The organism is Nocardioides sp. GXQ0305, from assembly GCF_050880345.1.
Taxonomy (GTDB): Bacteria; Actinomycetota; Actinomycetes; order Propionibacteriales; family Nocardioidaceae; genus Nocardioides.
In genome coordinates, this window is record NZ_JBNYXG010000010.1 from 1 (window position 1) to 52,071 (window position 52,071).

Below are 52,071 nucleotides of genomic sequence, written 5' to 3' on the forward strand. Positions count from 1 at the left end.
CTCACACGGCCACGGAGGACGAGCCATCTGCAACACCTCGATCATGTCAAGGCGTTGCACTCAAGGTTGAGCCCACAGGCCGGCCCCTCCGCTGCGCTCGGGGTCGGCCGCGACCTCCTCAACCTTCGCTCGCGACGGGACCGAGCTCGTTCCTCGCCCGGTCCCTGCTCGCTCAGATGTCCCGGAAGGTCTCGATGTTGGCGCCGAGCTGGTTGAGGCGCTCGGCGAGGTCCTCGTAGCCGCGGTGGATGACGTACGTCGACCGCAGCACCGAGGTGCCCTTGGCGGCCAGCATCGCCAGCAGCAGCACCACCGCCGGCCGGAGCGCGGGCGGGCACATCATCTCGGTGCCGGTGAAGCTGCTCGGGCCCTCGACCAGCACCCGGTGCGGGTCGAGCAGCTTGACCTGGGCGCCGAGCTTGTTGAGGTCGGTGAGGTAGATCGCCCGGTTCTCGTAGACCCAGTCGTGCAGCAGGGTCTGGCCGGTCGCCACCGCGGCGATCACCGCGAAGAACGGCAGGTTGTCGATGTTGAGGCCCGGGAACGGCATCGGGTGGATCTTGTCCAGCGGCGCATGCAGCACGCTCGGGAACGTCGTCAGGTCGATCAGCCGGGTGTGCCCGTTGCGGGCGACGTACTCCTCGGAGCGCTGGTAGTGGAAGCCCATCTCCTCCAGCAGCGCCAGCTCGATCTCGAGGAACTCGATCGGCACCCGCTCGATGGTGATCTGGGACCCGGTGACGATGGCCGCCGCGAGCAGCGACATCGCCTCGATCGGGTCCTCGGCGGGAGCGTAGTCGACGTCGACGTCGATCTGCTCGCAACCGGTCACGGTGAGGGTGGTGCTGCCGATGCCGTCGACCCGGACGCCGAGCCGCTGCAGGTAGAAGCAGAGGTCCTGGACCATGTAGTTGGACGAGGCGTTGCGGATCACGGTGGTGCCGGGGTGGAGCGCGGCGGCCATCAGCGCGTTCTCGGTCACGGTGTCGCCGCGCTCGGTGAGCACGATCGGACGCGCGGGCGCGAGCTGCGACTCGACCTGGGCGTGGTAGCTGCCCTCGGTGGCCTTGACCTCGAGACCGAACGGCCGGAGGGCGGTCATGTGGGGCTCGACCGTGCGGGTGCCGAGGTTGCAGCCGCCCGCATAGGGGAGCTCGAAGGTCTCGGCGCGGTGGAGCAGCGGGCCGAGGAACATGATCACCGACCGGGTACGGCGGGCCGCGGTGACGTCGATGTTGGACAGGTCGAGCTCGGCCGGCGGGACGATCTCGAGGTCGTTGTCGTCGTTGAGCCAGCGGGTGTGCACCCCGAGGCTGTCGAGGACCTCGAGCAGCCGGTTGACCTCCTCGATCCGCGCGACCTTGCGCAGCGTGGTGCGGCCCCGGTTGAGGAGTGACGCACAGAGCAGCGCGACCCCGGCGTTCTTGGAGGTCTTGACCGCGATGCTGCCCGAGAGCGTGGTGGGCCCGGTGACCCGGAGGTGGGTGGGCCCGGCGCCGAGCGCGACGATCTCGGAGTCCAGCGCGGTCCCGATCCGGGCCAGCATCTCCAGGGAGAGGTTCTGGTGCCCCTTCTCGATGCGGTTGATGGCGCTCTGACTGGTGGACAGTCGCTCGGCCAGCGCCTGCTGGGTGAGCCCGCGGTGCTTGCGCGCGTCCCGGATCAGGTTGCCGATGCGGCCCTTGTAGTCCTGGGTCATGCTCGTCACGGTATCTCAGATATGAGATAGCACAAATCCGCCGCGCGGAGGTGAGACCGAGGGAGAGGGGGACTGCTCCGCACGCTACCCGCCGACCCGCGCGACCGCACGATCGACGGCCTCGCGGCCCGCCCCCGCGTGCAAGGATCACGCCATGACGACGCTCGTGCTCGGCCCGCTGCTGCGGTACGTCGACGAGACCTCGGCCTCGATCTGGGTCGAGGTGTCGGACGCCGCGGTGGTGACGGTGACCGCGGGGGACCACGTGGCGACCGCCCGGACGTTCGCGGCCCACGGCCACCACTACGCCCTGGTCGAGCTCGACGGGCTGGAGCCCGGCGCGCACATCCCCTACACCGTGAGCCTGGAGGGCGAGACGGTGTGGCCGGAGCAGGGGTCGGAGTTCCCCCCGTCCCTGATCCCGACCTTCAAGCCCGGGAAGCCACTGCGGATGGCCTTCGGCTCCTGCCGCGTCAGCGTGCCCCACGACGAGGCCGGCACCCGCGCCTTCGGCGTCGACGCGCTCCGCTCGTACGCGCTGCACATGGCCACCGACGACAGCGAGCGGTGGCCGGACCTGGTGCTGTTCCTCGGCGACCAGGTGTACGCCGACGAGACCAGTGACGAGATGCAGGAGTTCATCGCCTCACGCCGCAGCATCGACGAGCCGCCGGGGGAGGAGCTGAAGGACTTCGAGGAGTACGCCCACCTCTACCGGATCGCGTGGTGCGACCCGGCCAACCGCTGGCTGCTGTCCACCCTGCCGAGCGCGATGATCTTCGACGACCACGACATCCGCGACGACTGGAACACCAGCTGGACCTGGCGGCAGCAGATGGCGGAGAAGCCGTGGTGGCACGACCGCATCGTCGGCGGACTCGCCTCGTACTGGGTCTACCAGCACCTCGGCAACCTGAGCCCTGCCGCGAGGGCCGAGGACGTGCTGTGGCAGCGGGTCGCCTCCTGGGACGGCGACGAGGAGCTGGACCTCACCACCGAGCTCGACGCGATGGCCGAGAAGGCCGACGAGCAGCCCGACTGCTACCGCTGGAGCTTCGCCCGCGACTTCGGCGACCAGGTCCGCCTCGTCGTGGTGGACTCCCGCGCGGCACGGGTGCTCGAGCCGGACGCGCGGTCGATCCTCGACCGGACCGAGATGGCGTGGCTCGACGGTCACCTGCAGGGCGACGTCGACCACGTGCTGATCGGTACGTCGCTGCCGTTCCTGCTCGCCCCCGGCCTCCACCACGCGGAGGCGTTCAGCGAGGGGGTGTGCCAGGGCGCCTGGGGGCAGCGGGTCGCGGGGCTGGGCGAACGGCTGCGACAGGCGATCGACCTGGAGCACTGGGCAGCGTTCCAGCAGGGCTTCCGCGAGGTCGCGCGGATGGTGCTCGAGGTCGCGGCCGGCCGGCGCGGCCGGGCGCCGTCCACCATCACCTTCCTGTCCGGCGACGTCCACCACAGCTACGTGGCCACCGCGTGGGCGGACCCGGCGGTCACCGACCTGCGGGCCGAGAGCGACATCGTGCAGGCGGTCTGCTCCCCGATCCGCAACCCGCTGCCGCGGGGCATGGAGCGGGTCACGACGCTGGGGGCCAGGAGGCGGCTGGCCCGTGGCGTCCAGCGACTGGCGCGAGCGGCCAAGGTGCCGGCGAGTCCGCTGGCGTGGGAGCTGGACCGGGGCCCCTGGTACGACAACAACCTGGCGGTCCTGGAGGTGCGCGAGCCCGACCGGGTGCACCTGCGGTGGCTCGCGGGCGACGTCGAGGGCCGGCCGACGGACCGGCCGAGGCTCCGCACCGTGGCGGAGGTCGACCTCCCGATCAGGCGGTGAGCTGGTCGGTCACCACGTCGGGCCGGCACGAGCAGGTGTCGGAGCACGCGAGGTAGGTGTGGCGCCCGTGCCCGCAGCGCGGACACGGCATGTCGTGGCTCAACCGGGTGCCGCTGGTGTCGACGGTGTCCCACATGGTGGTTCCTCGGGTTCGGGTGTGCTGCTGGTGACGACGCTAGGCGGGGTCGAGCACCGGGCGTGGCAGGACACGACGAAGTTGACCCGACCTGACTAGTCCGGTCGGGCCGGGCGGGTCATCGGGTTCAGCCGATCGGCCCGGGGAGGGCCTCCAGCAGCCGGTCGACGTCGTCGTCGTCGTTGTACGGCGCCAGGCCGACGCGCACCGCGCCCTCGGCGCCCAGGCCCAGCGCGCGGCACGGCTCCCACGCGTAGCAGTCGCCCGACGACACGCTGATCCCGCGCTCGCCCAGGGCGGCGTGCACCGCCTCGGGTCGGTGCCCCTCGATCGTGAAGAAGAGCGTCGAGGTGCGCTCGGCGGCGCGCGACCACACGGTGATGTCGGCGCGGTCGTGCAGCGCGGCCTCGATCCGGGCGCGCAGCACGTCCTCGTGGGCCTCGATCGCGGCGTACGCCGCCACCAGCCGGTCCCGGCGCGACGACGCCCCGGTCGGGTCGAGGGACGCCAGGAAGTCGACCGCGGCCGTGGTCCCGGCCATCAGCTCGTAGGGGAGGGTGCCGAGCTCGAAGCGCTCGGGGACGTCGTCGGTGGAGGGCGCCAGCTTGTCGGGGTGCAGCTGCTCGAGGAGGCTCGGCGCCGCGGCGAGCACGCCGCAGTGCGGCCCCCCGAACTTGTAGGGGGAGCAGGCGTAGAAGTCGGCGCCCAGCGCTCCGACGTCTACCGCGCAGTGGGACGCGTGGTGCACCCCGTCGACGAACAGCAGCGCGCCCGCCGCGTGGACCCGGGCCGCCAGCGCCGGGACGTCGGGTCGGGTGCCCAGGATGTTGGAGGCAGCGGTCAGCGCCACCAGCCGGGTGCGCTCGCCGAGCACGGCCTCGAGGTGGTCGACCCCGAGCTCGGTCGTCGACCGGTCGAACTCGATCCACCCTACCGTCGCCCCCGCGCGCTCGGCCGCCTGCACCCACGGCCGGACGTTGGCGTCGTGGTCCAGACGGGAGACGACGACCTCGTCGCCGGGTCCCCATCCCTGCGCGAGGGTGCGGGAGAGGTCGTAGGTGAGCGCGGTCATGCTGCGGCCGAACACGATGCCGCCCGGGTCAGCCGCCAGCAGGTCGCCGAGCGCCGCGCGGCACGCGTCCACGGCCTCGCCGGCCGCCCGTTGCGGCGCCGAGAGCGGGCTGCGGTTCGACAGCGGTCCCGCCAGCGTGCGGCTCACGGCGTCGACCACCGCCTGTGGCACCTGGGTGCCACCGGGGCCGTCGAAGAACGCCTCGCCGGAGGCCAGCGCGGGGTAGTGGGACCGGACGGCTGCGACGTCGTACGACATGGCCCGTTCCTAGCACCTCGCGTCGCGCTGCATCGGCCGGGTCCCGCGTGGCACGATCTGCCTGTGACCGGTGGACCGGCTGCGGAGCAGCACCTGCGCGACCTCGCGCGGCTGCGCCGCGTGCGGGACCGGATCGACCGCGACCACGCCCAGCCGCTCGACGTCGAGGCACTCGCCCGCGGGGTGCACATGTCGGCCGGCCACCTCAGCCGGCAGTTCCGGCTCGCGTACGGCGAGTCGCCGTACTCCTACCTGATGACCCGCCGGATCGAGCGGGCGATGGCACTGCTGCGGCGGGGCGACCTGAGCGTGACCGAGGTCTGCTTCGAGGTCGGGTGCTCCTCGCTCGGCACCTTCAGCACCCGCTTCGCCGAGCTGGTCGGGATGCCGCCCAGCGACTACCGCAAGGTCGCGCAGCAGGAGATGGCCGGCGTGCCCTCCTGCGAGACCAGCAAGGTCACCCGACCGGTCAGGAATCGAGAAGCGCCGCTCGTGGGACGCCCCTAGCGTGGTCGCCATGGACATCAGCATCCACACCACCTTCCTGCCGCAGGACGACCCCGAGGCGGCGCTCTCCTTCTACCGCGACGTGCTCGGCTTCGAGCTGCGCAACGACGTGGGCTACGAGGGGATGCGCTGGCTCACCGTCGGTCCGCCCGGCCAGCCGAGCGTCAACATCGTGCTCCACCCGCCGGGCGCCGACCCGGGCATCACCGAGGACGAGCGCCGCACGATCGCCGAGATGATGGCCAAGGGCACCTACGCCAGCATCATGCTGGCCACTCCCGACCTGGAGACGACCTTCGACCAGCTGCAGGCCAGCGACATCGAGATCGTTCAGGAGCCGACGGACCAGCCGTGGGGGATGCGCGACTGCGCGGTCCGCGATCCCGCGGGCAACATGGTCCGCATCCAGGAGATGGCCTGAGCGGGCCACACCGACCAAGGGCACAGCGCCGGGGGACCCGGGGCGGGGACGAGAGAGGGAGAGCATGACCAAGGGCACGACGGTGGGGTCGGCGCACGCCGCCGACAGCCACGACCTGATCCGGGTGCAGGGAGCCCGGGAGAACAACCTGAAGGACGTCAGCGTCGAGCTGCCGAAGCGGCGGATGACGGTCTTCACCGGGGTGTCCGGGTCGGGCAAGAGCTCGCTCGTCTTCGCCACCATCGCCGCCGAGTCGCAGCGGATGATCAACGAGACCTACAGCGCCTTCGTGCAGGGCTTCATGCCGACGCTCGCCCGCCCGGAGGTCGACCACCTCGAGGGCCTGACCACGGCCATCATCGTCGACCAGGAGCGGATGGGCGCCAACCCGCGCTCGACGGTCGGCACCGCGACCGACGCCAACGCCATGCTCCGGATCCTCTACAGCCGGCTCGGCGACCCCTACGTCGGCCCGCCGACGGCGTACTCCTTCAACGTCCCGACCCGCAAGGCCAGCGGGATGATGACCACGGAGAAGGGCGGCCGCACCGAGCGCCGGATCGCCCGGCAGGAGGTCTACCTCGGCGGCATGTGCCCCCGCTGCGAGGGCATGGGCAAGGTCAACGACATCGACCGGACGGCGCTCTACGACGAGGACAAGTCGCTGTCGGAGGGCGCGCTGACGGTGCCCGGGTACTCCATGGACGGGTGGTACGGCCGGCTGTTCCAGGGCATGGGCCTGCCGATGGACAAGCCGATCCGGTCGTTCACGAAGAAGCAGCTCGAGACGATGCTGTGGTCGGAGCCCACCAAGATCAAGGTCGAGGGGGTCAACCTCACCTTCAACGGGATCATCCCGCAGATCCAGAAGTCGATGCTGTCCAAGGACCCCGAGGCGATGCAGCCGCACGTACGCCGCTTCGTGGAGCGGGCCGTGACCTTCCAGACCTGCCCGGACTGCGACGGCACGCGACTCACCCCGGAGGCGCGGAAGTCGAAGGTCAACGGCAAGTCGATCGCCGACCTGTGCGCGATGCAGATCAGCGACCTCGCCGACTGGGTGCGCGACCTCGACGAGCCGTCGGTCGCGCCGCTGCTCAAGGGCCTCCAGCACCTGCTCGACTCCTTCTCCGAGATCGGCTTGGGCTATCTCTCGCTCGACCGGCCGGCGGGCACCCTGTCGGGGGGAGAGGCGCAGCGCACGAAGATGATCCGCCACCTCGGGTCGTCGCTCACCGACGTCACCTACGTCTTCGACGAGCCCACGATCGGGCTCCACCCGCACGACATCCAGCGGATGAACAACCTGCTGCTCCAGCTGCGCGACAAGGGCAACACGGTGCTCGTCGTCGAGCACAAGCCCGAGACCATCGCGATCGCCGACCACGTCGTCGACCTCGGCCCCGCGGCGGGATCGGCCGGCGGCACGATCTGCTTCGAGGGGGACGTCGCCGGGCTCAGCACCAGCGGGACGATCACCGGCAAGCACCTCGACGACCGGGCCCGGCTCAAGGACTCGGTCCGCACCGCGACCGGACAGCTCGAGGTGCGGGGGGCGGCGACCAACAACCTGCGCGACGTCGACGTCGACGTCCCGCTCGGGCTGCTGACCGTCGTCACCGGCGTGGCCGGCTCCGGCAAGAGCTCGCTGATCCACGGCTCGCTGGCCGGGCGCGAGGAGGTCATCGTCATCGACCAGGGCGCCATCAAGGGGTCGCGGCGCAGCAACCCGGCGACGTACACCGGGCTGCTCGAGCCGATCCGCAAGGCCTTCGCCAAGGCGAACGGCGTGAAGCCGGCGCTGTTCAGCTCCAACTCCGAGGGCGCCTGCACCACCTGCAACGGCGCGGGGGTGATCTTCACCGAGCTGGGCCCGATGGCCACCGTGGAGTCGCCCTGCGAGGAGTGCGAGGGCCGGCGGTTCAAGGCGGAGGTCCTCGAGTACACGCTGAGCGGCAAGGACATCGCCGAGGTGCACGAGATGTCGGTCGAGGACGCGCTGGCGCTCTTCCGCGAGGGTGACGCGAAGCTCCCCGCCGCGGCGAAGGTCCTCGAGCGGCTCGCCGACGTCGGGCTCGGCTACCTCTCGCTCGGCCAGCCGCTGACGACCCTGTCCGGGGGCGAGCGGCAGCGGCTCAAGCTGGCGACCCAGATGGGGGAGAAGGGGGACGTCTACATCCTCGACGAGCCCACCACCGGCCTGCACCTCGCCGACGTGGAGAACCTGCTCGCGCTGCTCGACCGGCTCGTAGACGCCGGCAAGTCGGTGATCGTGATCGAGCACCACCAGGCCGTGATGGCGCACGCCGACTGGATCATCGACCTCGGGCCGGGGGCCGGCCACGACGGAGGGCTCGTCGTCTTCGAGGGGACGCCCGCCGACCTGGTCGCGAAGCGGTCCACGCTCACGGGGGAGCACCTGGCGGACTACGTGGCCACGTAGTCCGGCCGCGGTCAGGTGGGGTCGTCGATCGCCGCCACCGAGACCCCGAGGACGTCGGGCAGGCCGGCCACGTCGGCGAGCAGCTCGTCGGGCAGCGCACCGGCGACGTCGATCGTCGCGACGGCCGCCTCGCCGCCCTGGAAGACGCGGTTGTGCATCTGCTCGACGTTGAGCCGGTCGCGGCTCAGCCGTTCCAGGACCCGGGCGAGGACGCCCACCCGGTCGAGGTGCCGCACGGTGAGCGTGACCGAGCCGAACCGGCGGGGCGTGAGGTTGACGGCGTTCACGGTCTCGCCCTGGGCGAAGGCGTCGATGATCTCCACGACGCCGGCGCCGATGGCCTCCTGCGCCTGCCGGGTGGAGGCGCCGATGTGGTGGGTGCCGACGACGCGGGGGTGCTGGGCGAGCCGGGAGGTCCACTCGGCGGTCCCGGTGCCGGGCTCGTCGGCCATCACGTCGAGGCCCGCCCGGAGCCCCTTCTCGTCCAGCGCCTCCAGCAGGGCTGCCTCGTCGACGAGCTCGCCCCGCGACGTGTTCAGCAGTACGGCGCCCGACCGCATCCGGCCCAGGAAGTCGCGATCGACCAGGCCGACCGTGTCCGGGCGCGCCGGCAGGTGGAGCGACACGACGTCGCAATCGGGAAGCAGGTCGGCGAGGGAGGGGCGCAGCTCGATCCGGAGCTCCTCGACCCTGGCGAGCGTCTCGTCGCTGCGTCCGGGCTTGTCCACCGCCAGCAGGTCGACCCCGAAGGCCCGGGCCCGCTCGGCCACCAGGAGCCCGATCGAGCCGAGCCCGAGGATGCCCATCGTGGAGCCGAGCAGTCCGTCGGCCTTGCCGTACTCCTTCTTGTTCCACCGGCCCGCCCGGAGGTCGACGGTGGCGTCGACGATGCGCCGGTCGACGGCGAGCAGCAGGCCGAGGGTCAGCTCCGCCACGGCGGCCGCGTTCCGGCCCGGCACGTTGGCGACCACGACGCCACGGGCGGCGGCCGCGTCGGTGTCGATGGTGTTGGTCCCGGCGCCGGCCCGGATCACCAGTGCGAGACCCCGGGCCTGCTCGAACACCTCGTGCCCGACGCGGGTGCTGCGCACCACCAGCACGTCGTACCCGTCGAGACGCTCCGCCAGGTCGGCCGCCTGCAGCCCGGCCTCCACGACGCACTCGTGACCGTGCGCCTCGAGGTCGGTGACCGTCGAGTCGCCGATCGCGTCGGCACAGAGCACGCGCATGGTGCAGCCCCCTCCGCTGATCCCACGCCTGGCGCCTCAAGGTAGCGGGTGGAGCGCCCCGCGCGCGACGCCTGCGGTGTGCTGGTCGGGCGCCGCGGCTAGGTTGGGCACTCCGCTGCTCCTCTGGAGGCTGCCGTGATCCTCCCGAAGGTCCGGGACCCGCGCCTGGTGACGGTGAGGCGCGGCGGGACGCTCACCGATCCGGACCACCATGCGCTGGCGCTCTGGGCAGCCGCCTGCGCCGAGCACGTGCTGGGGTTCTTCGAGTCCGATCGTGGTCCACACCGGGACGTCATACGAATCGGCCGTCAGGGCGCGCAGACCGGATGACGTCCCGGATCCGGGCCACCCCTGCACCTTGCGGTGCTCGCCCTCCCGGTGAATGCGCCGATAAGCGACATTATGTCAATACAAGCCAGGACAGGCCGGGACGAGGCGCGGCGCCCGGATGAGGCCCCTTCCCCGTCGCCGTGGTCGACCCGGTCAGGCTTGCCTGGCAGCGGACACGTCGACGCAGACGACTCCCTCGTTGCCGTCCGGGTCGGCGATCACGGTGAGCGACGGCGCGTCGCTGTCGTCGACGACGGTGCCACCCGCGGCCACTGCGGCGGCGATCCGTTGCCCGGCGACCTCGGGCGCCACGTAGACCTCGACGTGGAACCGCTGTCGTGGGCCCTCGGCTTCGTCGGCGTCCCCGAACCACAGGTTCGGCACCCGCCGGGTGGCGTCCCGGATCTCGTCGCTGGGGGTCCCGCGGCCCTGGGACTCGGCACTCCCGGTCAGCAGGGCGGCCCACACCGGGGCGATCGTCGCCGAGCGTGCGGTGTCGAGGCCGAGCTCGAGGTCACTGACCGAGGCGGGGTCGGCGGCGATCCCGTGGTCGGCGGCGATCCCGGTGATCCGCCGCGCCAGGTCGACGTCCTGCTGGGTCACCCACTGCACGACGTGCTCGGTCCCCTCGTCGTCGCGGAAGACGGCATCGTCACTGACCAGCTTGAGGTCGACGTACCGTTCGCCGAGCGACACCGTCGGGTGGTGGCCGAGCACGTCGCCCGCCTCGCCCACGGCTGTGACGAACCGGGCGCCGGTGCCGAAGTCGTCCACCACGTAGCGGGCGTGCAGTCCCTGGGCCAGCTTGCGCCACTCGGTGAGGTCCGCCTCGGCGATCTGGTGGCCCCGCAACATGTCCATGGGCGGGAACCTATCCCCGATCCAGCGCGGTCACCCGCTCCAGCACGCCGATCTTGTCGATCCGGTGCTCGGGGTTGTCGAACTCGTCGGCCCAGAAGTTGCCGGCGGCGTGGTCCTCGATGGTCGCGCACGTCGACAACGTGATCATCGCGCGACGAGGCTCGACACCGGGTCGGCCCGGGACCGCGGCGCGCTGCTCCGCCAACGACCGTGGCGAGCGGAACGAGGTCCACCGGGTGCCCACGATCGAGTAGACATAACGGGTCTCCCCCACGTTCACCCGCACCTCGTCGCCGCGCTGGAGTCCCGGCAGGTGGCGGAACGGCATCGTCGACGAGAGCCGGTGGCCGGTCACCTGGTAGTTGCCGATCCCGCCCGGACCGGTCCCGCCCCGCGGCCCGTGGGGACTGGCGGCGTCGCCGCCGTTCTGGATCAGGGTCCCGCGGGCGTCGTCGGTCCGGCCGCGGTACGGCACCACGGTGAGTCCGCGCAGGTCGAGGGCCGGGATCGAGACCACCGCCCGGGCAGGGCGTCCGTCGCTGGGCTCGGGGCCGCTCGGCTCCGCCTCCACCACGGCACCCGGCTCCACGACCCGGGGCTCCACGGCCCGGGTCTCCGGACCGGTCGGCCCCCGGTCGGCCCGCCGCTCCCCCCGCTCCGCCGCGCACGCAGGAGCGAGCAGCACGAACGCCGCCAGCGCGGCGAACCACGCTCTCGCCATGGGCCCGACCCTACGTCGGCCGCCCAGGGCCGCGAGCCCGGCGCCGACGGGCCCCGGGCCTGTCCTAGCATCGGCGCCATGGTGCGCCTGCTGTCCCTCCCTGCCGTCCTGGTGCTCGTCGCCGGCCTTGCCGCCTGCGGCACCGACGACGGCACCGCGCAGGAGTCGACGGACTCGACGTCGAGCCCTTCCGGTCCGACCACGGACTGCACGTACACCGAGGACGGCCAGACGCCGGCCAAGGAGGTCGACCCGCCCTCGTCGGAGGCACCGGCCACCGGCGAGGTCGACGTCACCCTGGCGACCAACCAGGGTGACATCGGGGCCACCCTCGACGCGAAGGCGGCGCCGTGCACCGTCCACTCGTTCGTGTCGCTGATCGAGCAGGGCTACTTCGACCAGACACCGTGCCACCGGCTGACCACGCAGGGCATCTTCGTGCTGCAGTGCGGTGACCCGAGCGGCACCGGCAGCCAGGGCCCCGGCTACTCCTTCGACGACGAGCTGAGCGGTGAGGAGACCTACCCGGCGGGCACCGTGGCGATGGCCAACGCCGGGCCGGACACCAACGGGTCGCAGTTCTTCCTCGTCTACGAGGACACCGAGCTCCCACCGAGCTACACGGTGTTCGGGACGCTGGACGACACCAGTGTCGACCTGGTCCGCGCGGTGGCCGAGGAGGGCGTCCAGGGAGGACAGGCCGACGGTCCCCCGGCGTCCGAGGTGGTCATCGAGTCGGCGACCGTCGGCTGACCCTCACTCACCCGCCAGTCGGTAGTCGATCGGCGCGCCGACCTGGACGGTGCGGCCCACCGTGCACAGCCGGTCACGCGTCTGGGCCACGGAGCGCGGCAGCGCCGCACGGGCGGCGTCGCCCCCCTCCCCCTCCGGGAAGGTCACGTCGAGGGTGACCGTCAGGTTGACCAGGTGGTTGCCGAGGTCGTCGCGGACCTTGTCGCCGCTCGTGGTGACGGTGAACGACTCCGCCTCCGCCCGCTTGCGGGTGATCGCGTCGACGTCGGCGGCGCTGCACGCCGCGATGGCGGCGAGCAACAGCTCCAGGGGGGTGAAGTCGGGGTCGTCTCCCCCGCCGCCCACGAACGTCTCACCGCCCCGGACGTTGGTCGCCTTCCACCGAGCCTCGCCGATCTTGGTGAGCTCGATCGAGCGGAACGTGTCGCGCTGGTCGGCCATGCGACCAGCCTGCCAGAGCGCCTGCGGCGCCGGTCGGAGAGGCTCAGGCCGAGCACAGCGACGACGTGGCGCCGGGGACGGACCACGGGGGCCGGAAGGAGTGCTCCCGACCCCCGTGCAGACCCCCGAGCTCAGCGACGGACGACGACGGACGCTGACCGGTGGCCCCGGACGACGAGGTCCTGCGGCTCGCTGGTGACCCGCTTGGAGACGTTGTCCCTGCCGGCCCAGAAGTCCAGCCGCGTCTGCACCTCGTCGTTGCGGACGTCGCCGGCCAGAGCCTTCTGGACCTGCTCGACCGAGTCGGCGCCGAACAGCGCGTCGTTCCAGGTCCACGAGCCGCCGACCACCTGGAGCCGGCCCGTCCGCTTCGCCTTGGCCGGCACCCGGACGTGCTGGGCGAGCCACTGGGCGCCGTCGGGGCCCTTGAGCTCGACCCGCAGCACGAGCATCCCGCCACCGCTGGTGCGCGCCGGGTTGCGCCGGTTGACGGTGGTCCACTTCCCGCCGCGGCGCTGCTGCACCTTCCCGATCCGGAGGGTGTCGGTGCTGTCGGTGACCTCGGCGTCGGTGCTGATCGAGGTGATCTGCACGTCGTCGAGGCCGGACACGATGTAGACCAGGTCGGCGAGCGACCAGAGGCCCTCGAAGGCGATGTCGAAGTCGGACACGTAGCGGTCCTCGCTCTCGACGGTGAACTCCTCGCCACCCGAGGTGCCGGTGATGGTGACGCCGGCCGTCTCCGAGCCGGGCTGGATGGCGTCGATCGTGACGTCGTGCAGCGACAGGACCTGCATGAGCGTGACGTCGGCGTTCCAGTCCTGCGACAGGGAGTGGCTCAGGCCCTCGCGCTCCCGCGAGCCGTACGTCACGTTCGACGCGATGTCGACCTCGGACGGCGGTTCCCCCACGGCGCCGGTGATGCCGGTCAGCCGGTCCTGGGTGATGGTGCCGGCCGGGGAGGCCAGGTTGGCGACCTTGTAGCCCGCACCCAGCGAGTCCTCCTGGATGTAGAGGGCGTCGGCGGGCATCAGCCCGAGGGAGGTCGGACCGCTGAACATCATCGGGTGGCCGAACCCGACCACCTGGTCACCGCAGCGGTCGGTGACGGTGCCGACACCACCGGCGGTGATGGTGCCGTAGGAGAGGGCGGCGCCGAGGTTGCCGCCGTCCTTGATCGACGACGGGTCGGCCGCAGCGCCGGCCGTGGCCCCCACGAGGGTGCCGGCGCGGCCGCGCCCGTGGAGGTAGTCGCCACGCTCGGCGTTCCGGACCTTGTCCAGTCGCTGCTGGCTGATGCCGTTGATGGTCAGCGGCACCCGCAGCCGCTCCAGCCCCTCGCTCGCCTGCCGGGCCGTCACGTCGGTCCGCGCGGCGATCGTGCGGGCCACCCCGGCGGGCACGCGGACCTCGGGCGCGGCCTCCGCGGGCATGTAGTCGTCCATCTGCTCGTAGGGCGTGATGCCGGCGACCGACGACGGACCCCACGACATGCCGTAGGCGACGGCGCCGAGCAGGTTCCCCTCGGCGTCGTAGACCGGCGAGCCGGACATGCCCTGCCAGATGCCGACCCGGTCGATCTCGGTCGAGGACATGTCGGCCAGGATCATGTCGACGCCCGGCGCGATGCCGTCGCCGAGCACGCCCAGCACCTCGCCGCTGAACGACTCCGGCTCGGTGCCCTCGGTCACGGTCAACCCGTCGACGGCCATCCCCTTCGTGACGTCCGCGACCGGCAGCGCCTCGGCGCAGTCCTCGACGGGAGGCACCGCCTGCGCCGGCGTCCCCGAGATCGCGGCGCCGCTGCCGAGCAGCGCCAGGCTCGCGACGATGGCAGCGACTCCCCGGCTGCGCGCTGACCGTGTGTGCATGTGCGGATCTCCCTCTCGAGAGGAGGCGAGCGCCCCCGTTCACGCGTACCACGCGCGACCTGCCTGATCGGTTGCCACGGCTGGGCGGCTGGTGTCGACCACCCGGCGATCTAGGCTGGCAGGGTGATCCACTCCGAGCGCCCGGGCCCCACGCTCCGGCTCACCACCGAGGAGCACGCGGGCGACGCGCTCCGCGCCCGGGAGGACCGGGTCGCCGCGGAGGAGCCACTGGAGATCCGGCTGGCCTGGCCGGGCGCTCCGGCCCGGCGGGTGTGGGTCACGATGCGCACCCCCGGACACGACTTCGAGCTGGCGGCCGGGTGGCTGGTCCACGAGGGCGTCACGGCCACCGACGGGCTGCACACCGTGGCCTACTGCACCGACGAGGACCTCACGCCCCAGCAGGAGTACAACGTCGTGACCGCCACGCTCGCGGCCGCGCCGGAGCGGGACGTCGGTCACCGCCACGTGGCGGCCTCGACCGGGTCCTCGGCCTGCGGGGTCTGCGGCAAGGACTCGGTCGAGGACGCGCTGGCGACTCCGCGGGCCACGCGCTGGAGCGGTCCCCTGCCGGACCCGGCCGTGGTGCGCGAGCTCCCCGACCGGTTGCGCGAGGCGCAACCGGTGTTCGGCGAGACCGGCGGGGTCCACGCGGCCGCGCTGGCGACGGCCGAGGGTGAGCTGCTCGTCGTACGGGAGGACGTCGGCCGGCACAACGCGGTCGACAAGGTGACGGGTGCCCGGGTGCTCGGTGGCACGTCCCCCGCCGAGGCGGTGCTGGTGGTCAGCGGCCGGGCGGGCTTCGAGCTCGCGCAGAAGGCGGTGGCGGCCGGCGTCGGGTCCCTGGTGGCCGTGGGGGCGCCGACGTCCCTGGCGGTGGCGCTGGCCCGCGAGGCCGGGCTGGGCCTGTGGGGCTTCACCCGCGCGGACCGCTCCGTCCGCTATGCGTGAACCCGGTTTGAGTCCGGGGCTCTGGTACGACACGGTGGAGGACGTACTGCACTCGAACCAGGAAGCGAGCGTCATGCTCACCCTCACCGAGAACGCCAGCACCGTCGTCAAGGGCATCGCCGACCAGATCCCGGAGGCCAACGGCCTGCGGATCACCGCGATCCCCACGGACGAGACCCAGCCCCCGTCCTTCGACGTCGCCCCGGCCGCGGACGCCGAGCCGGGCGACGCGGTCGTGGAGTTCGACGGCGCCACCGTCTACCTCGACGGCAGCGCGGCGGACGAGCTCGACGACAAGGTCCTCGACGCCAGCGTCGACCAGGAGGGCCGCGTGGAGTTCGCCCTGGCCCCCCAGGGCTGACCGCGTAGCCGGTCTGGTCCGCGCGGGACGGCGCGGCGTGGGTCCCCGGCCCTGTCGGCGCCCGCACCTACCGTCGTCCCGTGCGGATCCTCCACACCTCCGACTGGCACCTCGGGCGGTCCTTCCACCGCGAGGGGCTGCTCGGTGCCCAGGCGACCTGGGTCGACCACCTGCTCGACGTCGTCGAGTCCCAGCGGGTCGACCTCGTCGTCGTCTCCGGTGACGTCTACGACCGCGCGCTCCCCCAGGTCGACGCCGTGGCGCTGGCCGACGAGGCCTTCGCGCGACTGGCCCGCTCGCGGGCGCGCGTGGTCGTCACCAGCGGCAACCACGACAGCGCCCAGCGCCTCGGGTTCGGCTCCCGGCTGATGGACGCCGCCGGCGTCCACGTCCGCACCGACGCCGCCGCCGTGGGCACCCCCGTGCTCCTCGACGACGAGCACGGCCCGGTCGCGGTCTACGGACTGCCCTACCTCGACCCCGACCTGCTGCGCGAGCCGTGGCAGCTGCCCGGCCGCTCCCACGAGGCCGCCCTGGGCGCGGCCATGGCCCGGGTCCGCACCGACCTCTCCCGGCGCCCGGCGGGCACCCGCTCGGTCGTGATGGCGCACGCCTTCGTGGCTGGTTGCCGCCCCAGCGACTCCGAGCGCGACATCAGCGTGGGCGGGGTGTCGATGGTGTCCGCGGAGGTGTTCGACGGGATCGACTACACCGCGCTCGGACACCTCCACGGCCCCCACGCGGTCAGCGACGCCGTGCGCTACAGCGGTTCGCCGCTCGCCTACTCCTTCTCCGAGGCCGACCAGCGCAAGGGTTCGTGGCTCGTCGAGCTCGGTGCAGACGGCCTGGCGACCGCGGAGTTCGTCGACGCGCCGGTCCCCCGCCGGCTGCGGGTCCTGCGCGGCGAGCTCGACGCGCTGCTGGCCGACCCGGCCCTCGTCGACCACGAGGACGCCTGGCTCCAGGTCACGCTCACCGACGCCGTACGCCCGGAGCGCGCCATGGAGCGGCTCCGGTCCCGGTTCCCCCACACCCTCGCCCTGCTCCTCGAGCCCGATCGGCCCGCGGCCAGCGCCACGCCGACGGCCCGGTTGCGGGGCCGTTCCGACCACGACGTGACCCTCGACTTCGTCACCGACCTCCGCGGACGGGCCGCGTCGACCGAGGAGTCCGCGCTGCTCCGGCTCGCGTGCGACGCCTGCGGCGACGACCCCGACGTCGACACCCTCCTCTCGGAGGTGACCGGATGAGGCTCCACCACCTCGAGGTGGTGGCCTTCGGGCCGTTCGCCGAGCGGGTCGCGGTCGACTTCGACGCCCTGTCCGAGGGTGGGCTCTTCCTGCTCACCGGTGCCACCGGCGCCGGCAAGACCAGCGTCCTCGACGCGGTCTGCTTCGCGCTCTACGGTGCCGTGCCCGGCGACCGCCAGGGCGCCAAGCGGCTGCGCTCCGACCACGCCGCGCCCGGGGTCGCGCCCGCGGTGACCCTGGAGCTGTCGGTGTCGGGCCGCCGGTTCCGGATCGTCCGTTCCCCCGCCTGGGACCGACCCCGCAAGCGCGGCACGGGTACCACCCGCCAGCAGGCCTCGGTGAGGCTCACCGAGCGCGTCGAGGGCAGCTGGGTCACCCGGGCCACCCGCCTCGACGAGGCCGGACACCTGGTGTCCGAGCTGCTCGGCCTCACGCTCAGCCAGTTCTGCCAGGTCCAGCTGCTGCCGCAGGGTCGGTTCCAGGCGTTCCTGCGCGCCGACTCCGACGAGCGCCACCGGCTGCTCCAGCGGCTCTTCCGCACCTCCCGCTTCGAGGACGTCGAGCAGTGGCTGCGCGACCGCCGCCGGGCGCTGCGCCGCGACGCGGAGCGCGCACACGAGGCGGTCACCGGCGTGGTCGGGCGGGTGAGCGAGGCGGCCGGTCGTCCACTGCCCGACGCGTGGGACCCCCACGACCTGCGCCCGGTCGCCGAGGCCGTGGGGCCGTGGGCCGACCGCGTCCGCGCCGAGGCCGCCGCCACCTCGTCCGAGGCCGCCGCCGCGGTCGACGCAGCCGTCGCGGCGGAGCGCTCCGCCCGGTCGGAACTCGACGCCGCCCGCACCCTCGCCGACCGACAGCAGCGTCACGCCCGTGCCCAGGCGCGGGCGCGCTCCCTCGCGGCGAGTCGCGATGCCCACCTCGCCCGCGTCTCGGTGCTCGAGGCCGCGCGCCGGGCCGCAGGAGTGATCCCGCTGTGGGACGAGGCCGGCCGCGACGCACATCTGGCGGCGGAGGCCGACGCGGCCGCCAGGGCCGCCCACGACGCGGTCCGGGAGCTGGCGGGGCGCCCCGTGGGCTCCGGAGACCTCACGGCCACCGCCCACGAAGCGACCACTGCCGCGGCGGACGCCCGCGCACGCGAGCCCCACGTCGCCGAGCTCGCGACGCTCGGCGCGGCCCTCGACGAGGCCGCGGCCCGCCGCGGCGACACCGACGTCCGGCTGGCCGAGCTCGACCAGCGCGCCGCCGTCCTGCCCGACGAGCTGTCCCGGGCGCGGACCGCCGAGAGCGCCGCCACCCGAGCCGGTGACCGCCTCTCCGCGGCCCGGCACGACGCGACGACCGCTGCCGAACGCCTCGGCCACGCCCGCGCCGTGGTCCGGCTGGAGGCGGAGCGGGCCGAGGCGGAGGCGCTCCACCGGGCCTCGGTCGACACCGCCCAGGAGCTCCGCGAGGAGTGGCTCCGGATCCAGGAGCTGCGGCTCTCGGGCATGGCCGCCGAGATCGCCGGTGCCCTCGCGGTCGGGGCCAGCTGTCCCGTGTGCGGGTCGGCCGACCATCCCCACCCCGCGCGGCCGTCGGCCGGCGCACCCGACCTCGTCGCCGAGCGGGCGGCGAGACGTTCGGTCGACGACGCCGAGGCCGAGCGCCATGCCCGCGCCCTCGCGGTCCAGGACCTGCAGACCCGGCTCGACCTGGCGCGCGAGCGGGCCGGCGACCGCGCCGTGCCGGTGCTGGAGCGCGAGCACGCCGCGGCCGCAGAGGCCCTGGCGGTCCTCGAGGCGGACGCCGCGACCCTGGCTGCTGCGACCCGCGACCGGGAAGCCCTCGAGGCCGAGCTCGCAGGTGTGGTCGAACGACGTTCTGCCCTGGTGGCCGAGCAGGCTGCGCTCGAGGCGCGCGCCGCAGACCTCGGGTCCCGCGCCGAGCGGCTCACCGCCGAGCTCACCGACCTGCTGGCCGGCACCGGTCACGACACCGTGACCGCGCTCGCCGACCACCTCGACGCCGTCGCCGCCTCCTGCCGCGACGCCCTGGCGGCCGAGACCGCCCGCGACCGGGCTCGGCAGCACGCCACGGAGGCGGCCACCCGCGCGCGCGAGGCCGCTGCCGCCCGTGGCCTCCCCGACGAGGCCGCCACCCGGGCGGTCGCCCTGCCGGCCCTCCTCCTCGAACGCGTAGAGCGAGAGGTCCGCGACCACGAGGCCGCCGTCGCCGCGGTGACCGAGGCCCTCGCCGACCCCGAGCTCGAGACGGCCGCGGCCGCTGCGGCCCCCGACCTCGACACGCTGGCCGACGACCACGCCCGGCTCCACGACCGGCTGACCCGCGCCCGGGCGGCCGCGGCGGTGGCCGAGCGGACCCAGACGCGCCTCCAGCGGCTCCGCGGCGACCTCGCCACCGCCCTCGCCGCCTGGGCCCCCGCGCGCGAGGCGCTGGCGGTCGCCGAGCGGATGGCCTCCCTCGCCGACGGCACCTCGCCGGACAACCGGCTCCGGATGCGGCTCTCCGCCTACGTGCTCGCCGCCCGGCTCGGCCAGGTCGTCGACGCCGCCAACGAGCGGCTGGCGCGGATGTTCGACCATCGCTACGCCCTGACCCACAGCGGTCGACGAGGGGTCGGTGAGACCCGTGGCGGGCTGAGCCTGCGGGTGCGCGACGACTGGACCGGTGAGTCCCGCGACCCGGCGACGCTGTCCGGTGGCGAGACGTTCGTGGTCTCGCTGGCGCTCGCGCTCGGCCTCGCCGACGTGATCGCGCACGAGGCCGGCGGGTCCGACCTCGACACGCTCTTCGTCGACGAGGGCTTCGGTGCGCTCGACGCCGAGACCCTCGACCAGGTCCTCGACACCCTCGACTCGCTGCGTGACGGCGGCCGCGTGGTGGGCGTGGTCAGCCACGTCGCCGAGATGCGTGACCGGATCCCGACCCAGCTCCACGTACGCCGGCGCCGGGTCGGCTCCACCCTCTCGCAGACCTGCTGACCCTCCACGAGCACGCCACCGTGGTCGGCTAGGTTCTCGGCATGACCGGTGTGCTCGACCCTGCCTTCACCGCGCTCCCCTACCGGGCTCTCGGCGAGGCCGCCCTCGACCGCGCCGCCGCGCTCGGCGTCAGCCACGCCGACTTCCGGTTCGAGCGGGTCCGCTACCAGCGGCTCGGGGTCCGCGACGGGATCCTCCAGGGGGCGGCCGACGCCGAGGACGTCGGTTTCGCGGTACGCGTGGTCCACCGCGGGGCCTGGGGCTTCGCCGCCGGCGTGCTGCTCACGGCCGAGGAGGCGGTGGCGGTCGCCGAACGGGCGGTCGAGGTGGCACTGGTCGCGGCCGAGATGACCACGACACCGGTCGAGCTCGCCCCCGAGCCGGTCCACGACGACGTCACGTGGGTCTCGGCGTACGACGTCGACCCGTTCGCCGTGCCGACCGCCGACAAGGCGGCCCTGCTCATCGACTGGACCGAGCGACTGCGCCGCCACGAAGCCGTCGAGCACGCGACCGCCACGCTGCAGCAGGTCCACGAGAACAAGTACTACGCCGACCTCGCCGGCACCCGCACCACCCAGCAGCGGGTCCGGCTGCAGCCGGTCTTCGAGGCCATGGGGACTGACGAGGCCACGGGGGTCTTCGACTCGATGTCGTCGATCGCCCCGCCCGTGGGCCGTGGCTGGGAGTACCTCACCGGCAGTCCTCCCGGCGCCTGGGACTGGGACGCCGAGCTCGCCGAGACGCCCGAGCTGCTGGCCGAGAAGCTCAGGGCACCGAGCGTCGAGCCCGGCACCTACGACCTGGTCATCCACCCGTCCAACCTGTGGCTGACCATCCACGAGTCGATCGGCCACGCCACCGAGCTCGACCGGGCGCTCGGCTACGAGGCCAACTACGCCGGCACGTCGTTCGCGACCTACGACCAGCTGGGCACCCTCCGCTACGGCTCGGACGTCATGAACGTCACCGGCGACCGCACGGTCGACCACGGCCTCGCGACCGTCGGGTACGACGACGAGGGGGTGGAGACCCAGAGCTGGGACATCGTCCGCGACGGCGTGCTGGTCGGCTACCAGCTCGACCGGTCCATGGGGCAGATGAAGCCAGAGCTCAACGCAGGCCGCTCCAACGGCTGCGCGTACGCCGACTCCCCCGGCCACATCCCCATCCAGCGGATGGCCAACGTCTCGCTGCAGCCGTCGACCGACGACCTCTCGACCAGCGACCTGATCGGGCGGGTCGAGCGCGGGCTCTACGTCGTGGGCGACAAGTCGTGGTCGATCGACATGCAGCGCTTCAACTTCCAGTTCACCGGCCAGCGGTTCTTCCGGATCGAGGACGGGCGCCTGGCCGGGCAGGTCCGCGACGCCGCCTACCAGGCGACCACGACGGACTTCTGGGGCTCGATGGAGGCCGTCGGCGGCCCCGACACCTGGGTCCTCGGCGGCGCCTTCAACTGCGGCAAGGCCCAGCCCGGGCAGGTGGCGGCCGTCAGCCACGGTTGCCCGACGTCGCTGTTCCGCGGGATCCGGATCCTCAACACCACCGACGAGGCAGGCGCACGATGAGCTCCGAGACCACCCCCCAGGACCTGGTCGAGCACGCGCTGGCCACGTCGGTCGCCGACGACTGCATCGCCATCGCGACCGACACGACCGGCGCCAACCTGCGCTGGGCGAACAACACGCTCACCACCAACGGCGTCAGCCATGCCGTCGACGTGACCGTGGTCAGCTTCGCCCGGGTCGCGGGTGGAGTGAGCAGCGGCTCGGTCAGCGGCAGCGCGACCACGACGGCCCAGGTGACCGCCCTGGTCGAGGCGGCCGACGCCGCCGCCCGCGCGGGCTCCCCCGCCGAGGACGCCGCCGACCTCGCCACCGGAGAGGCGGTCGGCGATTGGGACGAGTCCCCCGTGCCGACCGACATCCATGTCTTCGACCGGTTCGCACCCGAGCTCGGCGAGGCCTTCGGCCGGGCCGCCGCCGGCGACCGGCTGCTCTACGGCTTCGTGTCGCACGAGCACACCACCACCTACCTCGGGTCGACCACCGGCCTGCGGCTCCGTCACGTGCAGCCCACCGGTCACTGGGCGTGCACCGCCAAGGACGGCGGCCTCACGCGGAGCGCCTGGGTCGGGGGCGCGACCCGTGACTTCGTCGACGTCGACGCCCTCGGCATGGAGGCCGAGCTGACCGAGCGGCTGCGCTGGGCCGAGCGGCAGGTCGATCTCCCCGCCGGCCGCTACGACACGATCATGCCGCCGTCGGCGGTGGCCGACGTGATGATCGACGCCTACTGGTACGCCGGTGCCCGCGACGCCGACGACGGGCAGTCGGTCTACAGCAGGCGCGGCGGCGGCACCCGGATCGGTGAGCGGATCGTCCGCGAGGGGGTCGGGCTGTTCTCCGACCCGGCCCGACCCGGCCTCGAGAGCCAGCCGTTCGTCACCGCCTCGACGTCCACCAACGAGCAGTCGGTCTTCGACAACGGGTTGCCGCTGGAGCGGAACGACTGGATCCGCGACGGCGTCCTCACCTCCCTCATCCAGACCCGGCACTCCGCCGGGCTCACCGGCCAGCCCGTCACGCCGTACGTCGACAACCTGGTGTTGGAGGTCGACGGCGCCACCGGCGGCATCGACGAGCTGGTCGCGGGCACCGAGCGCGGGCTGCTGCTGACCTGTCTCTGGTACATCCGCGAGGTCGACCCGCAGAGCCTGCTGCTCACCGGCCTCACCCGGGACGGCGTCTACCTGGTCGAGGGTGGCGAGATCACCGGCGCGGTCAACAACTTCCGCTGGAACGAGAGCCCGGTCGAGCTGCTCAACCGGTTCACCCACGCCAGCGCCACGGTGCCGAGCTTCAGCCGCGAGTGGGGCGACGACTACTTCTCGCGCACCGCCACCCCGGCGCTGCGGATCCCCGACTTCAACATGTCCAGCGTCTCGCAGGCCCGCTGACCGAGCTCACTGGAGCCAGTCGCGCAGCTCCGGCTGCGCCGTGCGTCGCCACACGTCGCCCAGCACGAGGTCGAGATGACGCCGTCGCTCGTCCGCGCGGCCGAGGAGGGCACCCCAGGTCCGCGACGGTTCCCCGGCCCCCTCGGCGGCGTCGGCCATCGCGGCGAGGTCGGTGCGCACCAGCACCAGGTCCTGTCGCTCGCCGAGGTGGTCGGAGAGGTCGCGGGCCGCGGCCGCCAGGCGCCGGGCGTCCTCCTCCCACGCCGGGCGCAGCGTCTCCGCCCCGTAGCGCAGGCGCTTGGCGGCCTTGCGCGCGTCGTGGAGCGCCTCCGCCCCGTCGTCGGCGTCGGCCGCGGCCACCATCCGGCCCTCCAGGCGGTGCCAGTCACGCGCGAGCAGCCCGCGCAGCACGTCGGCCGCCGGCTGCTCGGCGAGCGGGCTCCAGGGTGGATCGGCGACCAGCCCGTCGAGCCGCCCCAGCAGGGCGAGGTGGCGGTCCGACGCCAGCGCATGCGCCAGCTGCGCCTCGCCGGCGGCGATCCGGGCGGCGTACGTCGTGTCGAGCCGTTGCTGGACGGGCCCGGACACCTCGTCAGCAGGCTCGGCCTCGAGCAGCTCGCCGAGCCGCTCCCACGACACCTGCGGATCACGGGCGTCGCCCAGCACCCGGCTCAGCCACCGCAGCTCACCGCGCAGCGACGCGGCGACCTCCGTGTCCAGCAGCGACCCGAAGGTGGCCAGCGCCGAACGCAGCCTCCGGCTGGCGATCCGGGCCCGGTGCACGCCCTCCTGGGTGTCGCCGAGCCGGACCTGGTGCTCCCGGTGGTGCAGCTCGGCCACCTGCAGCGACAGCCGCTGGTGGACGACGGCGCCGGCGGCGACGTCGGGCGACAGCAGGGGCGGCGACGCGGCACCGGCCTCGGTCATGGTCGGGTGATCCCGGGGCCCGGGTGGCCGCCCGGGATCGGGGCGTCCGGGTCGTAGGGGGTGCGGGTGTAGACGAACGTCGCGCACTCGAGGTGGCCGATGCCGCCGTCGGCGCGGCGGTGGACGTGCATCGTCTCGCCGCGGTGGTAGCCGGAGACGCCGACCAGCTGCCCCTCGCGCAGCGTGAACCGGTCGGGGTCGCGGCCGGGGGTGGCCAGGCCACGGAGGTCGAGCCCGCCGTTGTGCCAGCGCATCTCGATCGCCGTGTTGCCCCAGAACCACAGGCCCGGCAGCCCCGCGACCTCCGGGGGCACGACCACGGTCGGCAGCCACGGCTCGGGGACCTCGTCGATGAAGTCGCCGTCGATCAGGTCCATCGCCAGCCGCTCCGGGTCGATGCCGGTGGTGGCGTTGGTGAGCACCGTGGCGCCGATGCCGGACCCGGGGTCGACGAACAACGCGGCCAGGAAGCCCGGCATCGAGCCGCCGTGGCCGACCAGGATCCCCCCGGCGTTCGCGGTGAGCCGGAGGCCGAGCCCGTAGCCCTCGGTGACCGGCACCGTCATCTCGTGGAGGGTCGAGGGGTCCAGCAGGTCCGGCCGGCTCCCGGCGAGGAACTGGCCCCACAGCACCAGGTCGTCGATGGTCGACCACAGCTGTCCGGCGGGAGCCATCGCGCCGGTGCTGGTCAACGGCTCCTGGGTGCGGATCCCGGTGAAGTGGTCGACGCTCCACCCGGGCTGCGCCGTGGGGCGCGGCAGGTACGACGTCCGGGTCATGCCGAGCGGCGCCAGGATCACGTCGTGGACCAGCGTGCGCCACGGCCGCCCCGTCACCCGGGCCAGCACCTCGCCCAGCAGCGCGTAGCCGAGGTTGGAGTAGTGGTAGAACTCCCCCGGGCCCGCCACCCGCCCGCGGCCGTCGTTGGCCCAGGCCAGTGCGTCGAAGTCGCCCCCACGGCTGCGCTCCCACCAGGGTCCGACCGGTTCGCTCTGCATCCCCGAGGTGTGGCTCAGCAGCTCGCGCAGCGTCGCCTCGGCGTAGCCCACCGCACCGAGGTGCTGCCCCACGCGGTCGTCGAGCCGCAGCAGGCCGGCGTCGCGCGCCTGCATCACCAGCACCGCGGTGAGCGTCTTGGTGATCGAGCCGATGCGGTACTGCGCGGCTACCCCGGGTCCGGTGCCCGAGGCGCCCGCCCACACCACGCCGTACCGGTCGAAGACGGCACCGACCACCGACGTCAGCCGGCCCTGGGCCTGCGCGACGTCGAGGCAGACCTGCCGGCGCTCCGTCATTCTCAGTCCTCGCTGAACGCCTCGGGCGGAGGGCAGGCGCAGACCAGGTTGCGGTCGCCGTAGGCCTGGTCGATACGGGCGACCGGCGGCCAGTACTTGTCGGGGTCGAGCCCGCTCGGGAAGGCCCCCAGCTCGCGTGAGTAGCCGCGGTCCCAGTCGCCGACCAGGGCGCGCGTCGTGTGGGGCGCCCGGCGCAGCGGGGAGTCCTCGGCGGTCCACTCCCCCGACCGGACCCGTTCGATCTCGGCGCGGATCGTGATCATGGCGTCGCAGAACCGGTCCAGCTCGGCGAGGTCCTCGGACTCGGTGGGCTCGACCATCAGGGTTCCGGCGACCGGGAACGACATGGTCGGGGCGTGGAAGCCGTAGTCGACGAGCCGCTTGGCCACGTCGTCGACGCTGACCCCCGTGTCGCGGGTGAGGCCGCGGACGTCGACGATGCACTCGTGGGCGACCAGGCCGCCGTGGCCGCGGTAGAGCACCGGGAAGTGCTCCTCGAGGCGGTGGGCGACGTAGTTGGCGGAGAGCACGGCCGCACCGGTCGCGCGGGTGAGGCCGGCGGCGCCCATCAACCGGACGTAGGCCCAGGAGATGGGGAGCACGCCGGCCGAGCCGTAGGGAGCCGCACTGATCGCGCCGATGCCCTCGCGCTTGGCCTCCTCGGGGTGCATGGGGTGCGAGGGGAGGTACGGCGCGAGGTGCTCGCGCACCGCGACCGGGCCGACGCCCGGCCCGCCGCCGCCGTGCGGGATGCAGAAGGTCTTGTGCAGGTTGAGGTGGGACACGTCGCCCCCGAACTCGCCCGGACGGGCGTGGCCCAGCAGCGCGTTGAGGTTGGCGCCGTCGACGTACACCTGGCCGCCGTGCTCGTGCACGATCTCGCACAGCTCGGTGATGGTGTCCTCGTAGGCGCCGTGCGTCGACGGGTAGGTCACCATGATCGCGGCGAGGTCGTCGGCGTGCTCCTCGCACTGCATCCGCAGGTCGTCGAGGTCGACCGAACCGTCGTCGCCGGCCTTCACGACGACCACCCGCATGCCCGCCATCACCGCCGACGCCGCGTTGGTGCCGTGGGCCGAGGACGGGATCAGGCACACGTCGCGCTCGCCCTGCCCCCGGTCGCGGTGGAAGGCCCGGATCGCCAGCAGGCCCGCGAGCTCGCCCTGGGACCCGGCGTTCGGCTGGATGGACACCCGGTCGTAGCCGGTCACCTCCGCCAGCCAGCCCTCGAGCTGGTCGACGAGCTCCCGGTAGCCCGCGGCGTCCTCCGCCGGCGCGAACGGGTGCAGCTCGGCGAAGCCGGGCAGCGAGACCGGCTCCATCTCGGTGGTCGCGTTGAGCTTCATGGTGCACGAGCCGAGCGGGATCATGCCCCGGTCGAGGGCGTAGTCGCGGTCGGACAGCCGTCGCAGGTAGCGCAGCATCGCGGTCTCGCTGTGGTGGCTGGAGAACACCTCGTGGGTGAGGTACGACGTCCGGCGTCGCAGCGCCTCGGGTAGGGCGTCGCCGGTGGCCTGGTCGACGGCCGCGACGTCGGCGGTCACCCCGAACGCCGCGAGCACGCGCTCGACGGTCGAGGCGGAGGTGATCTCGGAGGTGGTGAGGCCGACCCGGTCGTCGTCCACGAGCCGCAGGTGCAGGTCGCGCTCACGCGCGGCGGCCACCACCTGGGCGGCACGACCGGGGACCCGCGCCACGACGGTGTCGAAGAACTCCTCGTGCTCGACCTCGACCCCGCCCTCGGCGAGCGCCCGGGCCAGCACCGCGGCGTAGCGGTGGACCCGGGTCGCGATCGACCGCAGCCCCTCGGGTCCGTGGTAGACGGCGTACATCGACGCGACCACGGCGAGCAGGACCTGGGCGGTGCAGATGTTCGAGGTCGCCTTGTCGCGCCGGATGTGCTGCTCGCGCGTCTGGAGAGCGAGCCGGTAGGCCGGACGCCCCTCGGCGTCGACGGAGACTCCCACCAACCGGCCCGGCAGGTGGCGCTCCAGGCCCGCCGCGACGGCCATGAAGCCGGCGTGGGGGCCGCCGTACCAGAGCGGGACGCCGAACCGCTGGGAGGACCCGACCACGACGTCGGCGCCGAGCTCGCCCGGAGCCTCGAGCAGCGCGAGCGAGAGGAGGTCGGCGGCGAAGACCGCCAGGGCACCCCGCTCGTGGGCTGCGTCGATGACCGACCGCGGGTCGCGCACCCGGCCGGAGGCCCCGGGGTACTGCACCAGCACCCCGGACAGCGGCCCGTCCGGAAGTCCGTCGTCGAGGTCGGCGACGACGACCTCGATGCCCATGGCGTCGGCACGGGTCCGGACCACGTCGACGGTCTGCGGCAGGGCGTCGGCGTCGACCACGAACGGTCCGGACGCCTTGCGGTTCCCGCGGCGTACGAGGGTCATCGCCTCGGCGGCCGCGGTGCCCTCGTCGAGCAGCGAGGCGTTCGCGGTGGGAAGGCCGGTCAGGTCGCCGATCACGGTCTGGAAGTTCAGCAGCGCCTCGAGCCGGCCCTGCGAGATCTCCGGCTGGTACGGCGTGTACGCGGTGTACCAGGCGGGGCTCTCCAGCACCCGGCGTCGGATCACGCCCGGCGTCACCGACGGGTGGTAGCCCAGGCCGATCATCGACTCCGCCGGCCGGTTCCGGGCGGCCATCGCGCGCAGCTCGCGGGCGACGGTGTCCTCGTCGGTGCCGGGCGGCAGGTCGAGCGGCCGGGTGGAGGCGATCGCCTGCGGCACCGCCGCCGTCATCAGCTCCTCGAGCGAGCCGAACCCGAGCGCGCCGAGCATGTGCTGCTCGTCGGCGGGACTCAGCCCGATGTGTCGTTCGACGAAGGGAAGTGCGGCGTCGAGGTCGGTCAGGCTGGGGTGGTCCGCCACGGGTCTGGCTCCTCGGATCGGGGTCGATCGGGTCGCCTCCCCCTCTGTCGCCCCAGTGGGTGCGGGGCTCCAGAGTCGCCTGTCCCCGCGCAGTCCGGGCGCCTGAGAGGTTCCGGGGAGGATTTGCCCCTTCGGCGCTCCACCCGGGCGGTCACGACCGTCCGGCGGAGACTCTCCCGCGCGGGATCGTCAGCGATCCCCAATCTACCCCAGCGGCCCCGGTCAGCCGATCTTGCGGGCCGCGCGGCGGGCCGCCAGCTCGTCACCGGCGGCGGGCTCGGCGGTCTCGGCGGCGGTGCGCTCACTGGGCAGCTCGGCGAGGGTGCCCTCGATCTCGCGCCAGACGCCCCCGATCGCGATGCCGAAGACCCCCTGGCCGCCCTGGAGCAGGTCGATGACCTCGTCGTTGCTGGTGCACTCGTAGACCGAGATGCCGTCGCTCATCAGGGTGACGCGGGTCAGGTCGTCGGTGCCGCGCTCGCGGAGGTGCTGGACGGCGGTGCGGATCTGCTGCAGCGAGATGCCGGCGTCGAGCAGCCGCTTGATCACCTTGAGGATCAGGATGTCGCGGAAGGAGTAGAGCCGCTGGGTGCCGGAGCCGCTGGCGCCACGCACGGTGGGCTCGACCAGGCCGGTCCGGGCCCAGTAGTCGAGCTGCCGGTAGGTGATGCCGGCGGCGTTGCAGGCGGTGGGGCCGCGGTAGCCGGTGTCGCTGGGCAGGGGCGAGACGTCGTCGGTGAAGAGCAGCCCCTGCTCCTCGGCCTCCAGCGCCGCGTCGTCGGACGCGCCGGCGGGCTCTCCCTGCTCGAACTCGTTGCGGGCCACGTGGTCCTCCTGTGCTACTCCGTTGTGCGTAACCCCCGGGGAAGACCGGACCGCGAGCCTCACGAACGGGGAGGAACAACGGTGGAGTTACAACAGAGACAGTTCACGGTAGGCCCGCTCCCCCGGCCGGTCAACGAGGACAGCGGCGTGTCGCAACCCTCAACCTCAGGTTGAGGGTGAGTGTCTAGCGGCTCTCGAAGTCGTCCGGAGAGACCTGGTCGAGGAACTCGCGGAACCGCTCGACCTCGTCCTCCTGCTCGGCGGGCACCGCCAGGCCGGCGAGGTCGAGGACCTCCTCGCTGCACACGATCCGGGTGCCGGTGCGCAGCGCCAGCGCGATCGAGTCGGAGGGGCGGGCGCTCACCTCGGCGCCCGAGCCGAAGACCAGGGTGGCGAAGAAGACGCCGTCCTTGACCTCGGTGATCCGGACCTCGGTGAGCTCGTTGCCGGTGGCCGCCAGGACGTCCTTGAGCAGGTCGTGGGTGAGGGGCCGCGGCGGGACGACGCCCTGCTGGGCGAAGGCGATGGCGGTGGCCTCGACCGCGCCGATCCAGATCGGCAGGTAGCGCTCCCCCGACACCTCGCGCAGCAGCACGATCGGCTGGTTGCTGGGCATCTCGACCCGGACACCCATCACGTCGACTTCGCGCACACCAGCACCCTACTCCGCGACCGTGACCGGACCACCCCGCCGGACGGACCGCGCGTCAGGGTGAACGCAGCCCGGTCTTGACCAGGGTGGCGTGCAGCCGGACCGACAGGGCGGCGATCTCGCTCACCGTCTCCTCGGCGCGTGCCGACGCAGCAGCGTCGCGGCCGCGCTTGTGGGGGGCGACGACCTGCTCGACCAGCCCGACCTCGCGGTCGGCGGCGGTCTTGAACGCGCGCAGGTGGCGCGGCTCGAAGCCGTACGCCGCGAGCTCGCGGGCCGTCTGCGCGATGACCAGCGCGTCGGTGTCGTAGTGCCGGGTCCCGGGCCGCCGGCGAATCAGCCCGTACTGCTCGAGCTCCTCGAGCAGCGGCTCGTCGACGTCGGCGATCTTGAGCAGCTCCTGGCGGGAGAGCCGCAGGTGGTCGTGACGCGTGAACGACTCGGGGCTCGGCAGCCCGTCGGAGGAGAGCGCCACGCGGGGCACCGTCGGCACGACCGACTCGACCGGCGGCGGCTCCAGGCCGCGGTCGATGGCGTCGAGGTGCTCACCGATCACCCGCAGCGGCAGGTAGTGGTCGCGCTGCATGGTCAGGATGTAGCGGAGCCGCTCGACGTCGTCGCCGGTGAACTTGCGGTAGCCCGAGGGGGTGCGCTCCGGCTTGATCAACCCCTCCGCCTCGAGGAACCGGATCTTCGGGATGGTGACGCCCGGGAAGTCGGGCCGCAACCGGTCGAGGACCTGGCCGATGTTCATGCGGGTCGATCGCCCCGAGGACGCCGCCGACGCAGCGGACTCCGACATCAGCTTTCCGTGTGCCCCAACGAGTGCCCTGCGAAGAAGACGAGGCGGTACTTGCCGATCTGCACCTCGTCGCCGTCGTTGAGCAGCACCCGGTCGATCCGGTCGCGGTTGACGTAGGTGCCGTTGAGGCTTCCCGTGTCGGCGACCGTGAAGCTCTCGCCGGCGCGGTGGAACTCGGCGTGACGCCGCGAGACGGTCACGTCGTCGAGGAAGATCTCGCTGTCGGGGTGCCGGCCGGCGTTGACCTGGTCGGCGTCGAGGAGGAACCGGCTGCCGGCCCCCGGGCCGCGCTGGACGACCAGCAGGGCGTGCCCCGGCGGAAGGGCGTCGACGGCGGCCGCGTCGACGGGGCTCAGCGCGCGGTCGGAGGTGTCGGTCTTCTCACGCGACATGCCGATGTTGATGGTCGCCGTGGACTCCTCCGACGGCTCCCCGGCGGTCGGGGCGCCCACCAGCCTGGTCCCGCACTGGGAGCAGAAGCGGGCCTCGTCCGGGTTCTCCCGGCCGCACGCGGTGCAGAACGGCATCGACGTCGTCCTCCTCGATCCCAGTCCGTTCGGGGGTGCTCAACCCTCACCTGAGGGTTGAGGTTCACGGTTGGTCCGAACCTATCACCCGGGACCCGCTCCGCCAGCGGGTCGGGAACGTTCAGGAGTCGAGGCTGGCCTGGTAGGTGGCGGCGTCCATCAGGCCGTCGGTCGCCGAGGCGTCGGACGGGGCCACCTCGAACAGCCAGCCCGCGCCGTAGGGGTCGCTGTTGACGAGCTCCGGGGTGGCGTCGAGGCCGTCGTTGCGGGCGACGACCTCCCCGCTCACCGGGGCGTAGACGTCGCTCACCGACTTGGTCGACTCCAGCTCGCCGCAGGTCTGGCCGACGGTCACGGTCTCCCCGACCTCGGGCAGGGAGACGTAGACGATGTCGCCCAGTGCGTCCTGGGCGTAGTGGGTGATGCCGATGCGCACCGACCCCTCGGCCTCCCCCGGCGTGCGGACCCACTCGTGCTCGGCGGTGTAGGACAGGTCGTCGGGGTACACGGCGTCTCCTCGGTCGGTGTCGGGTCGCGTCTGCGGCAGGCTACCGCGCAGGCGGAGCCGCGGGCGCTCGGGTCACGGGGCCTCGGGCTGGGCGAACTCGAGCCGCTCCGGCTCGACCGTCGACTCGATGTCGAGCGAGTCGAGCTCCTCGACCTCCACCTCGGCCCCGTCGGCATTCAGCTGGTCGATCGGCCCCTCCGGGAAGGTGAGGCCGCCGTGGAGGGTGTGGGGGTCGCCGATGACGTCCAGGACGTACGGCGGCTCCAGCAGCGTCCCGTCGACGTAGACCCCGCCGGTGGCGTCCTCGAAGGACGTCTGGGCGACGACCCGGACCCGCCCGTTGAACTGCATCGCCTCGGCGAACGCGGTCCGCATCTCCTGGACCGTGTCGAGGAGCGAGTCGATGTCGACCTGGCCGGACTCCTCGGTGATGGTGACCCGGATGCCGGGTCCGGTCACCGGCACGACGCCGGCGAGGATCTGGAGGTCCTCGGTCTCGCGCCGGGCCTCCTCGAGGGCGGCCTCCTCGGCGCTGGTGTTGTTGCGCAGGTCCTCGCGGGTCTCCTCGAGCCGGGCGATCTCGGCCTCGGTCCGGCGGGTGGTGCCGGCCAGTCCGTCGAGCACGTCGATGAGGGCCTGCTGCCGGTAGCCCGAGTAGGTGTCGGTGACCCCGAAGGAGGTCACCTGGGTGACGAACGCGAAGCCGAAGACCGCCAGCAGGACGCCGACGACCGCCTGCCGTCGGGACGGCCGGCGCAGCGCGTCGAGCAGCCGCTTCCGACCGCTCGGGGCGTCGGCGGCGTCGGGCGGCGGGGTGGGGTCAGGCATGGAACAGGTGACGCCGGATCGCGGCGACGTTGGAGAAGATGCGGATGCCGAGGACGACGATCACGCCTGTCTGGAGCTGACCGCCCACGCCGAGCTGGTCGCCGAGGAAGACGATCGCGGCGGCGATGACGACGTTGCTCAGGAACGAGACGACGAAGACCTTGTCGTCGAAGATGCCGTCGAGGTAGGCGCGCAGCCCGCCGAAGACGGCGTCGAGGGCCGCGACCACGGCGATGGGCAGGTAGGGCTCGACGCCGAGCGGCACGTCGGGCTGGAAGAACAGCCCGAGCATGATCCCGACGAGCAGTCCCAGGACCGCGATCATCCTGATCCCTCCTCGATGCCGGGGGTCCCCTCGCCCGGGCCCGCCTGCCGGACCCAGCGCAGCTGCCGCTGCCGGGCGCCCGGCAGCGACATCTGGTCGACATTCTGCCTGTCCACCACGAAGCCGAGCTGGCCGGCCAGCGCGAAGAAGTCGGATCCGTGGGTCGTCTCGAGCAGGTCGGCCTGCAGGGTGTCGCGGTTGCCGATCGCGCGCACGACGTACGGCGCGGTCAACGGACGGGTGTTCACGTGGATCGCGGCGCCGGTGTTGCGGATCGATCCGAGGTTGTTCAGCCGCTGGTCGTTGATCGCGATCGCCTCGGCTCCCGCCTCGAACAGGCCGTCGACCAGGAGCGCGAGGTCGGAGTCGCGCACCTGCTGGGAGGGGTCGCCCACCGGGTTGCCCTCGACGGTGATCCGGACACCCTCGCCCGTGACGGCCAGGAAGCCGGTCGTGGCCTGGAGCCGCCGCACCTCGGCCTCGGCCTCCTGGCGGCTCGCGGTCCGCGCGTCGACCTCCTCGCTGAGTGCCTGGTTCTCCCGGGTCAGGTCGGCGACCCGGTCCTGCCGGCTCCGGAGCGTGGAGCGCTCCTGCTCGATCCGGGCGATCAGGGTGGCGCGGCCGGCGTCCTCGACCGCCTCGTTGCGCGAGGTCTGGACCGCGGCGATGCTGACCAGGATCCCGAACGCCGCGAGCGCGGCGATCCCGGCCATCCGGCTGCGCGGCTGATCCGGAGGTGCACCGCCCGTCGCGCGCCGCTCGGCGACCTGCCGGTACTCCTCCTCGACCGCCTGCTCGGTGACGAGCGTGAGCAGCGGCGTGGTCACGTGGGGCGGCAGCGCCCCCGACCCGGCTGGACGGTCTGGCCCGTCGTACGGCTCAGCCACCGGGGGCCACCCTGCGCCGGGGCGTGGTCTGGAGCAGCCGGTGGACCTGCCAGGCGTACAGGATGCCGGCCCACCAGTAGAGGCCGATCCCCCACACGGCGAACGCCCACCCGAACACGTCGGCGAGCGTCGCGAGCGTGCCCTCCCCGTCACCGAGCAGCAGCAGCGGGAACGCGTAGAGCAGGTTGAAGGTGGCGGCCTTGCCGAGGAAGTGCACCGGGAGGGCGCTGTAACCGCGGGTGCGCAGGAACGGCACGAGCAGCCAGAGCAGCGCGTCGCGCAGCGGCAGGATCAGCACGACCCACCACGGCACGATGTCGCGCAGGCCGAGGCCGATGACCACGGCGAGGATGTAGAGCCGGTCGGCGACCGGGTCGAGCACCTGCCCGAAGCGGGAGAACTGGTTGAGCCGGCGTGCGAGGTAGCCGTCGAGCCAGTCGGTGAACCCCGACACCATCAGCAGCGCCAGCGCCCACCAGTCCGCCTCGGGGCCGAGGACCAGCCACAGGAACACCGGGACGCCCGCCAGCCGGAGCATGCTGAGCAGGTTGGGCAGCGTCCACACGCGGTCGGTACGGGTCTGGTCGTCCGCCAACGTCGATGCCTGCATTTCCTCGGGTTTTCCGGTGCGGTGTCACCCTATCCGCGCGGGTGGGCGGATCGGGTCAGGCGGGGCGCCTATGCGGGCTCGTCGTGGTGTGCGGCGTCGCGGATCTCACCGACGAGCTCCTCGATCACGTCCTCGAGCGTCGCGATGCCGAGCACCGACCCGTCGGTCTCGACGACCCGCGCCATGTGGGCGCCGCGGTGCTGGAGCCGCTCGAGCGCGTCGTGGAGCAGGTCGGTGACCTGGACGGGGGCGAAGGGCCGGATCCACTTGTCGTCGACCACCCGGTCACGGAGGGCCTCGTCGGTCTCCAGCACGTCCTTGATGTGGAGGTAGCCGAGCAGCTCGTCCTGCTCGGAGCGGACCGGGAACCGGCTGTAGCCGGTCGCGGCGCACAGCGCCTCCACGTCGGCCACCGTCGAGCCGCGGCGGACCGTCGCCAGCTCGTCGGCGGGCATGAGCACCGTCGCCACGGTCTTCTCGGTGAAGCCGAGGGCGCCCGCGAGCCGGTCGTACTCCTCGTCGCGGAGCAGGCCCTCGCCGCGCGACTCCTCGACGAGGGCCGCCACCTCCTCGCGGGTGTACGCCGAGCTGACCTCGTCCCTCGGCTCGACCCGCAGCAGCCGGAGCGTGGCGTTGGCGACCGCGTTGAGCAGGACGATGATCGGGCGCAGCAGCGTGACGATCCCCATCATTGGCGGGCCCATCACCAGCGCTGCCTGCTCGGGACCGGCGATCGCGATGTTCTTGGGCACCATCTCGCCCAGCACGACGTGGAGGTAGACCACGATCGACAGCGCGACGGCGAACGCGACCGGGTGGAGCAGCGCGTCCGGCACGCCGAGCCAGTGGAACAGCGGTTCCAGCTGGTGGGCGACCGCGGGCTCGCCGACGGCGCCCAGGCCGAGGGAGCAGACGGTGATGCCGAGCTGGGCGCCGGCCATCACCAGGGACACGTTCTCCATGGCGTGGAGGGTCGTCCGCGCCATCCGGGAGCCCTGCTGGGCGCGCGGCTCGATCTGGCTCCGTCGGGCCGAGATGAGGGCGAACTCTGCGCCGACGAAGAACGCGTTGCCGGCCAGCAGCACGATCGCCACGACGATGGCGGTGGTGTCACTCATCGTCGTCCCCCGGCTCGTCGGGCCGGTCGAGGAGCCGCAGCACCAGTCGGTCGACCCGGAGCCCGTCCATGTGCACGACGGTCAGCGTGGCCAGCTGCTCGCGCAGCTCCTCGGCGTCGGACCGGTCGGGGACGGCGACCTCGGCCACGTCGCCGGACTCCGGGATCCGGCCGAGGGTCTGCACGACCAGGCCCGCGATGGTGTCGTAGGCCTCGTCCTCGGGCAGCTCGATCCCGGTGACGTCCTCCACCTCGTCGGGCCGCAGCAGCCCGGACAGCAACCAGCTGCCGTCGCTGCGCTGCCGCGCCTGCGCGCCGAGCCGGTCGTGCTCGTCGGCGATGTCGCCGACGATCTCCTCGATCACGTCCTCGAGGGTGACGATGCCGGCGTGCCCGCCGTACTCGTCGAGGACGACCGCCATCTGGAAGCCGTCCTGGCGGAGCAGCGCCAGCAGCGGGTCGAGCCGCATCGTGTCGGGCACCACGATCGGCTTGGCCATGATGTGCTTGACCCGGGTGGTGCTGCGCTCCGGCACCGGCAGCGCCACGGCGTGCTTGACGTGGACCGTGCCGACGACGGTGTCCTCCGCATCGAGGACGGGGAACCGCGAGTGGCCGGTCTCGCGGGCGAGCTCGATGACGGCGGCGGCCCGGTCGCCGGCCTCCAGGCTCGTGGTCCGCACGCGCGGCGTCATGATCTCGCCCGCGGTGCGGGTGCCGAACTCGACCGACCGCTCCATCAGCTCTGCGGTCTCGTGGTCGAGGGTCCCCTGGTCCGCCGAGCGTTGCACCAGCGAGGCGAGCTCGGTGGAGCTCCGGGCGGAGCGCAGCTCCTCCTGCGGCTCGACGCCGAGCCGGCGGACGATGGCGTTGGCCGACCCGTTGAGCAGCCGGATCGGCACCTTGTTGGCGGCGGTGAAGCCGCGCTGGAAGGCCTGGGTGGCACGGGCGGTGGCCATCGGCCGGGCGATCGCCAGGTTCTTGGGGACCAGCTCGCCGAAGACCATGGTCAGGAACGTGCTCAGCAGCAGCGCCACCGCGAAGGAGAGCGGTCGCACCCCGGACTCGGGGATCCCGGCGGCCTCGAGCGGCCCGTGGAGGAGCTGCGCGATCGCGGGCTCGGCGAGGAAGCCGATGGCCAGGTTGGTGACCGTGATGCCGACCTGGGCCCCGGAGAGCTGGGTCGACAGCGCCCGGATCGCGGTCTGCACCCCGGCCGCGCCCGCGTCGCCGTCGGCGGCCTGCCGGTCGACCTGGCTGCGGTCGACGGTGACGAAGGCGAACTCGGCCGCGACGAACATGCCGCAGGCGAGCACGAGGAGGAGCGAGGCGCCGAGCAGGAGCCACTCGGTCATCGTGTCCACCACCCGGTCACGAGTGCGGTCTCAGCTGAAACGGTGGAGTGGCGACTTTGAGGGCCGTCCATGGAGCGGCAGTGGTCCTTCGCAGGTCGGTGGCCGGACACCCACACTCTAGCGAGGGCCCTCCGCTCGGGTCATTTCGGTAGTCACTCCGGGTGGTTGTGGGGCATGCTGCTCCACGCGGGCCGGGTGACGGCCTAGCGTCGTACCCATCACGGCAGGCCCCCCGTTGGCCGTGGCACCAGGGAGAACTCCATGACGGTCGCGCCCCCCGACGGCTCCGTGCCGGCCCGGCGATCCGTCCTGGGGGCTGCCGGTGCGGCCGCGGTGGTCGCGGCGGCACCGGCAGCCCCCGCGGACGCCGCCGCCCGCTACCGGCCCGCGCGGTACGCCGGTGCGCGGCTGCTGCCACCCGCCGGCCGGCTGCTGGTCGGCCGCTTCTCCTACGGCCTCACGCCGGCGCTGGCCCGCCAGGTGCGCCAGCGCGGTGGCGCCCGGGCGTGGTTCGAGTGGCAGCTCTCACCGGGCCGGATCGACGACACCGCGGCCGACAAGATCGAGGCGTGGTGGCCGGGTCTGCGCTTCGAGGGCGCGGAGTCGTGGGACCGCCAGGTCCGCGAGGTCGAGTTCGGCTGGCAGCTGATGCAGAACTACCAGCGGTGGCTGCTCCAGCGCCGGATGGTCACCCGTCGTCAGGTCCACGAGGTGATGACCGAGTTCTGGGAGCACCACCTGCACGTGCCCGCGACCGGCGACTCCCAGTTCGTCTACCGCAAGAGGTACGGCGACACCGTTCGCGCCCATGCCCTGGGCCGCTTCGACGACCTGCTCCGGGCGACGACCACCGAGCCCGCGATGCTGCTCTTCCTCGACCAGGCGGTCTCGACCAGGTCGGCCCCGAACGAGAACCTCGCGCGCGAGCTGCTCGAGCTGCACACCGTCGGCCGCGGCAACCACACCGAGGACGACGTCAAGAACGTCGCCCGGGTCCTCACCGGCTGGAAGGTCGACCGCTGGCGCACCTGGGACTACGGCTACGCACCGGAGTGGCACGCCACCGGCCCGGTGCGCGTGCTCGGGTGGACCCACGACAACGCCTCCTCCGACGGGCGGGCGGCGACGTACTCCTTGCTGCGCTACCTGGCCCACCACCCGCTCACCGCCGCCCGGATCGCCCGCAAGCTCGCGGTGAAGTTCGTCTCCGACGACCCGCCGCAGTCCCTGGTCGACCGGCTGGCGCGGACCTACCTCGACCACGACACCGCCATCAAGCCGGTGCTCCGCGTCCTGGCCCGCTCCTCAGAGCTCCTCGCGAGCGAGGGCCAGAAGGTGCGCGACCCCGGGGAGGACGTCGTGGCGGCCTGCCGGCTGCTCGGCGTGCAGGTGCTCCGCCCCCGGGCCGACCAGAGCGCCGCCAACGCGCTCCTCTGGCAGACCGGCTCGCTGGGCACGCTCCCGATGGCCTGGCCGCGACCCGACGGTCAGCCGCAGACCTCCCGCGCGTGGTCCTCGCCGGCGCGGCTGCTCGCCTCGATGCGGGTGCACTGGTCGCTGTGCGGTGGCTGGTGGCCCAGCCAGGACGTCCGCTACCGCAACGACGCCGGCTGGGTCCCCCGCTACCCGCTGCGGTTCGACAAGCTCGTCGACCACCTGTCGCAGGTGCTGCTCCACCGGCACTCGACGTCCGCCCTCCTCCGGGCGTGCTGCGAGGCGACCGGCACCGGGCCACGCGAGGTCGTCACCCGCGACCACCCGATCGTGGCCTGGAAGATGAACCGGCTCCTGTCCACCGTCCTCGACTCCCCCGCCTTCTACGCCCGGTGACGCCCGTGAACCCAGAAGCCTGCTGCCCCGAGTACGCCGCCGTCTCCCGGCGGGGACTGTTCTCCGGCGCGGCCGCCCTGCTCGGCACCACGACCGTGTTCGGGTCCGCCGTCCTCACCACGTCGGCCGCGCGCGCCGCGGCCCCGGCGCCCTCCGTCCTGGTGGTGGTCTCGCTGCGCGGCGCCGCCGACGGGATGTCGCTGGTGGTCCCCCACGGCGACCCGGTCTACTACGCCGCCCGGCCGCGGATCGCGGTGCCCGCGGAGCGGCTGCTCGCCCGCGACGGCTTCTTCGGGCTGCACCCGCAGCTGGCGCCTCTGCTCCCGTGGTGGGAGGGGCAGAAGATGGCGGCGATCCACGCCACCGGGCTCCCGGCCCCGAACCGGTCCCACTTCTCGGCCATGGAGGAGGTCGAGGACGCCGACCCCGGGTCCGACGCCCGCGTCGGCTGGCTGAACCGGCTGGTGGGCGCCGACCTGATCGACTCGCCGCTGCAGGCGTTCGGGGTCGGGGCCGGCGCTCCGCCGGGGTCACTCGTGGGGCCGGCGCCGTTCCTGACGGGCGGGTCGGTCGACGACGTCCGCGTGGCCGGCGCCGAGGGCGACAACGTCGCGCCCCGGATGAGCTCGCTGCACACGTTGTGGGACTCCTCCGCGAGCCCGATGGCGGGCGCGATGCGGTCGGTGTTCGCCGCCGACGAGGACTTCGAGCCGGTCCGGCGCACCTCCCCTCAGCCGGCCAACGGCGCGACGTACGCCGACAACGACCTGGGGCGGGCGCTGCGCGCGGCCGCGCGGGTGATCCGGGGCGACGTCGGGACCCACGTGCTCACCGTCGACCACGGCGACTGGGACCACCACACCGACCTCGGCACCCTGGAGTGGGGTCGCATGGTCCGTCAGACGGGCGCGCTGGCGACCAACCTGGCGGCCTTCATGACCGACCTCGGTCCGCTCACCGACAAGGTGACCGTGGTCGTGCTCAGCGAGTTCGGCCGCCGCGTCAAGGAGAACGCCAACTACGGCCTCGACCACGGCTACGGCAACGTGATGTTCGTGCTCGGCGCCGGGGTCGCCGGCGGCCGCTACTACGGCACCTGGCCCGACCTGACCAACCAGGTCGACTCCGACCTCACGGTCACGACCGACTACCGGTCGGTGCTCTGGGACGTCGTCTCGTCCCGCTTCGAGGTCAGCCCGGCCACCGTGTTCCCCCGGTTCAGCCCCGCCGAGTCGCTCGGCTTCATGACCCGCTGACCCGTCACCCGTCGGGGTGAGGCGACGGCGCGACCCGACGATCACACTGCGTGGAACGGGGAATCGCGGAGACGACCGTGCGCCTGGTCGGAGTCGTGGTTCCCCGGCCACGTCCGGGCCTGCTCGGGGGTCCGGGCAGGATGAGCCGCATGAGCGCCTACTGGATCAACGTCTTCCTCGAGGTCCGCGACCCCGCCAAGGTGGCGGCCTACGCCGAGCTGGCCACGCCCGCGATCGCCGAGGCCGGTGGCCGGTTCCTCGCCCGGGGAGTGCCCGAGGCGGTCTTCGAGCAGGGTCGGGAGACGCGGACGGTCATCATCGAGTTCTCCTCGGTCGGTGCCGCGCGCGCCTGCTACGAGAGCCCGCTCTACCAGAAGGCACTGGCGGCGCTGGACGACGGTGCGGTCCGGGACATCCGGATCGTGCCGGGAGTCGGCTGACGCCGGGCGCACGAGGGCGGCCGCCCCTTCCGGGTGCGGCCGCCCCACGCGCCGTGCTCAGGCCAGGTCGAACCGGTCGGCGTCCATGACCTTGGTCCAGGCGGCCACGAAGTCGCGGACGAACTTCTCGCCGGCGTCGTCGCTCGCGTAGACCTCGGACAGCGCACGCAGCTGCGAGTTGGAGCCGAAGACCAGGTCGACCGCGGTCGCGGCCCCCCGGACCTCACCACTGGTGAGGTCGCGGATCTCGTAGACGTTCTCCTCGTCCTGCGACGCGCGCCACTGCGTCCCCGGGGACAGCAGGTTGACGAAGAAGTCGTTGGTCAGCGTGCCGGGGCGGTCGGTCAGCACGCCGTGCTGCGTGACCCCCGCGCCCAGCGCTCGCAGACCACCGACCAGCACCGTCATCTCGGGCGCGGACAGGCCGAGCAGGTACGCCTTGTCCACGAGCAGCTCCTCGGGCCGGAGCTTCTCGCCGGGCCGCAGGTAGTTGCGGAAGCCGTCGGCCCGCGGCTCGAGGTATCCGACCGACTCCACGTCGGTGTCCTCCTGGGAGGCGTCGGTGCGGCCCGGGGTGAACGGCACGGTCACCTCGACCCCGGCGTCCTTCGCCGCCTTCTCCACGGCCGCGCAGCCGCCGAGGACGATCAGGTCGGCGAGCGACACCCGCTTGCCGCCGGACTGGGAGCCGTTGAAGTCCTGCTGCACCTGCTCGAGGACCCGGAGCGTCGCGTCGAGCTGCTCGGGTCCGTTGACCTCCCAGCTGCGCTGCGGCTCGAGGCGGAGGCGCGCGCCGTTGGCTCCGCCGCGCTTGTCGGTCCGCCGGAAGGAGGACGCCGAGGCCCACGCGGTCGCCACCAGCTGGGCGACCGACAGGCCGGAGTCGAGCAGGGTCGCCTTCAGGGAGGCGACGTCCTGCTCGTCGACCAGCTCGTGGTCGACCGCCGGGACCGGGTCCTGCCACAGCTGTGCCTCGGGCACCCAGGGCCCCAGCAGCAGCGGCCCGACCGGACCCATGTCGCGGTGCAGCAGCTTGTACCAGGCCTTCGCGAAGGCCAGCGCGAACTCGTCGGGGTTCTCGAGGAACCGGCGCGAGATCGCCTCGTACGTCGGGTCGAACCTCAGCGACAGGTCGGTCGTCAGCATCGTCGGCCGGTGCTTGCGGGTGGAGTCGAAGGCGTCGGGGATGATCTCCTCGGCGTCCTTGGCGACCCACTGCTTGGCCCCGGCGGGGCTCTCGGTCAGCTCCCACTCGTGGCCGAACAGGATCTCGAAGAAGCGGTTGCTCCACTCGGTGGGTCGGTCGGTCCAGGTGACCTCCAGGCCGGAGGTGATGGTGTCGCCGCCGCGGCCGCTGCCGTAGTCGTTGAGCCACCCGAGGCCCTGCGCCTCGATCGGGGCGGCCTCGGGCTCGGGCCCGACGTGCGCGTCTGCGTCGGCGGCGCCGTGGGTCTTGCCGAAGGTGTGGCCGCCGGCGATGAGCGCGACGGTCTCCTCGTCGTTCATCGCCATCCGCTTGAAGGTCTCGCGGATGAAGGCGGCGGCCTTGAGCGGGTCGGGGTTGCCGGCCGGACCCTCCGGGTTGACGTAGATCAGGCCCATCTCGGTCGCGCCGACGCCGGCGGACATCTCGCCCTCACCGACGTAGCGGTCCTCGCCCAGCCAGTCCTGCTCCAGGCCCCAGATGACCTCCTCCGGCTCCCAGACGTCCTCGCGGCCGAAGGCGAAGCCGAAGGTCTGGAACCCCATCGACTCCAGCGCCACGTTGCCGGCCAGCACGAGCAGGTCGGCCCACGAGACCTGCTGCCCGTACTTCTGCTTCACCGGCCACAGCAGCCGCCGGGCCTTGTCGAGGTTGGCGTTGTCGGGCCAGCTGTTGAGGGGCGCGAAGCGCTGGCCACCGTCGCCGGCGCCACCCCGGCCGTCGTGCACGCGGTAGGTGCCGGCGGCGTGCCAGCTCATCCGGATCATCAGGCCGCCGTAGTGGCCGAAGTCGGCCGGCCACCAGTCCTGCGGGGTGGTCAGCACCTCGACGAGGTCGCGCTTGAGGGCCTCGACGTCGAGCTTCGCGAACTCCTCGCGGTAGCTGAAGCCGGTGCCCAGCGGGTTGGTCGCCGGGTGGTGGGGGTGCAGCACCGAGAGGTCGAGCTGGTTGGGCCACCAGTCCTTGTTGGTGCGCGGCCGCGGCGTCGACGGGGTCGGTGCGTCGATCGCCGGGTTCTCGCTCTCACTCCCCTGCGCGGTCACGCCGTCGTGGGCGACCGGGCAGCCGCCCTGGTCCTTGCTCTCGGTCATCGGAGTCCTTCCGTGTCGCGATCTCGGTCAACGTGTGGTGAACAGGCGGGGCAGGTCCCCCAGTAGACGACCTCGGCCTCGTCGATGGTGAAGCCGTGGTCAACGTCAGCGGTCAGGCACGGCGCCTCGCCGACGGCGCAGTCGACGTCGGCGATGGCACCGCAGGAGCGGCACACCACGTGGTGGTGGTTGTCGCCCACGCGCGACTCGTAGCGGGCCACCGAGCCGGAGGGCTGGATCCGGCGGACGAGGCCGGCGGTGGTGAGGACCCGCAGCACGTCGTAGACGGCCTGGTGCGACACCTCCCCCATCCGGGCGCGCGAGGCGCCGATGAGGGTGTCGGTGTCGGCGTGCGGGTGGTCGTGCACCGCCTCCAGGACGGCGAGCCGGGGCCGGGTCACCCGCAGGCTCGCTCCGCGCAGCAGCTGCTCGAGCTCGTCGCTGGTGGGCACCCGAACAACGTGCCACCTTTTCCTGAACAGGTCAAGATTAAAAGGTCCGGTGAGACGACGGTGCAGCGTTGCGGTGCCGGGTCCCGAGTCTGTCGGGATGACGTGGCTCCACGCTGTCATCGACGTCCCGCCAGGCAGCCGGGCGAGTGCGGCGGACTTCTGGAGTCGTTCCTTCGGGTGGCGGGCGGGCGAGCCGTGGGAAGGCTCTCCCGAGCTGCGCAGCTTCGTCCCGCCGCAGGGCACGCCGTACGTCCACCACGACCACGAGGTGGCGTTCCGGCGCGACCTGCTCGGCGGCGGTGGGTGGGGTCGGACGCCCCCGAGTTCGCCGGCAAGTGGCACGACGACGAAGGATCCCCGCTGCAGCTGCTCTTCCAACGGCTCGACGAGCGGGACGGACCCGTCCGGATGCACCTCGACCACGGGTCGGACGACGTCGATGCCGAGATCGCCCGACTGCTCCGGTTGGGCGCCACCGACGTGGGGCCCGGACGCGCGTGGCACGTCCTCCAGGACCCGACCGGTTCCCGCTTCTGCGTCACCGGGAACTCGCCCGAACCGACTACCCGGCGCGACCTCGACTGACGATCGTCCTGTGGTGGCACCATGTCCGGCATGGACCAGCAGGCGGTCGAGGACTGGGTGGCGGCGTACGAGGCCCTGTGGCGGGCGCCGGGCACCGAGATGCTGGCGGAGATCTTCGCGCCGGAGGTGGTCTACCTCGTCTCGCCCTGGGCCCGCGCGGTGCACGGGTTGCAGGCCGTCGCCGACCTCTGGGAGGCCGAGCGCGACGGGCCGGACGAGGAGTTCACGATGACCAGCCGGGTCGTGGCCGTCGACGGCGCCACGGCCGTGGTCCGGGCCGAGGTCGACTACGGCGACGGGAGCCGGTGGCGCGACCTGTGGGTGCTGACCTTCGACGCGGAGGGGCGCTGCGCGTCCTTCGAGGAGTGGCCCATCGCCCCTGACCAGCCCGACGGTCACTGACCGGCCGGCGGCTCACGCAGCCCGCACGCCGGACCGTGGGGCCGGCCGCAGCAGGGCCAGCGCCGCGAGCGGGAACACGATCACCGACAGCAGCCCGGCGCAGACCAGGGCGGCCGCCGTGACCGGGCTCATCAGCCCGGTGAGGACCCCGATCTGGGTGGCGGTGACGATGAACGGCAGCGACGTCGCCTGCAGGAGCCCGGCCACGACGACCGAGCGGCGGTCGACCAGCCGTCCCAGCAGGAGGGCCGGAACGCCACGGACCACGAGCAGCGCGATCGCGAACACGGGGACCCGCGCCAGGGACGACGGGTCGTCGAGCAGCGCCCCGACGTCGAGCCGCAGCCCGCTGGTGACGAAGAAGACCGGGATCAGGAAGCCGTACCCGATCGCCTCGAGCTTGACCCGGAAGTGCGGGTGGGTGCTGGAGTCCCGGTCGAGCAGGCCCACCACGGCGCCGGCCATGAACGCGCCGAGGATGCTCTCGAGCCCGAACCGCTCGGCGAGCGCCACGAACGCGATGAGCAGCGCGATGGCCGCCCGGACCCGGATCTGGGCGGTGGTGTCCTGGAGCCGGGTGAGCGTCATGTCCAGGCGTCGGGAGCGCGCGACCAGCGAGATGACGACCGCGGTCGTGACGACCAGCGCTGCGAACCCGCCGAGGAGCACCAGCCGGCTGCCCGTGCCGGCCTCGGTCGTCGAGAACAGCAGCGACAGCAGGAGGATCGCCGCGAAGTCGGCGACCGAGGCGGAGGCGATGGTGGCCTGGCCGAGCGTCGTGTCCACCTGGCCGGCGTCCTTGAGCACCGGTACGACGAGACCCAGGGACGTCGCGGACAGCGCCACCGCGACGAGCAGCGGGCCGTCCACCCAGCCCGCGGCGCCCAGACCGAGGCCGACGGCGACCCCGAGGGCCAGCGTCACGACGTACCCGAGCAGCGACAACCGGAGCACCTGCCCCCGGAGCCGGTGCACGTCGATCTCCAGCCCGGCCAGGAACAGCAGGAAGGCGAGCCCGAGGAGCGCCACGATCGAGACCGGGAGGTCCACCTCGACCCAGCCCAGCACCTGCGGACCGACCACGACCCCGGCGACGATCTCCAGCACCACCGCGGGCAGTCGTGCCGCGGGAGCGAGGCCGAGCGTCAGGGGCGCGATCAGCGCGATCACGGCGACCGCGAGCAGGTTGGTGAACTCGACGTCAGGCATTCGGGGACCCTCCTCGGGTCGGGTGCCGCTGCGTAGGTACGTCTACGTCGGGACGTCAGCGGCGGAGGTCGCGGAAGGCGGAGCGCAGGAAGGCCTGCATCTCCTCGGAGAGGCTCTCGGCGGGGATCGTGCCCAGCCGGGAGGCGGTCTCCTCCAGCTGCTCCACGTAGGTCTGGCAGCCCGGACACTCGGCGACGTGCTCCTCGAAGCGTCGCGCCGTGTCGGGGTCGAGCGCCCCGTCGAGGTAGTCGGTGACCAGCTCGACGAGCTCCTGGCAGGTGAGCTCCGGCATCTACGCCGCCCCTCCCACGCCCGGCGCGCCGTCCTGCTCCAGGTAGGTCGCGAGGTCGGCACGCACGGCGGCCCGGGCCCGGTGCAGCAGCACCCGCTGGTTGCCGGCGGAGATGGAGAGCAGCTCGCACACCTCGTCGGAGGTGTGTCCGAGCACGTCGCGCATGGTGATCACGACCCGCTGCCGGTCGGGCAGGGCGTCCAGGGCCGCGCGGAGCCGGCCTCGGACCTCGCCCGCCAGGGCCGGGTCGTCGTCCGAGCCGCGCCACGGGCGGGGGAAGGACCGCCAGTGCCCCGGGTAGGGGTCGTCGGCGTCGCGGAACAGCGACGGGTCCAGGGTCGGACCGGAGTGGTCGCCGGCCGACACGCTGCTCCAGGGGACGGTCCGGCTCTCGCGCGTCCCTCGCCTCTTGGCGGTGTTGACCAGGATCCGGTAGACCCAGGTGCGCAGCGAGGAGCGCCCCTCGAAGGCGTCGATCCCGCGGATGACCGCCAGCCAGGTGTCCTGGACGACCTCCTCGGCCGAGGCGTCGGTGGAGACGTGGCTGCGCGCGAGCAGCAGCATCGGTCGTGACCACTCCTCGAGCAACCGGGCGAAGACGACCTCGTCCCCCGCGCGAACCCCCGCCACGATGGCGTCGTCGGTGTACGACGTGCCCACCGGCCCACTGTATCGCCCGTGGTCATCGGTACTCGGGGTTCGCGTAGTCGAGGCGGCAGCCGGCCTCCCACTCCGAGCGCTGGTTGCCGTGGGCGGGCACGCCCCCGGCGTCCTTGAGCAACCGGGCCAGGTGCAGCAGGTTCCACGTCATGAACGTCGTGTTGCGGTTGGTGAAGTCGTTCTCGGGACCACCGGATCCGGGATCGAGGTACGACGGCCCGGGACCGGCCTCGCCGATCCAGCCGGCGTCGGCCTGCGGCGGGATGGTGTAGCCGATGTGCTGGAGCGTGTAGAGCACGTTGTGCGCGCAGTGCTTCACGCCGTCCTCGTTCCCGGTGATCAGGCAGCCGCCGACCCGGCCGTAGTAGAGGTACTGGCCGCGGTCGTTGAGCAGGTGCGAGCCGCCGTACAGGCGCTCGTGGACCTGCTTCATCACCGAGCTGTTGTCGCCGAGCCAGATCGGTCCGGCGAGCACCAGGATGTCGGCGGCCTTCACCTTCTCGAAGATCGCCGGCCAGTCGTCGGTGGCCCAGCCGTGCTCGGTCATGTCGGGCCACACGCCGGTGGCGATCTCGTGGTCGATCGCCCGGACGACCTCGACCCCGACGCCGTTCGCCTCCATGATCCGGCGGCTGATCCCGATCAGGCCGTCGGTGTGGCTGGGCTCGGGCGACTTCTTCAGCGTGCAGTTGATGAACATCGCCGTCAGGTCGGCGTAGCCGGTCTCCGGTGCGGTCACGGGACTCTCCTTCGGATGGGCGGGCGGGTCGGAACAGCTCGTGCGCCCGAGGCGAGTGCTCGACAGATCAGTGTCGCGAGCCGCCGCCGCGTTACAGCATCCGCAGGAGGGTGGTGAGGAGGTGGGGTCAGGTCGCCGTGGCGGAACGGTCCGGCGCCTGCCGGGCAGCCCGCGTCCGGTCCTCGTCCGCGAGCCGCTGGGCGACGCCGATGGCGGCCTGCAGCAGCCGGCGCAGATCCCCGTCGGGGTCGGGCTGGTGGCCGGTCACGAGCCCCTTGACGGCACTCCGCGCGACCGCGGGCGCGACCTGGCCGCGCAGCAGCCGGTCACTGACCGTCCGGCCGTCGCTGAACCGCCTCGCGAACCGGGCCTCCTCGGGGACGTCGCGCAGCGCCGAATCGACGTCCTCGGTGCCGGGCACCGTGCCCAGCCCGCGAGCCTCGGTCGCCCGCTGCACCGTGAGCAGACCGGCCGCCAGCGCGCGCTGCGAGGACTGCGGGACCCGGCGCACGGCGTACGACGCCGTGACGGCCGTGAGGCCCAGCGTCCAGCGCAGGTCGTCGTCGGGCGAGTTGAGTCCCACCACGGACGGCACCAGCACGGCCAGCTCGGACCGGCGCCGGTCGGTGGAGTTGTCGTTGACCAGCCGCGCCAGCTCGGCCAGCACCGGGTGGGTGCACCCGGGGTGGTCGCTCCACCTCTCCCCCGCCATCACCGAGGCCATCTCCATGAAGCAGGCGCCGTGCTTCGGCCTGCGGTGCTTGCCGCGGGAGAGGAGCGGCAGGATGTCGGGTGCCTGGTCAGTCATGCGTCCTCCCGAACGCGTCACCTCTCGCCGAGCCGTGCCGCCAGGGCCCAGATCACGGCGATGTCGACCGCGATGATCACCAGCGCCCAGATGGGCTGCCACGGGATGAACAGGAACTGCATGAGCAGCGAGAGCGTGGCCAGGATGATGCCCACGACCATCGCCCACGCCTGGCCCATCAGGATCGCGACACCGACCGCCAGGGCCACCGCCCCCACGATCAGGTGCAGCCATCCCCAGGCCGTCAGGTCGAACTGGTAGACGTAGTTCGGAGTCGTCACGTAGACGTCGTCCTTGAGCACCGCCGAGAGGCCCTCGAAGAACTGGAAGAGCCCGACGACCGAGAGGATCGTGCCGGCGAAGATCGAGCCGGCGCTCCCGCCGTCGTACCCCATGGCGTCGTCACGGTAGGCGCCGGGCGTGGTGGTCGCTGACATGGTGTGCTCCTTCGCTGGTCGCCGTGGACGTCGAAGAGACCTGCCGACCAGAACCTAGGACGTCGGCGGCTCGACGGGGTCACCCGGATCAGGCCAAGGTCCGGCCCCTCCCCTCGCGGGGGCCGGCGCCCGGGGGTCACCCCACGAACACCTGTCGCAACGCTCCTTCCTGGCTCGCGGTGAGCCGGGTCACCAGCAGGCTTGCGACCTGGTCGGCGCCCGGGGCCGCGCGCACGTGGTCGACCAGCGCGTCGGACCCGAGCACGAACAGCGCCGAGGTCCCGGGAGTCACTGTGTCGCGCGCCCGGTTGACGAAGGTGTCCGCGATCCCGAACCCCGCGATCGAGCCCGAGAACGCCTCACCGGAGCTGACCACCGCCGCGCCGAGCAGGGGCGAGTAGAAGATGAGTCCGAACAGCACGCCCCAGAACCCCTCGCCGAGCGCCTCGTCCGAGGCGAGGTCGGGCAGCATCCGCGTCGTCGGCGTGGCGCTCCCCCGGGGCCAGCACACCAGCGCCGCGTCGTGGACGCCCTCGCGGGCGGGGGTGGGCAGGTCTCGGACGACCCGGGCCGCACGCTCGGCGCCGTCGGGGGTCCCCGAGGTCCACACGATGAGCGCCGACATGCCTCTCCCGGGAGCCGCAGTGATGATGATCCCCCAGAATGCGCGCCCGCGGCCGGATTCTCCTCGCCCGTAGCGGGTGGGCGGCGGCGCTCGCCGGGCGCCTTCTCACCGACTCCGGGTGAGCACCCGTCCGGCGCGGTCGAGCAGGCTGGGGCGGCCAGGGCGTCGAGCACCGGAGGTGGCCATGCCCGACTGGGTCCAGGTCTCGGCACTCATCGGCGCGCTCGTCGTGGTCGCCCAGGTCGTGGTCTACGTGGCGGCGCTGGGCGTCATCCCCGGTGGTCGCAAGCCCTCGACCGGGATGGCCTGGCTGATCCTGATCCTCGCGGTACCGCTCTTCGGCTTCCTCGCCTTCCTGCTCTTCGGCAGCACGCACGTCGAGCGCCGGCGGCACCTGGCCCAGGTGACGGCCAACCAGCGGATCCAGCAGCGCACCGCCGAGATCGCCGACCTCGAGGCGAGCACCCCCGAGCTCGGCCCGGTGGCGACGGTCGCGACGCTCAACCGACGGCTGGGCGCGCTGCCTGCCGTGCCCGGCAACACGGTCGACCTGTTCACCGGCTACACCGACTCGATCGCGGCGATGACGGCCGCGGTGGACGAGGCGCGGTCCTTCGTGCACGTGGAGTTCTACATCACCGCCTGGGACGAGGTGACGGCGCCGTTCTTCGCCGCCCTGGTCCGGGCCACCGAGCGCGGTGTCCCGGTCCGGCTGCTGTTCGACCACCTCGGCTCCCGGGGGATCCCCGGCTACCAGGACATGGTCCAACGGCTCGACCAGACCTCGATCGAGTGGCACCCGATGATGCCGATCCAGCTGCTCAAGGGGAAGTTCCGGCGGCCGGACCTGCGCAACCACCGCAAGATCCTGGTCGTCGACGGCACCTGCGCCTTCGGCGGGTCCCAGAACATGATCGAGCCGTCGTACAACAAGCCCAAGAACCAGAAGGTCGGCCGGGCCTGGGTCGAGCTCACCGCCCGACTCACAGGACCGGCAGTCACCGAGATGAACGCCGTCTTCCTCACCGACTGGTACGCCGAGACCGGTGAGGTGCTGGCTGAGACGGTCCACGACCTGTTCGACGAGTCCGTCGGGGGCGGGACGACGGTGCAGGTCGTGCCGAGCGGGCCCGGCTTCGCGTCGGAGAACAACCTGCGGATGTTCACCACCCTGATCTACAGCGCGCAGCGCCGCATCTCCCTCACCAGTCCGTACTTCGTGCCCGACGAGTCCCTGCTGTACGCCGTGACGACGGCCGCCCAGCGCGGCGTCGACGTGGAGCTGTTCGTCGGCGAGGAGGGCGACCAGTTCATGGTCCACCACGCCCAGTGCTCCTACTACCAGCCGCTGCTCTCCGCGGGTGTGCGCATCCACCTCTATCCGGCTCCGTGGGTGCTCCACGCCAAGCACTTCACGATCGACGACCACGTCGCGGTGCTCGGCTCGAGCAACATGGACCTGCGCTCGTTCGCCCTCAACTACGAGGTGAGCCTGATGCTGCTCGGCGCCGACGCGGTGGAGCGGATGCGCAAGGTCGAGGACACCTATCGCGGGCTGTCGCGCGAGCTCACCCAGGAGGAGTGGGCGCGACGCGGCAAGGGGGCCCGCTACGTCGACAACGTGATGCGACTGACCTCGGCACTCCAGTGAAGGGGGGCTACGGCTCCCGTGAGGCGATCGTGTCGTCGTCCGCCGGAGCAGGGGGGACGGTGTGGACGACGGCCGCGGCGGAGGCCGCAGCAGCCAGGACGTCCTCGAGCGTGTTGCGACCCTGGCCGGGCCGGATCCGGGCGATGAACACGGCTCCCATGACCACGCCGACCAGGCTGAACCCGGCCATCACCCACGAAGCGGCTCCGATACCGGCCGACAGCGCCGCCGCGGTCGACGCCCCGTCGGCCTGCTGGTTGGCCGAGACGCTCGCGTAGATGGTGGCCGCCAGGGCGGTCGCGACCGCCGCGCCGACGTACCTCGCCATGTTGGACACGCCGGAGGCCTCCCCCACCTGGGCGGCCGGCACGGAGGCGGTGGCGCCCGACGACGAGGGCCCGTTGGAGAGGCCCATGCCCACGGCGATCGCGATCAGGGGCAGGAGGAACGCGACGTACCGCCACGACTCCTGGGTGAAGCCGACCACCACGAAGCCGACAGTCGTGATGGCGAAGCCGAGGACGATCGTCGGACGCGCGCCGATGCGCTGCGCGAGACGCGGGACGACCGGTGCCGTGAGCACCAGGCCGACCGTGGCCGGCAGCGTCGCCAGCCCTGCCTCCAGCGGCGAGAAGCCCAGCGTGGACGGGTCCTGGAAGTACAGGCTGAGCAGGTACATCAAGCCGTTGATGGTCCCCGCACCGATCAGGATGGCGATGGTGGAGCCGATCAGCACCCGGTTGCGCAGCAGCGCGAGGTCCAGCAGGGGGACCTCGACCCGCCGCTCCACCTGGAGGAAGGCGTACCCGGCGAGGAGGGTCACCGCGAAGCAGCCCAGGGTGGCCGGCGACCACCAGCCCCAGCCGCCGCTCTTGCTGACGCCGAGGATCAGGGGCATCAGGGTGAGCGCGATCAACAGCGTGCCGGCGTAGTCGATCGAGCGGGACCGATCGGGGTCCCGCGACTCCTCGACCATCAGGGCGGTGATGCCCATGCAGCCGACGGCCACCGCGGCGTCGATCCAGAACAGGCCCTGCCAGCCCGTCAGGTTCACCAGCACGCCGCCGACCAGGGGGCCGGCCGCCGCGCCGACGGCGGCCGCGGCACCCCACAGGGTGACCGCGCGCAGCTGCTTGTCACCGGCCGTGCCGACGGTCAGCAGGCTCAGCCCGCACGCCAGGATGGTGGCGCCCGACGCGCCCTGGATGACCCGGCCCGCGATGACCAGCTCGCCGGTCCGGGCCAGGGCGATGAGCACGCACGACGCCACGAACAGCAGCAGCCCGCCCTGGAAGATCCGGCGGCGCCCGAACACGTCGCCCAGCGACCCGCTGGTGATGATCACGGCGGCCCCCACCAGGGAGTAGCCGGTCACGGCCCACTGCAGGGTCTCCAGGGACATGCCGGTGTCGTCGCTGATCGCGGGCAGCAGGATGCTCACCGCGGAGGTGTTCGCGTTCACCACGAGCGTCGAGATGCAGGTGGCAGCCAGCACGCCGCCCGCGCTGCCCGCCCGCGTCGCGCTCCGGCTCATCGGGCTCCCTCCGAGGTGCCGGCGGTCGAGATCCGCCTGCGACGTCCGACCGTAGAGCGGCGGGGAGACGAGGGCCTACACCCGTTCCGGGCGGGTGCTTGTCGCCCCACGCCGCCGCGGCTCCGCCGCCTCGGCTGGCCAGGGTTTCGAGACGATCGGTCGGCGGTGGATTCAACCGGTGAGTGCAACACCGGGTGGGTTGTCGTGTTCGGACAGTAGCGCGTCGAGCGCTTCGGCGGGT

50 protein-coding genes and 1 riboswitch are annotated in these 52,071 nt (G+C 72.7%); of the genes, 18 read left to right on the plus strand and 32 right to left on the minus strand.

All coding sequences use genetic code 11. The features are described from left to right. Positions 1-172: 172 nt before the first annotated feature. The gene (locus ACQ1X7_RS19150) at positions 173-1,699 is read right to left on the minus strand and encodes a helix-turn-helix domain-containing protein (protein WP_432479837.1); all 1,527 of its coding nucleotides are present in this window, start codon (positions 1,697-1,699) and stop codon (positions 173-175) included. A 154-nt stretch (positions 1,700-1,853) separates the two neighbouring features. On the opposite strand from ACQ1X7_RS19150, the gene ACQ1X7_RS19155 reads away from it, so the two are divergent. After that, the gene (locus tag ACQ1X7_RS19155; RefSeq protein ID WP_432479838.1) at positions 1,854-3,533 is read left to right on the plus strand and encodes an alkaline phosphatase D family protein; all 1,680 of its coding nucleotides are present in this window, start codon (positions 1,854-1,856) and stop codon (positions 3,531-3,533) included. On the opposite strand, the gene ACQ1X7_RS19160 is transcribed toward ACQ1X7_RS19155, so the two are convergent. Together ACQ1X7_RS19160 and ACQ1X7_RS19165 are read right to left on the minus strand one after the other, a co-directional pair. Beyond that, positions 3,523-3,669, minus strand: coding sequence for a hypothetical protein (locus ACQ1X7_RS19160; protein WP_432479839.1), 147 nt, complete (start codon positions 3,667-3,669; stop codon positions 3,523-3,525). The genes ACQ1X7_RS19155 and ACQ1X7_RS19160 overlap by 11 nt on opposite strands. A gap of 127 nt (positions 3,670-3,796) precedes the next feature. Then, the gene (locus tag ACQ1X7_RS19165) at positions 3,797-4,999 is read right to left on the minus strand and encodes a cysteine desulfurase-like protein (RefSeq protein WP_432479840.1); all 1,203 of its coding nucleotides are present in this window, start codon (positions 4,997-4,999) and stop codon (positions 3,797-3,799) included. Positions 5,000-5,062: 63 nt separating this feature from the next. Between ACQ1X7_RS19165 and ACQ1X7_RS19170 the strand changes: the two genes are divergently transcribed. From ACQ1X7_RS19170 to ACQ1X7_RS19180, 3 genes are all read left to right on the plus strand, one after another. Beyond that, the gene (locus ACQ1X7_RS19170) at positions 5,063-5,506 is read left to right on the plus strand and encodes a helix-turn-helix transcriptional regulator (protein ID WP_432479841.1); all 444 of its coding nucleotides are present in this window, start codon (positions 5,063-5,065) and stop codon (positions 5,504-5,506) included. 10 nt (positions 5,507-5,516) lie between these two features. Continuing rightward, positions 5,517-5,927 (plus strand): VOC family protein, encoded by a 411-nt coding sequence (locus ACQ1X7_RS19175; RefSeq protein ID WP_432479842.1) that lies wholly within the window; start codon positions 5,517-5,519, stop codon positions 5,925-5,927. A gap of 64 nt (positions 5,928-5,991) precedes the next feature. Further along, complete coding sequence (locus tag ACQ1X7_RS19180) at positions 5,992-8,370, plus strand: ATP-binding cassette domain-containing protein (protein WP_432479843.1); 2,379 nt, start codon at positions 5,992-5,994, stop codon at positions 8,368-8,370. A gap of 11 nt (positions 8,371-8,381) precedes the next feature. On the opposite strand, the gene ACQ1X7_RS19185 is transcribed toward ACQ1X7_RS19180, so the two are convergent. Further along, positions 8,382-9,599: an NAD(P)-dependent oxidoreductase gene (locus tag ACQ1X7_RS19185; protein ID WP_432479844.1), complete on the minus strand. Its 1,218-nt coding sequence runs from the start codon at positions 9,597-9,599 to the stop codon at positions 8,382-8,384. A gap of 135 nt (positions 9,600-9,734) precedes the next feature. Here ACQ1X7_RS19185 and ACQ1X7_RS19190 point away from each other — a divergent pair, with 135 nt between their 5' ends. Further along, entirely contained in the window at positions 9,735-9,929 is a 195-nt protein-coding gene (locus ACQ1X7_RS19190) for a hypothetical protein (RefSeq protein ID WP_432479845.1), read from the plus strand. A 153-nt stretch (positions 9,930-10,082) separates the two neighbouring features. On the opposite strand, the gene ACQ1X7_RS19195 is transcribed toward ACQ1X7_RS19190, so the two are convergent. Together ACQ1X7_RS19195 and ACQ1X7_RS19200 are read right to left on the minus strand one after the other, a co-directional pair. Then, positions 10,083-10,790 (minus strand): 4a-hydroxytetrahydrobiopterin dehydratase, encoded by a 708-nt coding sequence (locus ACQ1X7_RS19195; protein WP_432479846.1) that lies wholly within the window; start codon positions 10,788-10,790, stop codon positions 10,083-10,085. Between the two features lie 10 nt (positions 10,791-10,800). After that, complete coding sequence (locus tag ACQ1X7_RS19200) at positions 10,801-11,511, minus strand: sortase domain-containing protein (RefSeq protein ID WP_432479847.1); 711 nt, start codon at positions 11,509-11,511, stop codon at positions 10,801-10,803. 78 nt (positions 11,512-11,589) lie between these two features. Here ACQ1X7_RS19200 and ACQ1X7_RS19205 point away from each other — a divergent pair, with 78 nt between their 5' ends. Next, positions 11,590-12,264 (plus strand): peptidylprolyl isomerase, encoded by a 675-nt coding sequence (locus tag ACQ1X7_RS19205; protein ID WP_432479848.1) that lies wholly within the window; start codon positions 11,590-11,592, stop codon positions 12,262-12,264. Positions 12,265-12,267: 3 nt separating this feature from the next. Here ACQ1X7_RS19205 and ACQ1X7_RS19210 read toward each other — a convergent pair whose 3' ends face one another. Continuing rightward, positions 12,268-12,705: an OsmC family protein gene (locus tag ACQ1X7_RS19210; protein WP_432479849.1), complete on the minus strand. Its 438-nt coding sequence runs from the start codon at positions 12,703-12,705 to the stop codon at positions 12,268-12,270. A 131-nt stretch (positions 12,706-12,836) separates the two neighbouring features. Then, on the minus strand, positions 12,837-14,576 hold the full coding sequence (locus ACQ1X7_RS19215; protein WP_432479850.1) for a hypothetical protein: 1,740 nt from the start codon (positions 14,574-14,576) through the stop codon (positions 12,837-12,839). A 123-nt stretch (positions 14,577-14,699) separates the two neighbouring features. Here ACQ1X7_RS19215 and ACQ1X7_RS19220 point away from each other — a divergent pair, with 123 nt between their 5' ends. The 6 genes from ACQ1X7_RS19220 to ACQ1X7_RS19245 all read left to right on the plus strand — a co-directional run bounded on the left by ACQ1X7_RS19220 (position 14,700) and on the right by ACQ1X7_RS19245 (position 23,084). Beyond that, positions 14,700-15,527, plus strand: a complete 828-nt coding sequence (locus tag ACQ1X7_RS19220; protein ID WP_432479851.1) for a formate dehydrogenase accessory sulfurtransferase FdhD — start codon at positions 14,700-14,702, stop codon at positions 15,525-15,527. A 73-nt stretch (positions 15,528-15,600) separates the two neighbouring features. Further along, positions 15,601-15,888: a Fe-S cluster assembly protein HesB gene (locus ACQ1X7_RS19225; RefSeq protein WP_432479852.1), complete on the plus strand. Its 288-nt coding sequence runs from the start codon at positions 15,601-15,603 to the stop codon at positions 15,886-15,888. 80 nt (positions 15,889-15,968) lie between these two features. Then, positions 15,969-17,138, plus strand: a complete 1,170-nt coding sequence (locus ACQ1X7_RS19230) for an exonuclease SbcCD subunit D (RefSeq protein WP_432479853.1) — start codon at positions 15,969-15,971, stop codon at positions 17,136-17,138. Next, complete coding sequence (locus ACQ1X7_RS19235; protein WP_432479854.1) at positions 17,135-20,122, plus strand: AAA family ATPase; 2,988 nt, start codon at positions 17,135-17,137, stop codon at positions 20,120-20,122. The genes ACQ1X7_RS19230 and ACQ1X7_RS19235 overlap by 4 nt, the downstream gene beginning before the upstream one ends. 41 nt (positions 20,123-20,163) lie before the next feature. Continuing rightward, the gene (locus ACQ1X7_RS19240) at positions 20,164-21,693 is read left to right on the plus strand and encodes a TldD/PmbA family protein (protein WP_432479855.1); all 1,530 of its coding nucleotides are present in this window, start codon (positions 20,164-20,166) and stop codon (positions 21,691-21,693) included. Continuing rightward, the gene (locus tag ACQ1X7_RS19245; protein ID WP_432479856.1) at positions 21,690-23,084 is read left to right on the plus strand and encodes a metallopeptidase TldD-related protein; all 1,395 of its coding nucleotides are present in this window, start codon (positions 21,690-21,692) and stop codon (positions 23,082-23,084) included. Before ACQ1X7_RS19240 ends, ACQ1X7_RS19245 begins: the two co-directional genes overlap by 4 nt. 6 nt (positions 23,085-23,090) lie before the next feature. Here the strand turns inward: ACQ1X7_RS19245 and ACQ1X7_RS19250 are convergent, their stop codons facing one another. From ACQ1X7_RS19250 to ACQ1X7_RS19315, 14 genes are all read right to left on the minus strand, one after another. Continuing rightward, a complete protein-coding gene (locus tag ACQ1X7_RS19250; protein WP_432479857.1) occupies positions 23,091-24,011 on the minus strand; it encodes a CHAD domain-containing protein in 921 nt (306 codons plus the stop codon). Continuing rightward, the gene (locus tag ACQ1X7_RS19255) at positions 24,008-25,306 is read right to left on the minus strand and encodes a serine hydrolase domain-containing protein (protein ID WP_432479858.1); all 1,299 of its coding nucleotides are present in this window, start codon (positions 25,304-25,306) and stop codon (positions 24,008-24,010) included. Before ACQ1X7_RS19255 ends, ACQ1X7_RS19250 begins: the two co-directional genes overlap by 4 nt. Before the next feature lie 2 nt (positions 25,307-25,308). Then, positions 25,309-28,179 (minus strand): aminomethyl-transferring glycine dehydrogenase, encoded by a 2,871-nt coding sequence (gcvP, locus tag ACQ1X7_RS19260; protein ID WP_432479859.1) that lies wholly within the window; start codon positions 28,177-28,179, stop codon positions 25,309-25,311. An 80-nt stretch (positions 28,180-28,259) separates the two neighbouring features. Then, positions 28,260-28,368: riboswitch (glycine riboswitch) on the minus strand. Between the two features lie 33 nt (positions 28,369-28,401). Continuing rightward, positions 28,402-29,004 (minus strand): MerR family transcriptional regulator, encoded by a 603-nt coding sequence (locus tag ACQ1X7_RS19265; protein ID WP_432479860.1) that lies wholly within the window; start codon positions 29,002-29,004, stop codon positions 28,402-28,404. A 184-nt stretch (positions 29,005-29,188) separates the two neighbouring features. Next, positions 29,189-29,656 carry a bifunctional nuclease family protein gene (locus tag ACQ1X7_RS19270; RefSeq protein ID WP_432479861.1) on the minus strand — a complete coding sequence of 156 codons (468 nt, stop codon included), beginning with the start codon at positions 29,654-29,656 and terminating at the stop codon, positions 29,189-29,191. Positions 29,657-29,711: 55 nt separating this feature from the next. Then, on the minus strand, positions 29,712-30,410 hold the full coding sequence (gene ftsR, locus ACQ1X7_RS19275; RefSeq protein WP_432479862.1) for a transcriptional regulator FtsR: 699 nt from the start codon (positions 30,408-30,410) through the stop codon (positions 29,712-29,714). A 47-nt stretch (positions 30,411-30,457) separates the two neighbouring features. Next, positions 30,458-30,985 (minus strand): FHA domain-containing protein, encoded by a 528-nt coding sequence (locus ACQ1X7_RS19280; RefSeq protein WP_432479863.1) that lies wholly within the window; start codon positions 30,983-30,985, stop codon positions 30,458-30,460. Positions 30,986-31,106: 121 nt separating this feature from the next. Continuing rightward, complete coding sequence (gene gcvH / locus ACQ1X7_RS19285) at positions 31,107-31,493, minus strand: glycine cleavage system protein GcvH (RefSeq protein ID WP_432479864.1); 387 nt, start codon at positions 31,491-31,493, stop codon at positions 31,107-31,109. A gap of 72 nt (positions 31,494-31,565) precedes the next feature. Beyond that, complete coding sequence (locus tag ACQ1X7_RS19290; protein ID WP_432479865.1) at positions 31,566-32,321, minus strand: DUF881 domain-containing protein; 756 nt, start codon at positions 32,319-32,321, stop codon at positions 31,566-31,568. Beyond that, the gene (locus ACQ1X7_RS19295; protein ID WP_432479866.1) at positions 32,314-32,646 is read right to left on the minus strand and encodes a small basic family protein; all 333 of its coding nucleotides are present in this window, start codon (positions 32,644-32,646) and stop codon (positions 32,314-32,316) included. The genes ACQ1X7_RS19290 and ACQ1X7_RS19295 overlap by 8 nt, the downstream gene beginning before the upstream one ends. Beyond that, positions 32,643-33,533: a DUF881 domain-containing protein gene (locus ACQ1X7_RS19300; RefSeq protein ID WP_432479867.1), complete on the minus strand. Its 891-nt coding sequence runs from the start codon at positions 33,531-33,533 to the stop codon at positions 32,643-32,645. The genes ACQ1X7_RS19295 and ACQ1X7_RS19300 overlap by 4 nt, the downstream gene beginning before the upstream one ends. Next, on the minus strand, positions 33,526-34,143 hold the full coding sequence (locus ACQ1X7_RS19305; protein ID WP_432479868.1) for a CDP-alcohol phosphatidyltransferase family protein: 618 nt from the start codon (positions 34,141-34,143) through the stop codon (positions 33,526-33,528). The genes ACQ1X7_RS19300 and ACQ1X7_RS19305 overlap by 8 nt, the downstream gene beginning before the upstream one ends. 68 nt (positions 34,144-34,211) lie before the next feature. Then, positions 34,212-35,261, minus strand: a complete 1,050-nt coding sequence (locus tag ACQ1X7_RS19310; protein ID WP_432479869.1) for a hemolysin family protein — start codon at positions 35,259-35,261, stop codon at positions 34,212-34,214. Then, positions 35,254-36,615, minus strand: a complete 1,362-nt coding sequence (locus tag ACQ1X7_RS19315) for a hemolysin family protein (protein ID WP_432479870.1) — start codon at positions 36,613-36,615, stop codon at positions 35,254-35,256. Before ACQ1X7_RS19315 ends, ACQ1X7_RS19310 begins: the two co-directional genes overlap by 8 nt. Positions 36,616-36,876: 261 nt before the next feature. Between ACQ1X7_RS19315 and ACQ1X7_RS19320 the strand changes: the two genes are divergently transcribed. The 3 genes from ACQ1X7_RS19320 (at position 36,877) to ACQ1X7_RS19330 (ending at position 40,141) form a co-directional block, all read left to right on the plus strand. After that, positions 36,877-38,445, plus strand: a complete 1,569-nt coding sequence (locus tag ACQ1X7_RS19320) for a DUF1800 domain-containing protein (RefSeq protein WP_432479871.1) — start codon at positions 36,877-36,879, stop codon at positions 38,443-38,445. Positions 38,446-38,450: 5 nt separating this feature from the next. Continuing rightward, positions 38,451-39,701 carry a DUF1501 domain-containing protein gene (locus ACQ1X7_RS19325; RefSeq protein ID WP_432479872.1) on the plus strand — a complete coding sequence of 417 codons (1,251 nt, stop codon included), beginning with the start codon at positions 38,451-38,453 and terminating at the stop codon, positions 39,699-39,701. A gap of 149 nt (positions 39,702-39,850) precedes the next feature. After that, a complete protein-coding gene (locus ACQ1X7_RS19330; RefSeq protein ID WP_432479873.1) occupies positions 39,851-40,141 on the plus strand; it encodes a DUF1330 domain-containing protein in 291 nt (96 codons plus the stop codon). Positions 40,142-40,198: 57 nt separating this feature from the next. Here ACQ1X7_RS19330 and katG read toward each other — a convergent pair whose 3' ends face one another. Both katG and ACQ1X7_RS19340 read right to left on the minus strand, forming a co-directional pair. Beyond that, positions 40,199-42,436 carry a catalase/peroxidase HPI gene (gene katG / locus ACQ1X7_RS19335; protein WP_432479874.1) on the minus strand — a complete coding sequence of 746 codons (2,238 nt, stop codon included), beginning with the start codon at positions 42,434-42,436 and terminating at the stop codon, positions 40,199-40,201. Further along, positions 42,433-42,888: a Fur family transcriptional regulator gene (locus tag ACQ1X7_RS19340; protein WP_432479875.1), complete on the minus strand. Its 456-nt coding sequence runs from the start codon at positions 42,886-42,888 to the stop codon at positions 42,433-42,435. Before ACQ1X7_RS19340 ends, katG begins: the two co-directional genes overlap by 4 nt. A 303-nt stretch (positions 42,889-43,191) precedes the next feature. Between ACQ1X7_RS19340 and ACQ1X7_RS19345 the strand changes: the two genes are divergently transcribed. Both ACQ1X7_RS19345 and ACQ1X7_RS19350 read left to right on the plus strand, forming a co-directional pair. Beyond that, positions 43,192-43,473: a VOC family protein gene (locus tag ACQ1X7_RS19345; protein ID WP_432479876.1), complete on the plus strand. Its 282-nt coding sequence runs from the start codon at positions 43,192-43,194 to the stop codon at positions 43,471-43,473. A 30-nt stretch (positions 43,474-43,503) separates the two neighbouring features. Then, on the plus strand, positions 43,504-43,875 hold the full coding sequence (locus tag ACQ1X7_RS19350; RefSeq protein ID WP_432479877.1) for a nuclear transport factor 2 family protein: 372 nt from the start codon (positions 43,504-43,506) through the stop codon (positions 43,873-43,875). A gap of 12 nt (positions 43,876-43,887) precedes the next feature. Here the strand turns inward: ACQ1X7_RS19350 and ACQ1X7_RS19355 are convergent, their stop codons facing one another. The 7 genes from ACQ1X7_RS19355 to ACQ1X7_RS19385 all read right to left on the minus strand — a co-directional run bounded on the left by ACQ1X7_RS19355 (position 43,888) and on the right by ACQ1X7_RS19385 (position 48,645). Then, positions 43,888-45,084, minus strand: coding sequence for a cation:proton antiporter (locus ACQ1X7_RS19355; protein ID WP_432479878.1), 1,197 nt, complete (start codon positions 45,082-45,084; stop codon positions 43,888-43,890). A 55-nt stretch (positions 45,085-45,139) separates the two neighbouring features. Continuing rightward, the gene (locus tag ACQ1X7_RS19360; RefSeq protein ID WP_432479879.1) at positions 45,140-45,376 is read right to left on the minus strand and encodes an anti-sigma factor family protein; all 237 of its coding nucleotides are present in this window, start codon (positions 45,374-45,376) and stop codon (positions 45,140-45,142) included. Further along, positions 45,377-46,036, minus strand: coding sequence for an RNA polymerase sigma factor (locus tag ACQ1X7_RS19365; RefSeq protein WP_432479880.1), 660 nt, complete (start codon positions 46,034-46,036; stop codon positions 45,377-45,379). Positions 46,037-46,058: 22 nt separating this feature from the next. Beyond that, entirely contained in the window at positions 46,059-46,775 is a 717-nt protein-coding gene (locus ACQ1X7_RS19370; RefSeq protein WP_432479881.1) for a flavodoxin family protein, read from the minus strand. Positions 46,776-46,902: 127 nt separating this feature from the next. Continuing rightward, positions 46,903-47,583, minus strand: a complete 681-nt coding sequence (locus tag ACQ1X7_RS19375; protein ID WP_432479882.1) for a hypothetical protein — start codon at positions 47,581-47,583, stop codon at positions 46,903-46,905. Between the two features lie 17 nt (positions 47,584-47,600). Next, on the minus strand, positions 47,601-48,020 hold the full coding sequence (locus ACQ1X7_RS19380) for a DUF7144 family membrane protein (protein WP_432479883.1): 420 nt from the start codon (positions 48,018-48,020) through the stop codon (positions 47,601-47,603). Between the two features lie 136 nt (positions 48,021-48,156). After that, entirely contained in the window at positions 48,157-48,645 is a 489-nt protein-coding gene (locus ACQ1X7_RS19385; RefSeq protein WP_432479884.1) for a DUF1269 domain-containing protein, read from the minus strand. 184 nt (positions 48,646-48,829) lie between these two features. Here ACQ1X7_RS19385 and cls point away from each other — a divergent pair, with 184 nt between their 5' ends. Then, positions 48,830-50,296, plus strand: a complete 1,467-nt coding sequence (cls, locus tag ACQ1X7_RS19390) for a cardiolipin synthase (RefSeq protein WP_432479885.1) — start codon at positions 48,830-48,832, stop codon at positions 50,294-50,296. A gap of 7 nt (positions 50,297-50,303) precedes the next feature. Here the strand turns inward: cls and ACQ1X7_RS19395 are convergent, their stop codons facing one another. Further along, complete coding sequence (locus tag ACQ1X7_RS19395) at positions 50,304-51,830, minus strand: MFS transporter (protein WP_432479886.1); 1,527 nt, start codon at positions 51,828-51,830, stop codon at positions 50,304-50,306. Positions 51,831-52,071 lie beyond the last annotated feature (241 nt).

What these genes read in the sequence shown, in the direction of transcription:
- ACQ1X7_RS19150 (WP_432479837.1), bottom strand. Translation starts at nt 1,699, where the DNA reads ATGACCCAGGACTACAAGGGCCGCATCGGCAACCTGATCCGGGACGCG.
- ACQ1X7_RS19155 (WP_432479838.1), top strand. Translation starts at nt 1,854, where the DNA reads ATGACGACGCTCGTGCTCGGCCCGCTGCTGCGGTACGTCGACGAGACC.
- ACQ1X7_RS19160 (WP_432479839.1), bottom strand. Translation starts at nt 3,669, where the DNA reads ATGTGGGACACCGTCGACACCAGCGGCACCCGGTTGAGCCACGACATG.
- ACQ1X7_RS19165 (WP_432479840.1), bottom strand. Translation starts at nt 4,999, where the DNA reads ATGTCGTACGACGTCGCAGCCGTCCGGTCCCACTACCCCGCGCTGGCC.
- ACQ1X7_RS19175 (WP_432479842.1), top strand. Translation starts at nt 5,517, where the DNA reads ATGGACATCAGCATCCACACCACCTTCCTGCCGCAGGACGACCCCGAG.
- ACQ1X7_RS19180 (WP_432479843.1), top strand. Translation starts at nt 5,992, where the DNA reads ATGACCAAGGGCACGACGGTGGGGTCGGCGCACGCCGCCGACAGCCAC.
- ACQ1X7_RS19185 (WP_432479844.1), bottom strand. Translation starts at nt 9,599, where the DNA reads ATGCGCGTGCTCTGTGCCGACGCGATCGGCGACTCGACGGTCACCGAC.
- ACQ1X7_RS19195 (WP_432479846.1), bottom strand. Translation starts at nt 10,790, where the DNA reads ATGGACATGTTGCGGGGCCACCAGATCGCCGAGGCGGACCTCACCGAG.
- ACQ1X7_RS19200 (WP_432479847.1), bottom strand. Translation starts at nt 11,511, where the DNA reads ATGGCGAGAGCGTGGTTCGCCGCGCTGGCGGCGTTCGTGCTGCTCGCT.
- ACQ1X7_RS19205 (WP_432479848.1), top strand. Translation starts at nt 11,590, where the DNA reads ATGGTGCGCCTGCTGTCCCTCCCTGCCGTCCTGGTGCTCGTCGCCGGC.
- ACQ1X7_RS19210 (WP_432479849.1), bottom strand. Translation starts at nt 12,705, where the DNA reads ATGGCCGACCAGCGCGACACGTTCCGCTCGATCGAGCTCACCAAGATC.
- ACQ1X7_RS19215 (WP_432479850.1), bottom strand. Translation starts at nt 14,576, where the DNA reads ATGCACACACGGTCAGCGCGCAGCCGGGGAGTCGCTGCCATCGTCGCG.
- ACQ1X7_RS19225 (WP_432479852.1), top strand. Translation starts at nt 15,601, where the DNA reads ATGCTCACCCTCACCGAGAACGCCAGCACCGTCGTCAAGGGCATCGCC.
- ACQ1X7_RS19235 (WP_432479854.1), top strand. Translation starts at nt 17,135, where the DNA reads ATGAGGCTCCACCACCTCGAGGTGGTGGCCTTCGGGCCGTTCGCCGAG.
- ACQ1X7_RS19240 (WP_432479855.1), top strand. Translation starts at nt 20,164, where the DNA reads ATGACCGGTGTGCTCGACCCTGCCTTCACCGCGCTCCCCTACCGGGCT.
- ACQ1X7_RS19245 (WP_432479856.1), top strand. Translation starts at nt 21,690, where the DNA reads ATGAGCTCCGAGACCACCCCCCAGGACCTGGTCGAGCACGCGCTGGCC.
- ACQ1X7_RS19250 (WP_432479857.1), bottom strand. Translation starts at nt 24,011, where the DNA reads ATGACCGAGGCCGGTGCCGCGTCGCCGCCCCTGCTGTCGCCCGACGTC.
- ACQ1X7_RS19255 (WP_432479858.1), bottom strand. Translation starts at nt 25,306, where the DNA reads ATGACGGAGCGCCGGCAGGTCTGCCTCGACGTCGCGCAGGCCCAGGGC.
- ftsR (WP_432479862.1), bottom strand. Translation starts at nt 30,410, where the DNA reads ATGAACATCGGCCAGGTCCTCGACCGGTTGCGGCCCGACTTCCCGGGC.
- ACQ1X7_RS19280 (WP_432479863.1), bottom strand. Translation starts at nt 30,985, where the DNA reads ATGCCGTTCTGCACCGCGTGCGGCCGGGAGAACCCGGACGAGGCCCGC.
- ACQ1X7_RS19290 (WP_432479865.1), bottom strand. Translation starts at nt 32,321, where the DNA reads ATGCCTGACCCCACCCCGCCGCCCGACGCCGCCGACGCCCCGAGCGGT.
- ACQ1X7_RS19295 (WP_432479866.1), bottom strand. Translation starts at nt 32,646, where the DNA reads ATGATCGCGGTCCTGGGACTGCTCGTCGGGATCATGCTCGGGCTGTTC.
- ACQ1X7_RS19305 (WP_432479868.1), bottom strand. Translation starts at nt 34,143, where the DNA reads ATGCAGGCATCGACGTTGGCGGACGACCAGACCCGTACCGACCGCGTG.
- ACQ1X7_RS19310 (WP_432479869.1), bottom strand. Translation starts at nt 35,261, where the DNA reads ATGAGTGACACCACCGCCATCGTCGTGGCGATCGTGCTGCTGGCCGGC.
- ACQ1X7_RS19315 (WP_432479870.1), bottom strand. Translation starts at nt 36,615, where the DNA reads ATGACCGAGTGGCTCCTGCTCGGCGCCTCGCTCCTCCTCGTGCTCGCC.
- ACQ1X7_RS19320 (WP_432479871.1), top strand. Translation starts at nt 36,877, where the DNA reads ATGACGGTCGCGCCCCCCGACGGCTCCGTGCCGGCCCGGCGATCCGTC.
- ACQ1X7_RS19330 (WP_432479873.1), top strand. Translation starts at nt 39,851, where the DNA reads ATGAGCGCCTACTGGATCAACGTCTTCCTCGAGGTCCGCGACCCCGCC.
- katG (WP_432479874.1), bottom strand. Translation starts at nt 42,436, where the DNA reads ATGACCGAGAGCAAGGACCAGGGCGGCTGCCCGGTCGCCCACGACGGC.
- ACQ1X7_RS19350 (WP_432479877.1), top strand. Translation starts at nt 43,504, where the DNA reads ATGGACCAGCAGGCGGTCGAGGACTGGGTGGCGGCGTACGAGGCCCTG.
- ACQ1X7_RS19355 (WP_432479878.1), bottom strand. Translation starts at nt 45,084, where the DNA reads ATGCCTGACGTCGAGTTCACCAACCTGCTCGCGGTCGCCGTGATCGCG.
- ACQ1X7_RS19360 (WP_432479879.1), bottom strand. Translation starts at nt 45,376, where the DNA reads ATGCCGGAGCTCACCTGCCAGGAGCTCGTCGAGCTGGTCACCGACTAC.
- ACQ1X7_RS19375 (WP_432479882.1), bottom strand. Translation starts at nt 47,583, where the DNA reads ATGACTGACCAGGCACCCGACATCCTGCCGCTCCTCTCCCGCGGCAAG.
- ACQ1X7_RS19380 (WP_432479883.1), bottom strand. Translation starts at nt 48,020, where the DNA reads ATGTCAGCGACCACCACGCCCGGCGCCTACCGTGACGACGCCATGGGG.
- ACQ1X7_RS19385 (WP_432479884.1), bottom strand. Translation starts at nt 48,645, where the DNA reads ATGTCGGCGCTCATCGTGTGGACCTCGGGGACCCCCGACGGCGCCGAG.
- cls (WP_432479885.1), top strand. Translation starts at nt 48,830, where the DNA reads ATGCCCGACTGGGTCCAGGTCTCGGCACTCATCGGCGCGCTCGTCGTG.
- ACQ1X7_RS19395 (WP_432479886.1), bottom strand. Translation starts at nt 51,830, where the DNA reads ATGAGCCGGAGCGCGACGCGGGCGGGCAGCGCGGGCGGCGTGCTGGCT.